General features: G+C 69.4%; 56 protein-coding genes (2 of these 56 cut by a window edge). 6 read left to right on the top strand and 50 right to left on the bottom strand.

The features are described 5' to 3' along the window. The 22 genes from trpB to pyrR all read right to left on the bottom strand — a co-directional run. Nucleotides 1-47, bottom strand: partial view of a tryptophan synthase subunit beta gene (trpB, locus tag WDU99_RS04325; protein WP_420063985.1) — the beginning only. 1,111 nt of this gene lie to the left of the window's left edge; 47 of the gene's 1,158 nt are visible here — the first part of the coding sequence; the start codon lies at nt 45-47; its stop codon lies off the left edge, out of view. 53 nt (nt 48-100) lie between these two features. Next, on the bottom strand, nt 101-904 hold the full coding sequence (gene trpC, locus WDU99_RS04320; RefSeq protein ID WP_337331425.1) for an indole-3-glycerol phosphate synthase TrpC: 804 nt from the start codon (nt 902-904) through the stop codon (nt 101-103). A gap of 2 nt (nt 905-906) precedes the next feature. Then, nucleotides 907-1,137 carry an HGxxPAAW family protein gene (locus tag WDU99_RS04315; RefSeq protein ID WP_337331213.1) on the bottom strand — a complete coding sequence of 77 codons (231 nt, stop codon included), beginning with the start codon at nt 1,135-1,137 and terminating at the stop codon, nt 907-909. 35 nt (nt 1,138-1,172) lie between these two features. Continuing rightward, nucleotides 1,173-1,766 carry a Trp biosynthesis-associated membrane protein gene (locus WDU99_RS04310; RefSeq protein ID WP_337331212.1) on the bottom strand — a complete coding sequence of 198 codons (594 nt, stop codon included), beginning with the start codon at nt 1,764-1,766 and terminating at the stop codon, nt 1,173-1,175. Then, the gene (hisI, locus tag WDU99_RS04305) at nt 1,763-2,125 is read right to left on the bottom strand and encodes a phosphoribosyl-AMP cyclohydrolase (protein WP_337331211.1); all 363 of its coding nucleotides are present in this window, start codon (nt 2,123-2,125) and stop codon (nt 1,763-1,765) included. Before hisI ends, WDU99_RS04310 begins: the two co-directional genes overlap by 4 nt. Then, nucleotides 2,125-2,919 (bottom strand): imidazole glycerol phosphate synthase subunit HisF, encoded by a 795-nt coding sequence (gene hisF, locus WDU99_RS04300; protein ID WP_337331210.1) that lies wholly within the window; start codon nt 2,917-2,919, stop codon nt 2,125-2,127. The genes hisI and hisF overlap by 1 nt, the downstream gene beginning before the upstream one ends. Next, on the bottom strand, nt 2,919-3,761 hold the full coding sequence (gene hisG, locus WDU99_RS04295; protein ID WP_337331209.1) for an ATP phosphoribosyltransferase: 843 nt from the start codon (nt 3,759-3,761) through the stop codon (nt 2,919-2,921). The genes hisF and hisG overlap by 1 nt, the downstream gene beginning before the upstream one ends. 38 nt (nt 3,762-3,799) lie before the next feature. Further along, nucleotides 3,800-4,063, bottom strand: coding sequence for a phosphoribosyl-ATP diphosphatase (locus WDU99_RS04290; RefSeq protein ID WP_337331208.1), 264 nt, complete (start codon nt 4,061-4,063; stop codon nt 3,800-3,802). Continuing rightward, nucleotides 4,060-4,728: a ribulose-phosphate 3-epimerase gene (rpe, locus tag WDU99_RS04285; protein ID WP_337331207.1), complete on the bottom strand. Its 669-nt coding sequence runs from the start codon at nt 4,726-4,728 to the stop codon at nt 4,060-4,062. The genes WDU99_RS04290 and rpe overlap by 4 nt, the downstream gene beginning before the upstream one ends. Continuing rightward, entirely contained in the window at nt 4,725-6,125 is a 1,401-nt protein-coding gene (locus WDU99_RS04280) for an RsmB/NOP family class I SAM-dependent RNA methyltransferase (protein ID WP_337331206.1), read from the bottom strand. The genes rpe and WDU99_RS04280 overlap by 4 nt, the downstream gene beginning before the upstream one ends. Continuing rightward, nucleotides 6,122-7,045, bottom strand: a complete 924-nt coding sequence (gene fmt / locus WDU99_RS04275; RefSeq protein ID WP_337331205.1) for a methionyl-tRNA formyltransferase — start codon at nt 7,043-7,045, stop codon at nt 6,122-6,124. The genes WDU99_RS04280 and fmt overlap by 4 nt, the downstream gene beginning before the upstream one ends. A 25-nt stretch (nt 7,046-7,070) precedes the next feature. After that, on the bottom strand, nt 7,071-9,047 hold the full coding sequence (locus WDU99_RS04270; protein WP_337331204.1) for a primosomal protein N' family DNA-binding protein: 1,977 nt from the start codon (nt 9,045-9,047) through the stop codon (nt 7,071-7,073). A 7-nt stretch (nt 9,048-9,054) separates the two neighbouring features. Further along, nucleotides 9,055-10,251, bottom strand: a complete 1,197-nt coding sequence (gene metK, locus WDU99_RS04265; protein WP_337331203.1) for a methionine adenosyltransferase — start codon at nt 10,249-10,251, stop codon at nt 9,055-9,057. A 108-nt stretch (nt 10,252-10,359) separates the two neighbouring features. Beyond that, the gene (rpoZ, locus tag WDU99_RS04260) at nt 10,360-10,614 is read right to left on the bottom strand and encodes a DNA-directed RNA polymerase subunit omega (RefSeq protein ID WP_179410807.1); all 255 of its coding nucleotides are present in this window, start codon (nt 10,612-10,614) and stop codon (nt 10,360-10,362) included. A gap of 75 nt (nt 10,615-10,689) precedes the next feature. After that, on the bottom strand, nt 10,690-11,598 hold the full coding sequence (gmk, locus tag WDU99_RS04255; protein ID WP_337331202.1) for a guanylate kinase: 909 nt from the start codon (nt 11,596-11,598) through the stop codon (nt 10,690-10,692). Continuing rightward, nucleotides 11,591-12,454 (bottom strand): orotidine-5'-phosphate decarboxylase, encoded by an 864-nt coding sequence (gene pyrF, locus WDU99_RS04250; protein WP_337331201.1) that lies wholly within the window; start codon nt 12,452-12,454, stop codon nt 11,591-11,593. Before pyrF ends, gmk begins: the two co-directional genes overlap by 8 nt. Then, the gene (gene carB / locus WDU99_RS04245) at nt 12,451-15,738 is read right to left on the bottom strand and encodes a carbamoyl-phosphate synthase large subunit (protein WP_337331200.1); all 3,288 of its coding nucleotides are present in this window, start codon (nt 15,736-15,738) and stop codon (nt 12,451-12,453) included. Before carB ends, pyrF begins: the two co-directional genes overlap by 4 nt. After that, a complete protein-coding gene (gene carA, locus WDU99_RS04240) occupies nt 15,738-16,904 on the bottom strand; it encodes a glutamine-hydrolyzing carbamoyl-phosphate synthase small subunit (protein WP_337331199.1) in 1,167 nt (388 codons plus the stop codon). Before carA ends, carB begins: the two co-directional genes overlap by 1 nt. Continuing rightward, the gene (locus WDU99_RS04235; RefSeq protein ID WP_337331198.1) at nt 16,901-17,407 is read right to left on the bottom strand and encodes a PH-like domain-containing protein; all 507 of its coding nucleotides are present in this window, start codon (nt 17,405-17,407) and stop codon (nt 16,901-16,903) included. Before WDU99_RS04235 ends, carA begins: the two co-directional genes overlap by 4 nt. After that, complete coding sequence (locus WDU99_RS04230) at nt 17,404-18,720, bottom strand: dihydroorotase (protein ID WP_337331197.1); 1,317 nt, start codon at nt 18,718-18,720, stop codon at nt 17,404-17,406. Before WDU99_RS04230 ends, WDU99_RS04235 begins: the two co-directional genes overlap by 4 nt. A 1-nt stretch (nt 18,721) precedes the next feature. Continuing rightward, on the bottom strand, nt 18,722-19,690 hold the full coding sequence (locus WDU99_RS04225) for an aspartate carbamoyltransferase catalytic subunit (RefSeq protein ID WP_337331196.1): 969 nt from the start codon (nt 19,688-19,690) through the stop codon (nt 18,722-18,724). After that, entirely contained in the window at nt 19,687-20,217 is a 531-nt protein-coding gene (gene pyrR, locus WDU99_RS04220; protein ID WP_337331195.1) for a bifunctional pyr operon transcriptional regulator/uracil phosphoribosyltransferase PyrR, read from the bottom strand. Before pyrR ends, WDU99_RS04225 begins: the two co-directional genes overlap by 4 nt. Before the next feature lie 207 nt (nt 20,218-20,424). Here pyrR and WDU99_RS04215 point away from each other — a divergent pair, with 207 nt between their 5' ends. After that, a complete protein-coding gene (locus WDU99_RS04215) occupies nt 20,425-21,345 on the top strand; it encodes an NUDIX domain-containing protein (RefSeq protein WP_337331194.1) in 921 nt (306 codons plus the stop codon). Between the two features lie 140 nt (nt 21,346-21,485). Here WDU99_RS04215 and WDU99_RS04210 read toward each other — a convergent pair whose 3' ends face one another. Then, entirely contained in the window at nt 21,486-23,063 is a 1,578-nt protein-coding gene (locus tag WDU99_RS04210) for a Rieske 2Fe-2S domain-containing protein (RefSeq protein ID WP_337331193.1), read from the bottom strand. A 353-nt stretch (nt 23,064-23,416) separates the two neighbouring features. Here WDU99_RS04210 and WDU99_RS04205 point away from each other — a divergent pair, with 353 nt between their 5' ends. Further along, nucleotides 23,417-23,839: a M23 family metallopeptidase gene (locus WDU99_RS04205; protein ID WP_337331192.1), complete on the top strand. Its 423-nt coding sequence runs from the start codon at nt 23,417-23,419 to the stop codon at nt 23,837-23,839. A 25-nt stretch (nt 23,840-23,864) separates the two neighbouring features. On the opposite strand, the gene WDU99_RS04200 is transcribed toward WDU99_RS04205, so the two are convergent. From WDU99_RS04200 to WDU99_RS04130, 15 genes are all read right to left on the bottom strand, one after another. Then, nucleotides 23,865-27,179, bottom strand: a complete 3,315-nt coding sequence (locus WDU99_RS04200; RefSeq protein WP_337331191.1) for a DEAD/DEAH box helicase — start codon at nt 27,177-27,179, stop codon at nt 23,865-23,867. Nucleotides 27,180-27,222: 43 nt separating this feature from the next. Continuing rightward, complete coding sequence (gene nusB, locus WDU99_RS04195) at nt 27,223-27,633, bottom strand: transcription antitermination factor NusB (RefSeq protein WP_337331190.1); 411 nt, start codon at nt 27,631-27,633, stop codon at nt 27,223-27,225. Nucleotide 27,634: 1 nt separating this feature from the next. Next, nucleotides 27,635-28,198, bottom strand: a complete 564-nt coding sequence (efp, locus tag WDU99_RS04190) for an elongation factor P (RefSeq protein ID WP_337331189.1) — start codon at nt 28,196-28,198, stop codon at nt 27,635-27,637. 97 nt (nt 28,199-28,295) lie between these two features. After that, nucleotides 28,296-28,736 (bottom strand): type II 3-dehydroquinate dehydratase, encoded by a 441-nt coding sequence (gene aroQ / locus WDU99_RS04185; protein ID WP_337331188.1) that lies wholly within the window; start codon nt 28,734-28,736, stop codon nt 28,296-28,298. Between the two features lie 41 nt (nt 28,737-28,777). Continuing rightward, nucleotides 28,778-29,239, bottom strand: a complete 462-nt coding sequence (locus WDU99_RS04180) for a hypothetical protein (RefSeq protein WP_337331187.1) — start codon at nt 29,237-29,239, stop codon at nt 28,778-28,780. A 13-nt stretch (nt 29,240-29,252) separates the two neighbouring features. Beyond that, entirely contained in the window at nt 29,253-30,341 is a 1,089-nt protein-coding gene (gene aroB / locus WDU99_RS04175) for a 3-dehydroquinate synthase (RefSeq protein ID WP_337331186.1), read from the bottom strand. Beyond that, a complete protein-coding gene (locus WDU99_RS04170) occupies nt 30,338-30,859 on the bottom strand; it encodes a shikimate kinase (RefSeq protein ID WP_337331185.1) in 522 nt (173 codons plus the stop codon). Before WDU99_RS04170 ends, aroB begins: the two co-directional genes overlap by 4 nt. Continuing rightward, a complete protein-coding gene (aroC, locus tag WDU99_RS04165) occupies nt 30,846-32,075 on the bottom strand; it encodes a chorismate synthase (protein WP_337331184.1) in 1,230 nt (409 codons plus the stop codon). The genes WDU99_RS04170 and aroC overlap by 14 nt, the downstream gene beginning before the upstream one ends. A 4-nt stretch (nt 32,076-32,079) precedes the next feature. After that, entirely contained in the window at nt 32,080-32,904 is an 825-nt protein-coding gene (locus tag WDU99_RS04160; RefSeq protein WP_337331183.1) for a shikimate dehydrogenase family protein, read from the bottom strand. 16 nt (nt 32,905-32,920) lie between these two features. Further along, nucleotides 32,921-34,375: an endolytic transglycosylase MltG gene (mltG, locus tag WDU99_RS04155; protein WP_337331182.1), complete on the bottom strand. Its 1,455-nt coding sequence runs from the start codon at nt 34,373-34,375 to the stop codon at nt 32,921-32,923. Nucleotides 34,376-34,532: 157 nt separating this feature from the next. Beyond that, nucleotides 34,533-35,015: a Holliday junction resolvase RuvX gene (gene ruvX / locus WDU99_RS04150; RefSeq protein ID WP_337331181.1), complete on the bottom strand. Its 483-nt coding sequence runs from the start codon at nt 35,013-35,015 to the stop codon at nt 34,533-34,535. Further along, the gene (gene alaS, locus WDU99_RS04145) at nt 35,012-37,672 is read right to left on the bottom strand and encodes an alanine--tRNA ligase (protein WP_337331180.1); all 2,661 of its coding nucleotides are present in this window, start codon (nt 37,670-37,672) and stop codon (nt 35,012-35,014) included. The genes ruvX and alaS overlap by 4 nt, the downstream gene beginning before the upstream one ends. Before the next feature lie 64 nt (nt 37,673-37,736). After that, nucleotides 37,737-37,925: a hypothetical protein gene (locus WDU99_RS04140; RefSeq protein WP_337331179.1), complete on the bottom strand. Its 189-nt coding sequence runs from the start codon at nt 37,923-37,925 to the stop codon at nt 37,737-37,739. Between the two features lie 67 nt (nt 37,926-37,992). Then, a complete protein-coding gene (rpsD, locus tag WDU99_RS04135) occupies nt 37,993-38,622 on the bottom strand; it encodes a 30S ribosomal protein S4 (protein ID WP_337331178.1) in 630 nt (209 codons plus the stop codon). Between the two features lie 172 nt (nt 38,623-38,794). Next, complete coding sequence (locus WDU99_RS04130; RefSeq protein WP_337331177.1) at nt 38,795-40,132, bottom strand: replication-associated recombination protein A; 1,338 nt, start codon at nt 40,130-40,132, stop codon at nt 38,795-38,797. A gap of 175 nt (nt 40,133-40,307) precedes the next feature. Here WDU99_RS04130 and WDU99_RS04125 point away from each other — a divergent pair, with 175 nt between their 5' ends. Beyond that, nucleotides 40,308-41,258 (top strand): formate/nitrite transporter family protein, encoded by a 951-nt coding sequence (locus WDU99_RS04125; protein ID WP_337331176.1) that lies wholly within the window; start codon nt 40,308-40,310, stop codon nt 41,256-41,258. 59 nt (nt 41,259-41,317) lie between these two features. On the opposite strand, the gene WDU99_RS04120 is transcribed toward WDU99_RS04125, so the two are convergent. From WDU99_RS04120 to nirB, 4 genes are read right to left on the bottom strand one after another with little or no spacing between them, the layout of a single operon-like run. Beyond that, nucleotides 41,318-42,448: a uroporphyrinogen-III synthase gene (locus WDU99_RS04120; protein WP_337331175.1), complete on the bottom strand. Its 1,131-nt coding sequence runs from the start codon at nt 42,446-42,448 to the stop codon at nt 41,318-41,320. Continuing rightward, nucleotides 42,445-43,275 carry a uroporphyrinogen-III C-methyltransferase gene (gene cobA, locus WDU99_RS04115; protein WP_337331174.1) on the bottom strand — a complete coding sequence of 277 codons (831 nt, stop codon included), beginning with the start codon at nt 43,273-43,275 and terminating at the stop codon, nt 42,445-42,447. Before cobA ends, WDU99_RS04120 begins: the two co-directional genes overlap by 4 nt. Then, nucleotides 43,272-43,634 (bottom strand): nitrite reductase small subunit NirD, encoded by a 363-nt coding sequence (nirD, locus tag WDU99_RS04110; RefSeq protein ID WP_337331173.1) that lies wholly within the window; start codon nt 43,632-43,634, stop codon nt 43,272-43,274. The genes cobA and nirD overlap by 4 nt, the downstream gene beginning before the upstream one ends. Next, on the bottom strand, nt 43,631-46,207 hold the full coding sequence (gene nirB, locus WDU99_RS04105; RefSeq protein ID WP_337331172.1) for a nitrite reductase large subunit NirB: 2,577 nt from the start codon (nt 46,205-46,207) through the stop codon (nt 43,631-43,633). The genes nirD and nirB overlap by 4 nt, the downstream gene beginning before the upstream one ends. Before the next feature lie 179 nt (nt 46,208-46,386). Between nirB and WDU99_RS04100 the strand changes: the two genes are divergently transcribed. The 3 genes from WDU99_RS04100 (at nt 46,387) to WDU99_RS04090 (ending at nt 48,764) form a co-directional block, all read left to right on the top strand. Further along, nucleotides 46,387-46,713, top strand: a complete 327-nt coding sequence (locus tag WDU99_RS04100; RefSeq protein ID WP_337331171.1) for a hypothetical protein — start codon at nt 46,387-46,389, stop codon at nt 46,711-46,713. A gap of 58 nt (nt 46,714-46,771) precedes the next feature. Then, entirely contained in the window at nt 46,772-48,133 is a 1,362-nt protein-coding gene (locus WDU99_RS04095; protein ID WP_420063982.1) for a DUF349 domain-containing protein, read from the top strand. A 67-nt stretch (nt 48,134-48,200) separates the two neighbouring features. After that, a complete protein-coding gene (locus WDU99_RS04090; RefSeq protein WP_337331170.1) occupies nt 48,201-48,764 on the top strand; it encodes an SAM-dependent methyltransferase in 564 nt (187 codons plus the stop codon). On the opposite strand, the gene WDU99_RS04085 is transcribed toward WDU99_RS04090, so the two are convergent. From WDU99_RS04085 to WDU99_RS04050, 8 genes are all read right to left on the bottom strand, one after another. Continuing rightward, the gene (locus WDU99_RS04085; RefSeq protein ID WP_337331169.1) at nt 48,743-50,995 is read right to left on the bottom strand and encodes a RelA/SpoT family protein; all 2,253 of its coding nucleotides are present in this window, start codon (nt 50,993-50,995) and stop codon (nt 48,743-48,745) included. The two genes, WDU99_RS04090 and WDU99_RS04085, sit on opposite strands and share 22 nt — an antisense overlap. A gap of 68 nt (nt 50,996-51,063) precedes the next feature. Next, nucleotides 51,064-52,071, bottom strand: a complete 1,008-nt coding sequence (gene secF, locus WDU99_RS04080; protein ID WP_337331168.1) for a protein translocase subunit SecF — start codon at nt 52,069-52,071, stop codon at nt 51,064-51,066. Further along, nucleotides 52,071-53,798 carry a protein translocase subunit SecD gene (gene secD, locus WDU99_RS04075; RefSeq protein WP_337331167.1) on the bottom strand — a complete coding sequence of 576 codons (1,728 nt, stop codon included), beginning with the start codon at nt 53,796-53,798 and terminating at the stop codon, nt 52,071-52,073. Before secD ends, secF begins: the two co-directional genes overlap by 1 nt. Nucleotides 53,799-53,833: 35 nt before the next feature. Beyond that, the gene (gene yajC, locus WDU99_RS04070) at nt 53,834-54,274 is read right to left on the bottom strand and encodes a preprotein translocase subunit YajC (protein WP_337331166.1); all 441 of its coding nucleotides are present in this window, start codon (nt 54,272-54,274) and stop codon (nt 53,834-53,836) included. Between the two features lie 75 nt (nt 54,275-54,349). Further along, the gene (gene ruvB / locus WDU99_RS04065) at nt 54,350-55,378 is read right to left on the bottom strand and encodes a Holliday junction branch migration DNA helicase RuvB (RefSeq protein WP_337331165.1); all 1,029 of its coding nucleotides are present in this window, start codon (nt 55,376-55,378) and stop codon (nt 54,350-54,352) included. Further along, on the bottom strand, nt 55,371-55,979 hold the full coding sequence (gene ruvA, locus WDU99_RS04060; RefSeq protein WP_337331164.1) for a Holliday junction branch migration protein RuvA: 609 nt from the start codon (nt 55,977-55,979) through the stop codon (nt 55,371-55,373). Before ruvA ends, ruvB begins: the two co-directional genes overlap by 8 nt. Nucleotides 55,980-55,988: 9 nt before the next feature. Further along, on the bottom strand, nt 55,989-56,591 hold the full coding sequence (gene ruvC, locus WDU99_RS04055; protein WP_337331163.1) for a crossover junction endodeoxyribonuclease RuvC: 603 nt from the start codon (nt 56,589-56,591) through the stop codon (nt 55,989-55,991). 49 nt (nt 56,592-56,640) lie between these two features. Continuing rightward, nucleotides 56,641-56,852: the final stretch of a YebC/PmpR family DNA-binding transcriptional regulator gene (locus WDU99_RS04050; protein WP_337331162.1), read on the bottom strand. 556 nt of this gene lie beyond the right edge of the window; 212 of the gene's 768 nt are visible here — the last part of the coding sequence; its start codon lies off the right edge, out of view; the stop codon is at nt 56,641-56,643.

Here is a 56,852-nt window from a genome sequence, read left to right as displayed (position 1 = left end):
TAGGCGACGGTGAGTTCGTCGATCGCGGCGATCAGCGACTCGGGCATGTAGCGCCCGCCGAACTCGCCGAAGAACGGACCGTGCTGCTCGCGCAGACTGCTCACATCGCGCCCTTCTGTCGGACGGGCATCGCGCCCGCCGCGAGGAATCCCTGCAGGGTGGCGACCGCGTCGCCGGTGACCAGAGCCTCGCCGATCAGCACCACGTCGGCTCCGGCCTCGCGGTAGCGGGTGACGTCCTCCGGTGCGAGCACAGCCGACTCGGCGACCTTGATCGCGGATGCCGGGATGCGGTCGGCCAGGCGCGAGAACAGGTCGCGGTCGAGTTCGAGGGTGTGCAGATTGCGGGCGTTGACGCCGATGAGGCTCGCGCCCAGGTCGATCGCGACCTCGAGCTCCTCCGCGGAGTGCGTCTCGACGAGTGGGGTCATGCCCAGCTCTATGATCAGCGCGTGCAGCTCGGCGAGCACCTTCGGCTCGAGTCCGGCGACGATCAGCAGTGCCAGATCGGCACCTGCGGCGCGCGCCTCGAGCACCTGATACGGCGTGGCGATGAAGTCCTTGCGCAGCACCGGCAGCGAGACCCGCTCCGTGACCGCCTCGAGGTCGGTGAGGCTGCCCCCGAATCGGCGCTCCTCGGTGAGCACGCTGATGGCCGATGCGCCCCCCTGCTCGTAGAGCGAGGCCTGGAACGCGGGGTCGGGGATCTCTGCCAGCGCGCCCCGTGACGGGCTGGCGCGCTTGACCTCCGCGATGATCTTGACGCGGTCGGCCGGTGCCAGGGCCGCCAGCGCGTCACGCGCCGCCGGGCGGGCGGCAGCCTCGCGCTCCACGACGCTGAGCGGGCGGGTCAGCGCTCGCCGCTCGGCGTCCTGCACCGCGCCGGCCGTCAGGTCGGCGAGCACCATCAGTGCGCCTTCGGCGTGTACTTCGGGCCCTTCACACCCCAGCCGGCCTTGGCCATCACCCATCCGACGATGAGTCCGGCCAGGATGACGACCGCGCTGACCACGACGGCGATCGGCATCTCGAGGCAGAAGAAGACGGCGCCGGCGGTGAAGCCGATCAGCATGATCACAACAGCCGTCCAGGCAGCAGGCGAGTGTCCGTGTCCGGGGTCGGCGATCGGGTTGGTCATGTTCTCCTCCGGGAGGTTGGGCGAATGTGATCAGTCTATCGGGCCGTGTCGGTCGGATCGGCTCCGTGCGAGAGCTCGTCCCAGGAATCCACGGCGTCGAGTGGGCCCTCATCGTGGTGCTGCGCGTCGGCGGTGGAGCGGTAGCGCCGCCCGCCCGCCGACCAGCGGTGTGCGGTGAGCAGTATGAAGGCGGATGCCAGCAGCAGTAACGCCCACGCGACGAGTGAGACCGTCGGCCATGCCGTCGGGGTCAAGGTGGCGATCACCTCGTGCAGGGCGTCGTCGCCGGTGAGACCGGTGACCTCGGCTACGGCGCCGGACGCCGCCGCAAGCGGCGGATCGACGGCGAGCGGGACCGTGTTGCCGATCAGCACGATCGCACCTGCCGCGCCGAACGCGCCGAACACGTACCGCAGCACGCGGCCGGCGATCGACAGCGCTGCGCCGAGGGCCAGCACGGCCAGCGAAAGCGGAGCCAGGAGCGCCATGGCATCGGCGCCCGCCACCGACAGGGGCTCTCCCCCGTCTGTCCGGTTCACCACGAGCCAGGTCTGCGTCGAGGAGATGATGCCGATCGCGCCCACCAGCAGAAACGCCAGGACGCCGAACATGCGCGCGCGACGGATCATCGGGCTTCCTCGTCGACCGGATCGATGCGGAGCTCGCGCCCGTCGAAGCAGGTGCGCGTTCCGGTATGGCAGGCCGGTCCGTGCTGATCGACCGCGAGGAGGATCGTGTCGCCGTCGCAGTCGACCGCGACACCGTGCACGCGCTGGGTGTTGCCCGAAGTGTCGCCCTTGCGCCAGTACTCCTGGCGGGAGCGCGACCAGTACACGGCGCGTCCCCCGGTGAGCGTGCGGCGCAGCGCCTCAGCATCCATCCACGCAAGCATCAGCACCTCGAGGGTGTCGTGCTGCTGCACGATCACCGGCGCGAGGCCGACCTCGTTCCAGGCGACGCGCGCGATCTGATCGTCGATGTCGGCCATCACGTGGACTCGCTCCGCTCGCTCAGCACACCGCACCGCACCACCACACCCGCCTCGCGGAGGGCGTGCTTGACGTCGCCGACGGTCAGCTGTCCGCTGTGGAACACACTCGCCGCGAGCACCGCATCCGCCCCGGCTTCGATCGCCGGGGCGAAATCGGTGACCGCGCCGGCGCCGCCGGAGGCGATGACGGGCACGGACGAGACCTCGCGCATCAGCCGGACGAGCTCGAGGTCGAAGCCGTCTTTCGTGCCGTCGGCGTCGATCGAGTTGACGAGCAGCTCGCCCGCACCGCGCTCGGTCGCCTCGCGCGCCCAGTCGAGCGCGTCGAGGGTCGTCTCGGTGCGCCCGCCGTGCGTGGTGACGACGAAACCGGACGGGGTTTCGGCCGCGCGCTTGACGTCGAGTGACAGCACCAGCACCTGGGCGCCGAAGCGATCGGCGATCTCGCCGATCAGATCCGGCCGTGCGATGGCGGCGGAGTTCACTCCGACCTTGTCGGCACCCACCGACAGCAGTCGGGCCACGTCCTCGACTTCGCGCACTCCCCCGCCGACGGTGAGGGGAACGAAGACCTGCTCGGCGGTGCGCTGCACGACGTCGTAGGTCGTCGCCCTGGCATCCACGGTCGCGGTCACGTCGAGGAAGGTGATCTCATCCGCGCCCTGCGCCGCATAGTGCGCGGCGAGTTCGACGGGGTCGCCCATGTCGCGCAGGTCCTTGAAGTTCACACCCTTCACCACACGACCGGCGGCGACATCGAGGCACGGGATCACGCGTGCGGCGAGCGTCATCAGAGCCTCGCCGCGTGGATCGCGGTGACCAGGATCGCCTTGGCGCCCAGCGCGTACAGGTCGTCCATCACCTGGTTCATGCCCTTGCGTGGGATCATCACCCGCACCGCCACCCATTCGGGGTCGCGCAGGGGCGAGATCGTCGGAGACTCCCGGCCGCCGGCGATGGCCACGGCCTGGTCGACGAGGTTGGCGGGAAGGTCGTAGTCGAGCAGAACGTACCGCCTGGCCACCATGACGCCGCGAAGGCGGCGCAGCAGCCGTTCTGTGCCGGGTGCGTCGCCGGGGCGGCTGATCAGCACCGCCTCCGACTCGATGATCACGGGGCCGAAGATCTCCAGGCCGGCCTGACGCAGCGTCGTGCCGGTCTCCACGACATCGGCGATGACGTCGGCGACGCCGAGCTGCACAGCCGACTCGACGGCGCCGTCCAGGGGCACGAGTTCCGCCTTCACGCCGTGCGTGCGCAGGAAGTCGTCGACGAGACCGGGGTACGCCGAGGCGACGCGCACGCCGTCGAGGTCCTCGACGGTGGCGTACCGGCCGGGAGGGGCTGCGAAGCGGAACGTCGAGCGGGCGAAACCGAGCTGCTCGATCTCACGGGCGTCGTCCTGACGCACGTCGACGAGCAGGTCACGCCCGGTGATGCCGACATCGAGGGCACCGGAGGCCACGTAGGTGGCGATGTCGCGGGGACGCAGGTAGAAGAACTCGACGTCGCTGTCGGTGTCGATCACATGGAGGGTCTTGGGGTCGCGACGACCGGTGTAGCCGGCCTCGGCGAGCATCTCGGCGGCGGTCTCGGAGAGCGAGCCCTTGTTGGGAACGGCAATGCGCAGCATGGAGGTCTTTCGTATCGAGCGGTCTGTGGGCGTGGAGCTCACAGATGTCGGTAGACGTCCTGCAGGGTCAGGCCCTTGGCCAGCATCATCACCTGCAGGTGATAGAGCAGCTGCGAGATCTCCTCGGCGGCGTTCTCATCCGACTCGTACTCGGCGGCCATCCAGACCTCGGCGGCCTCTTCGACGATCTTCTTGCCGATGGCGTGCACGCCGCGGTCCAGCTGTGCGACGGTGCCCGAGCCCTCGGGACGTGTCAGTGCGGTGTCGCTGAGCTCGGCGAACAGCTCGTCAAATGTCTTCACCCCTCCAGGCTAGCCGCTCGCGCACGCTGCCGGAGACCTGTGACGGCAGCGGCGATGTCGTCGGCTCCGTACACGGCGGATCCGGCGACGAAGGTATCGGCCCCCGCCTCGGCGGCCTGCGCGATGGTCGCCTCCGAGATCCCTCCGTCGACCTGCAGCCAGACGTCCGATCCGCGGCGGGTCGCCTCCTCGCGCAGTGCCCGCAGCTTGGGCATCATCTCGGGCATGAAGCTCTGTCCGCCGAAGCCCGGTTCGACCGTCATCACGAGGATCTGATCGAATTCGTCGAGGATCTCGTACAGGGCGTCTCCCGCGGTGCCCGGCTTGACGGCCACCCCGGCACGCGACCCGATCGAGCGCAGCCGTCGCGCCAGTGCGACCGGGTCGGCGGCGGCCTCGAGGTGGAAGGTCACGCTCGCGGCCCCGAGCTCGGCGTACCCGGGCGCCCACCGGTCGGGGTCGGTGATCATCAGATGCACGTCGAGCGGGATCGGGCTGGTCGCCTGGATGCGCTCGACCATCTGCGGACCGAAGGTGAGGTTCGGCACGAAGTGGTTGTCCATCACATCGACGTGCGCGAAGTCCGCCGTGGCGATGCGTGCCAGGTCGGCCTGCATGTTGACGAAATCGGCGGCGAGGATGCTCGGATTGATGCGCGGATTCATCTCTCTCCTTCGGGAGCGCGCTGCAGCAGCGCGAGGAACATGGCGTCGGTGCCGTGGCGGTGCGGCCACAGCTGAGCGCTGAGCGACCCGGGTGCTCCCGGTTCGCCGGTGGTGCGCGCGGCGAGGTCGATCGGCGAGACGGCGACGTCGGCGAGAACGGCACGGGTGTCGAGCTCGATGAGATCGTCACGTCGGCGCAGCACCTCGGTGACGACCCCGGTCGTCTCGGCCAGGTGCGGCGAGCAGGTGGCGTACGCCACGATGCCGCCCGGCGCGAGGGCATCCGCCGCCGCGTCCAGCAGCTGCGTCTGCAGCGACACGAGTTCCGGCACGTCGGACGGAGACTTGCGCCAGCGCGCCTCCGGGCGGCGGCGCAGCGCGCCCAGCCCGGTGCACGGCGCGTCGACGAGGATCCTGTCGAAGGCGGCGGGATGCTGTGCCGCGAAGGTCCTACCGTCCTCCTCGTGCACGGGCACATCGATCGGGAGGGGCCGTACGGCGTTCCGCACCAGCCCCGCACGGGCCGGGACGACCTCGTTGGCCTCGAGTGCGGCTCCGGCGGCATGGGCGAGGGCGGCGAGCATCGCCGTCTTGCCGCCGGGGCCGGCGCACAGGTCGAGCCAGCGCTCCCCCGCTCGTGCCGGCGCGGCCGCGCCGAGTGCGAGTGCGACCAGCTGCGAGCCCTCGTCCTGCACGCGGATCGCGCCGCCGCTGCCGGCGAGCACCTCGCGCGGATCACCGCCGGGCGATCCGAAGGCGGTAGCGGCGTACGGCCTGCGCGGCTGCCCTGGCTCCGCGAGTCCGGGCAGCGCCGCGAGGGTCACCTCGGGCGACGTGTTGTCGGAGACCAGCAGGTCATCGAGCTCATCGGCGCGTCCCTCGGCCGCCAGCGCGCGCCGCAGCGCACGGATCACCCAGACCGGGTGCGCGCTGCGCAGCGCGAGCCGCTCGTCATCCGAGCGCGCCGCGCTCTCGATCCGCGCCTGCCAGGTGCCGGCGGCGTCACGGCTGATGCGCCGCAGCACGGCGTTGGCGAAGCCGGACGCCCCGCGTCCCACCTCGGCGGCCACCAGGTTCACCGATTCGTTGACCGCCGCGTGCGGTGCGACGCGAGTGGCGAGCAGCTGATGCGCACCGAGCCGCAGTGCGTCGAGCACGGCGGGATCGATGTCCGCCACAGCACGGCCGGCGGCCTCGGCGATGATCGCGTCATAGGTGCCTCGGCGACGCAGCGTTCCGTAGGTGAGCTCCGTCGCCAGGGCGGCGTCCTGAGCGTTCAGATCGGCGTCGCCGATCAGCTTCGGCAGCAGCAGGTTGGCGTACGCATCGTCGTCGGACACGGCGCGGATGACGTCGTAGGCCACCCACCGCGCCGGCTGGATCTTCGGTCGGCTCATGAGCCCGCCCGCAGTTCGTCGTGGCCGTGCAGTCCGCGCCACCAGTCGGTGGCGCTCATCGCGCCCTTTCCTGCGGGCTGCACGCGGGTGACGGCGAGAGGATTCGAGGCGGTGCCGATCAGCACCGCGGTCTTGGTGCCCTGCAGCTCTCCCGGTGCAAGCGCGGGTGAGTCGGATGCCGCCGGCTCCGCGGCCAGGATCTTCAGCCGGGCGCCGTCGATGGTCGTGTGCGCTCCGGGTTCGGGGGTCACTCCGCGCAGGCGGGCGAAGATCATGCCCAGCGGCTGCGACCAGTCGAGCAGCCCGTCCTCGAGACTCAGCTTCGGTGCGAGGGTGGGCTCGCCCGATTGCGCCGTCGCCACCGCGGATCCCTCGCCGATCGCATCGACCACGTCAGCGGTGAGCACGGCGCCGTCATCTGCCAGAACGTCGAGCACGACGTCTGCGGTGGCATCCGACGGCACGGGAACCGGGCGCATCGCGAACACGTCGCCGGCGTCGAGCTGCGGTACCAGCTGGAACACGCTCACGCCGATCTCGGCGTCGCCGGCGATCAGCGCGCGCTGCACCGGGGCGGCACCGCGCCAGCGCGGCAGCAGCGAGAAGTGCAGATTGATCCATCCGTGCACCGGTGCCGAGAGCAGCGGTTCGCGCACGATCCCTCCGTACGCCACGATCACGCCGAGGTCGGCGTGCAGTGCGCTGATGCGCTCGGTCACCTCGGCGTCGAGCCGTGCGGCCTTGATCACCGGCAGTCCGAGTTCATCGGCGGCGGCGGCGACCGGTGATGGGGTCAGCACCCTCTTGCGGCCCAGTGGCGCGTCGGGGCGGGTGACCACCGCGACGATCTCGTGTGTGGCGGCGAGGATGCGGAGCGTCGGAACCGCGACGGCAGGGGTGCCGGCGAAGACGAGGCGCATGAAGGTTCTCCGGAGGGTGGTGTGGTCAGAGGTCTGGTTCGAGGATATCGAGGTGCACGGCCAGCGGGATCCGCGTCCGTGCCCGGCCTCGACGGCTCTGCGCGGCTTCGGCGATCACCGATGCGCGCAGCCGGGTTGCGACGGCCTGGCCTGCGGCGTAGCCGAACCGCACCAGTGCCCGCATTCGCCCCTCGTCGCCGATCGGCACTGGACCGAGCACGGCTTCCCCGCGCACGCCGAGCTCGGCGACGGCGTCCAACGCCGCACGCACCGATGCCGGGAGTCCATCGATCTGCGCCATCCGCGTGGTGGGCGGCATGTGCAGTGGCGCGCGCGCCTCGAGCTCGCTGCGTGCGTAGGCAGCAGGGGTCCATGTCGCCAGTGCTCTCGCCACCGGACCGTTCACCCCGACGAGGTGCACGGGGGCGCCCGGTGCGGCAAGCGCGGCCGCGTTGCACCACCATCGCAGGCACGATTCGCCGATCCGCAGCTCGGGGGCCTGCAGCATCCGAGCCCCGTCCAGCAGGATCACCGCGCGGTATCCGCCCGCGGCGATCGGCTCGGCACCGCGTGTCGCGACCACGAGCGCCGGCTTCGCATCGACGTGCTGCACGGGGTGCGCGCCGTCCGAGACGATCACGCGCACACCGGGAAAGGCGCGCCCCAGTTCGTCGGCCGTGCGTTCCGTGCCGGACGAGGCGAGCCGCACCTGGTCCGACTCGCACTGCCCGCATCGCCAGGAGTTCGCCGACCGGCCGCACCAGCCGCACACCGGCACGGCGCCGCGCCGGCGGGCGCCCAGCGGTCCCCCGCAGTGCAGACACCGCGCCGGAGCACGGCACGTCGCGCACACCAGACTCGGCGCGAAGCCGGGGCGGGCGACCTGCACGAGCACCGGGCCCTCCGCGGTGGCGGCTCGCGCCGCGGCAAAAGCACTCGAGGGCACACGCTGAGTGGTGTGCTCCAGCTCCTGCGGCGTGCTCAGGCGCACCTGCGGGATCGTGCGTCTGGTCGCGGTGACATCCTGCATCCACCCGCCCACGACCAGCCGCTCGGCATCGGTCGTGCGGGTGTGGCCGACGAGCAGCAGCGCGCTCTGCTCCTGCTCCTGGCGGACCAGGGCCGCGTCGCGGGCATGCACGTACGGGGCCAGCGGCTCGGCGAGCAGCGGGTCACCGTCATCCCACACCACAACCAGGCCGGCCTGCACCGGCGAGTACACCGCCGAGCGGTTGCCGACCACGACGCAGGGGGCGTCATCGAGCGTGCGCAGGTAGGCGCGGTAGCGATCGGAGTTGCTCTGCCGGGCGTCGTGGCGCACGACGGCCTCGGCCGGCAGCAGCTCCGCCAGGGCGGCCAGCAGCAGCTCCTGGTCGCGGTAGTCGGGCACGATCAGGATGCTGGAGCGCGTCCGCGCCCATTCGAGCGTCGCCGCCGCGGCGAGCAGAGTCGCCCAGCCGGGGGCATCCCCCTGCTGCACGGGGATCGCCTCCACGGCCGCCCGTCCGCCATCATCAAGCACCGCATCGAGACCGTCGTAGGCGCCGACGACTTCACGGGCGCGGCGCAGCGCGCTTTCATCGACGTCGGGAACCTGAGTGACGGGCTGCCAGGACTTCTCGACGCGCACCTGCCGCTTGGGGATCGCAAGCCGCAGCACGTCCGACGCCGACCCGGCCGCGCGGTCGGCCACCCGCCGCGCGAGCCGGTACAGCCGATCGGGCAGCACGACGACCGGTGACACGACGCTCTCGATCTCGGAGAGGGGCCGCGAGGCGTCGGGCTCGCTGTCGATCTCGATGACGAAGCCGTCGACGACCCGGCCCGCCGTGCGCAGCGGGGCCTTGATGCGCGTCCCGGGCGAGACGTCGCCGAGCTCATCGGGCACGGCGTAGTCGAACAGCCGGTCCAACTGCGGCAGCGGAGAGTCGATCAGCACCCTCGCGATGCGCCGCCCTGTCTCAGCCGCAGGGGCCTGCGCCGGGGCCGCGGCCTCGGTCACGGCGGTCTCAGACGCCGGCGGCGCGGCGCAGCTCGTCCGCGCGCGTGGTCTGCTCCCAGGTGAAGTCCGGCAGCTCGCGGCCGAAGTGCCCGTAGGCGGCGGTCTGCGCGTAGATGGGACGCAGCAGGTCGAGCTCCTCGATGATCGCCTGCGGACGCAGATCGAACACGTCGGTGATCGCCCGGGTGATCACCTCGTCGGCGACCTTGCCGGTGCCGAACGTCTCGACGTACAGACCGACCGGTCGCGCCACGCCGATCGCGTAGGCGACCTGCACCTCTGCGCGATCGGCGAGTCCCGCGGCGACCACGTTCTTGGCGACCCAGCGCATGGCGTAGGCGCCCGAGCGATCAACCTTCGACGGGTCCTTGCCGCTGAACGCGCCACCGCCGTGGCGGGCGGCCCCGCCGTAGGTGTCGATGATGATCTTGCGTCCGGTCAGGCCGGCGTCGCCCTTGGGCCCGCCGATCACGAAGGGTCCTGCGGGGTTGATGTAGTACTTCAGATCGGATGCCAGGTCGAGGCCGGTCTGTGCCAGCACCGGGTCGATCACCTTCTCGCGCACGGCGTCGCGCAGATCCTCCTGCGAGATCTCGGGGTGGTGCTGGGTCGACAGCACCACAGCGTCGACCGTCTTCGGCGTGTGTCCCTCGTAGCCCAGCGTCACCTGGGTCTTGCCGTCGGGGCGCAGGAAGTACAGCTCACCCGATCGCCGCACCTCGGTCAGCCGCTCGGCGATGCGATGCGCCGTCCAGGCGGCCATGGGCATCAGTTGCGGAGTCTCGTTGGTTGCGAAGCCGAACATGATGCCCTGGTCACCGGCGCCGAGCAGATCCCTCGGGTCGGTGGAGCTGCCCTCGCGGTGCTCCTGGGCCTGGTCGACACCCGAGGCGATGTCGCTGGACTGCTCCCCCACCGAGATGCTCACACCGCAGGACGAGCCGTCGAAGCCGGTGTCGCTCGAGGTGTAGCCGATGCCGTTGACCACGTCGCGGACGATGGTCGGGATGTCGACGTAGCCCTCGGAGCGGATCTCGCCGGCGACATGCACCAATCCGGTGGTGACGAGCGTCTCGACGGCGACGCGGGACCCGCGGTCGACCGTCAGCAGCCCGTCGAGGATGCTGTCCGAGATCTGGTCGCAGATCTTGTCGGGGTGGCCCTCGGTGACGGATTCGGACGTGAACAGACGCAGCGCGCTCATCGGTGCTCCAGATCGGAAGATTCGGGCGGAGCCGGATTCGGCTCGACGCCAGTGTGCATGAAGCCGCCGACATCCGGTGACGGACGTCGGCGGCTCACAGGGTGATCGTCACTCGGCGTGACGGATGCGGAGCTTGTCTTCGTTGATCTCGTGCAGGGCGATGGTGAGGGGCTTGTCCTCCACCGACGAGTCGACGAGCGGTCCGACGTTGTCGAACAGGTTGCCCTCGTGCAGGTCCGAGTAGTAGTCGTTGATCTGGCGCGCGCGCTTCGACGCGTAGATGACGAGCTCGTACTTCGACTCGACGCGCTCGAGCAGGTTGTCGATGGGCGGGTCGATGATGCCCTGGTTGGTTCCGGCCATGGTGGACCTCCTGGTCAGGCGGCGATGTCGTCGATTACGACGTGCCGCGAAATCGGTGGATGCGCGCGAGCGGGGTCAGTGCGCAGAGCCTGAGGACAATTCTACGACCTCTTCGGCCGCGCTGGCGACGTCGGCGTTCACGACGAGGTAATCGAACTCGTTCTGGGCGGCCAGTTCGGTGCGCGCAGTGCGCAGTCGGCGGGCACGCTCCTCGTCGCCCTCGGTGCCGCGTCCGACCAGTCGGTTCACCAGTTCGTCCCACGTCGGCGGGAGGAGGAAGACGAGGGATGCCGCCGGCTCGGCCGCCCGCACCTGCCGTGCCCCCTGCAGGTCGATCTCGAGCAGCACGGTCTTGCCGGCCGCCAGCGCCGCGTCGACCGGACCGCGCGGGGTGCCGTAGCGATACCTGTTGTGCACGGTCGCGTGTTCGAGCAGTTGCCCGGCGGCGATCAGACGGTCGAACTCGGCGTCGTCGACGAAGTAGTAGTGCACGCCGTCGACCTCGCCGGGGCGCGGCGCACGGGTCGTCGCCGACACCGAGAGGTGGATCTCGGGGTGGGTCTCGCGGATGTGTGCGGCGACAGTGCCCTTGCCGACGGCGGTGGGTCCGGCCAGCACCAGTAGCCTGCTGCGCGCGGCGCGCGGGCGGTGCGGCGGGAACCGCTCGTCGAGCCACCCGGCGAGGGCGGCACGCTGCCGCACGCCGAGACCGCCGAGCCGTTTCACGGCCGAGATGCCGAGTTCGTCGAGCACGCGATCGCGCTTTCCGGCGCCGATCGCGGGAAGCGCCATCAGGAAGTCCGTGACCCGCATGGTCGCGGCATCCGAGTCGGGCTCCTCAATGGCCTGGCGCAGCACACTCTGCGGCGCGGTCACCCGCGACGTGAGGTCGCGCTTCAGCGACGCCCGCGCACGGCGGCGCTCGAGTGCCCGCCGCGACGCGGCGGCACGGTCGACCTCGGGTACGGCACGGCGTTCAGCCACGAAGAACCTCCTGGTAGCGCGCTCCACGCGCGGTGATGGCCTCGGCGATGTCGTCGGGTCCGGCGCCGAGGATGCTGCGGCTCTCGCTGGCGAGGACGTTGTGCGAGAGCATCCCGAATCGCGCGACGAGCTCCTCGGGTTCGACACCCTGGGCTCCGAATCCCGGAGCCAGCACCGGTGTGCGCTGCAGCCCGGCCTCGTCGAGACCGAACGCCGCACGGTCGACGGTCGCGCCGATCACGAGCCCCACCGGCCCCAGCCCGCCCGCGAAGGCATCCGAATCGTTCACCCACGTGACATCCCGCGCGACACGACGTGCCACGGTCTCGCCCTCGCCGGCGGCGACGTCGACGGTCTGCGCGGTCTGCAGGGCGGCAGCCTCGGGGTTGCTGGTCGCGGCCAGCACGAACACGCCCTTCTCAGCGCGCACGGCGGCGGTGAGGGTCTCACGCAGCGATTCCGGCCCGAGGTAGGGGCTGATCGTCACGGCATCCGCCTCGAGCGGAGACCCCGGCTCGAGCCATGCGGACGCGTAGCCGGCCATGGTCGAGCCGATATCCCCCCGCTTGGCGTCGGCCAGCACGAGCAGGCCGGCGGCACGGGCCGCCGCCGTGACGTCCTCCAGCGCGGCGAACCCGCGTGATCCGAACCGTTCGAAGAACGCCACCTGCGGCTTGACGACGCCCACCCGGCCGGCGGCGGCCGCCACGACGCGCAGACCGAAGGTGCGCACGCCGTCGGCGTCCTGCGCCAGGCCCCACTGCTCGAGCAGCGCGGCATGCGGGTCGATCCCCACGCACAGCGGGCCGTGCGTGTCGAGAGCCGTCCGCAGGCGGGCGCCGAATGACTGCGTCACGCCGACGCCCTGCGGTCGAGTTCGTACTCCTGCAGGCTGCGCACCTCGAAGCCGTCGTGCGCGGCATCCATTCCGCTCACCGCCGCCCCGAGCACGGCCATTGTGGTGAACAGCGCCTTGTCGGCGGCGACGGCTGCGGCACGGATCTCGTACCCGTCGGCGCGCGCCGCACCCCCGCTGGGGGTGTTCACGACGATGTCGATGCGGCCGTCGTTGATGAGGTCGACGATGTTCTCGCCGCCGCCGTCCTGCGTCTCGCTGAACTTCGACACCACCGTGACGTCGATGCCGTTGCGGCTGAGGATCTCGGCGGTCCCCTCGGTCGCGACCAGGGTGAAACCGAGCTGCTGCAGACGGTGTGCGGGCAGGATCACGGCGCGCTTGTCGGCGTCCGCCACCGAGATGAACACGGTGCCCGAGGTCGGCATGCCGCCGTACGCGGCAGCCTGGCTCTTCGCGAAAGCGGTCGGGAAGTCGCGGTCGATGCCCATCACCTCGCCGGTGGAGCGCATCTCGGGGCCGAGCACCGAGTCGACGACCTTGCCGTCGTGCGTGCGGAACCGCTTGAAGGGCAGCACCGCCTCCTTCACCGCCACCGGCGCGCCCAGCGGCACGCGTGAGCCGTCCTGTGCGGGCAGCATGCCCTCGGCGATGAGCTCGGCGACAGTGGCGCCCGCCATGATGCGGCTGGCGGCCTTCGCGAGCGGGATGCCCAGCGCCTTCGACACGAACGGCACGGTGCGGCTGGCGCGAGGGTTCGCCTCGATCACGTAGAGCACCCCGGCGCTGATCGCGAACTGCACGTTGAGCAGGCCTCGGACGCCGACACCCTCGGCGATCGCGAGCGTGGCCTCTCGGACCCGGTCGATGTCGGTGCGCCCGAGTGAGACCGGCGGCAGGGTGCAGCTGGAGTCGCCGGAGTGGATGCCGGCCTCCTCGAGGTGCTCCATGACGCCGCCGATGTACAGGTCGGTGCCGTCGTACAGTGCGTCGACGTCGAGCTCGATCGCATCGTCGAGGAAGCGGTCCACGAGCAGCGGCTTGCCCTCCTCGATGATGACCTCGCCGGCCGTGCGCACGAAGTAGTCGCGCAGCGACGCGGTGTCGTACACGATCTCCATGCCGCGGCCGCCGAGCACGAAGCTGGGGCGCACCAGCACCGGGTACCCGATCTCCTCGGCGATGCGCACGGCGCCGTCGACGTCGATCGCCGTGCCGTTGCGGGGAGCGACGAGGTCGGCATCGTCGAGCAGGCGCGCGAACAGCTCGCGCTCCTCGGCGAGGTCGATCGCGTCGGGGCTGGTGCCGAGCACCGTGTAACCGGCCGCCTCGATGCCCTTGGCGAGACCGAGCGGGGTCTGACCGCCGAGCTGGCACACCACACCGAGGATGCTGCCGCTGCGCGCCTCGGCGTCGAGGACCTCGAGCACGTCCTCCAGGGTCAGCGGCTCGAAGTACAGGCGGTCGGAGGTGTCGTAGTCCGTCGAGACCGTCTCGGGGTTGCAGTTGACCATCACGGTCTCGTACCCGGCATCCGACAGCGCGAACGACGCGTGCACGCACGAGTAGTCGAACTCGACGCCCTGCCCGATACGGTTCGGCCCGGAGCCGATGATGACCACCTTCGTGCGATCGCTCGGCGCGACCTCGTTCTCGAAGTCGTAGCTGGAGTAGTGGTAGGGCGTCAGCGCCGGGAACTCCCCCGCGCAGGTGTCGACCGTCTTGTACACCGGGCGCACATCGAGACCGTGGCGGATGCCGCGGACCTCGGCCTCATCCAGGCCGCGCAGCTGCGCGATCTGCGCGTCCGAGAAGCCGTGCTCCTTGGCGTGACGCAGCGCGGCCGCATCGAGCTCGGCCGCGCCGGTGACGGCATCGGCGACCTCGTTGATCAGCACGATCTGGTCGAGGAACCAGGGGTCCATCGCCGTGGCGTCGAACGCCTGCTCGATCGTCGCACCCTTGCGCAGCGCCTGCTGCAGCACGACGATGCGCCCGTCGGTGGGGGTCTTGGCGATCTCGAGCAGCTCCTCGACGGAGCGATCCTCATGGCCCCAGTGGAAGCTGGACCCGCGCTTCTCGAGCGAGCGCAGCGCCTTCTGCAGCGCGGTGGTGTAGTTGCGGCCGATCGCCATCGCCTCGCCGACCGACTTCATGGTGGTCGTGAGCGTGGCATCCGCCGCGGGGAACTTCTCGAACGCGAACCGCGGCACCTTGACGACCACGTAGTCGAGCGTCGGCTCGAAGCTCGCGGGCGTCACGCCGGTGATGTCGTTGGGGATCTCGTCGAGGCGGTAGCCGAGCGCCAGCTTGGCGGCGAGCTTCGCGATCGGGAAGCCCGTGGCCTTCGACGCCAGTGCCGACGAGCGCGACACCCGGGGGTTCATCTCGATGACGATGATGCGGCCGTCGGCGGGGTCGACGGCGAACTGGATGTTGCAGCCCCCGGTGTCGACGCCGACCGCGCGGATGATGTCGATCGAGATGTCGCGCATCTTCTGGAACTCGCGGTCGGTCAGCGTTAGCGCCGGGGCGACCGTGATCGAGTCTCCGGTGTGCACACCGACCGGGTCGACGTTCTCGATCGAGCAGACGACCACCGTGTTGTCGGCGGTGTCGCGCATCAGCTCGAGCTCGTACTCCTTCCACCCGAGGATCGACTCCTCGAGGAGCACCTCGTTCGTGGGCGAGTCGTGCAGTCCCGCACCGCCGATGCGGCGCAGGTCCTCCTCGTCGTAGGCGAAGCCCGAGCCCAGACCGCCCATCGTGAAGCTGGGGCGCACGACCAGGGGGTAGCCCAGTTCGGCCGCACCGGCGAGCAGCTCGTCCATCGAGTGGCAGATGACCGACTTCGCGACGTCGGCGCCGGCCTCGATGACCAGCTCCTTGAAGATCTGGCGGTCCTCGCCCTTGCGGATGGCGTCGACCTTCGCGCCGATCAGCTCGACGTCGTACTTGTCGAGGATGCCGCGCTCGTGCAGCGCCATGGCCGCGTTGAGGGCGGTCTGTCCGCCGAGGGTCGGCAGGATGGCATCCGGCTTCTCCTTCGCGATGATCGTCTCGATCACCTCGGGGGTGATCGGCTCGATGTACGTCGCGTCGGCGAAGTCGGGGTCGGTCATGATCGTGGCCGGGTTGGAGTTGACCAGGATGACGCGCACGCCCTCCTCACGCAGCACACGGCAGGCCTGGGTGCCCGAGTAGTCGAACTCGCAGGCCTGGCCGATCACGATCGGACCGGAGCCGATGACCAGGACGGAATTGATGTCGTCGCGCTTCGGCATTACTTGTTGCCCTCCTGCATGGATCCCTGAGCTTGGGTCGCGATGACGAGATCGCGGAAGCGGGTGAAGAGATAGTGGGCGTCGTGGGGTCCTGCCGCCGCCTCGGGGTGGTACTGCACGGAGAACGCCGGGATGCCGTGGGCGCGGAGGCCTTCGACGACCTGATCGTTGAGTCCGACGTGGCTGACCTCGACGGGGCCGTAGCCGTGTGGGCTGTCGAAGACGCCCTCCAGGGGCGCCTCGACGGCGAAACCATGGTTGTGGGCGGTGATCTCCACCCGACCGGTCGCCTTGTCGAGCACGGGCTGGTTCAGCCCGCGGTGACCGAACTGCAGCTTGTAGGTGCCGAGGCCGAGGGCCCGGCCGAACAGCTGGTTGCCGAAGCAGATGCCGAAGTAGGGCAACTTCGCGTCGAGCACCTCGCGCAGCACGGCGACCTGCTTGTCGGAGGCCGAGGGGTCGCCGGGCCCGTTGGAGTAGAACACGCCGACCGGTGAGGTCGCCTGGATCTCGGCGAAGGTCGCCGACTGCGGCAGCACGTGCACGTCGAAGCCGAGGGCTGTGAGGTTGTCGAGGGTGGACTGCTTGACCCCGAGGTCGATGACGGCGAGGTTGCCGATGCGCTCGGCGGTCGCCGGCAGCAGGCGGGCCTTGGTCACCGAGACGGTGGCCGAGAGGTTCTGTCCGGCCATCTGCGGGGCGTCGGTCACCCGTCGCAGCTGCTCCTCGGCGTCGAGCGCGGCGTCGGGACCAGAGAAGATGCCGCCGCGCATCGCGCCGGTGTCGCGGATGCGGCGGGTCACCGCGCGGGTGTCGATGCCGCTGATGCCGACGATCCCGTCGCGGACGAGAGCGTCATCGAGCGACTCCTCAGCGCGCCAGTTCGAAACCCGACGTGCGGGGTCTCGCACGATGTAGCCGGCGACCCAGATCTTCGACGACTCGTCGTCTTCGGAGTTCATTCCGGTGTTGCCGATGTGCGGCGCCGTCTGCAGCACGATCTGGCCCGCGTACGAGGGGTCGGTCAGGGTCTCCTGGTAGCCGGACATGCCGGTGGCGAAGACGACCTCGCCCAGGGTTGTGCCGCGCGTGCCGTACGCACGCCCGATGAAGCGGGTGCCGTCCTCGAGGACGAGTACGGCGGAGTCCGAAGTGAGGGTGGTCAAGGGTTCTCTCCATTCTCCGGGGCTGCGCACAGGCGCTGGAGCCCCGGAAGGATCTGCTGAGGATCGGCCGAGATCGGCCGGATGTAGGAGTCGACGCTGGCGGCGTCGGCCACGCGCCACACGAGGCGGATGAGCCCGTCGGGTTCGACGACGCGGTCGATGGTCACGGTCGCGCGATCGACGGCGGTCAGCCGCTCGGAGGCGAGGAACACGGTCGGCGCGCCATCGAGGCTCAGGGCGATCCCGCGGTCGGTGAGCACGAGTTCACCCCGCGCGCGATAGGTGAGCGGACGCACCGCGACGCGCTCGAGAGGCTCGTCGTGCCGGGTCGTCGCGACGTACAGGATCTCGTGACGCCCGGTGACCTCGGCGTGCTCGGGCACGCCGATCGGTGCGACCAGACCGGCGTCCCGGCGCAGACGCGCACGCCAGGCGAAGAACATCGTCAGCAGCACTGCCGCGGCGATGACGGCCATGATCAGGCCGGCGAGCTCGCGCGTCATACGCGGTCCTCCCCGCTCGTGATGCCCTCGACGAGCGCGCCGCCGTCGAGGGTCACGACGCCACCGTGGATGGTCCACTGCACGCGACCCGGAAGCTCGCGTCCGAGGTACGGCGAGTTGTGGCTGCGGCCGTGCAGATCGGCTTCGGTGAAGACGCCGGGGATGCTCGGGTCGTACAGCGTCACGTGCGCGGGCCTGCCCACCTCGAGCGTGCCGAAGCCCTCGAGCTGTCCGATGCGCGCAGGCGTCGTGCTGAGCACGCGCGCGACATCGGCCCAGTCCAGCATCCCGGTGTCCACCATCGAGGTGTGCACGACGCGCAGGGCGCTCTCGAGGCCGACCATGCCGTTCGCCGCGGCTTGCCACTCACACGCCTTGTTCTCGGCGGGGTGCGGTGCGTGGTCGGTGGCGACGATGTCGATCGTGCCGTCGGCGAGTCCCTCACGGACGGCCATCACGTCCTCGCGCGTGCGCAGGGGTGGGTTCACCTTGTAGCGCGCGTCATAGTCACGGACCAGTTCGTCGGTCAGCAGCAGGTGGTGCGGGGTGACCTCGGCGGTCACGTTGATGCCGCGCTTCTTGGCCCAGCGGATGATGTCGACGCTGCCGGCCGTGGACAGGTGGCACACGTGCAGGCGGGATCCGACGTGTTCTGCGAGCAGCACGTCGCGCGCGATGATCGACTCCTCGGCGACCGCGGGCCAACCGGTCAGTCCGAGCTCGGCCGACACGATGCCCTCGTTCATCTGCGCGCCCTCGGTCAGACGCGGATCCTGCGCGTGCTGCGCGATGACACCGTCGAAGGACTTCACGTACTCGAGCGCGCGGCGCATGATCAGCGGGTCCCAGACGCAGAAGCCGTCATCGCTGAAGACGCGGACCTTCGCGCGCGACGAGGCCATGGCGCCGAGCTCGGCGAGACGCTCGCCCTTCTGACCGACCGTCACGGCGCCGATCGGCTGCACGGTGGCGTAGCCGGCCGCCTCGCCCAGGGCGAGCTCCTGCTCGACGACGCCGGCGGTATCGGCGACCGGCTGTGTGTTGGGCATCGCGAACACCGCGGTGAAACCACCGGCGGCCGCGGCACGGGTACCCGTGAGTACCGTCTCGGATGCTTCGAAGCCCGGCTCGCGCAGGTGGGTGTGCAGGTCGACGAGTCCGGGCAGGGCAACCAGCCCCGCGGCGTCGATCACGCGCGCACCCGATCGGCTCAGGCCGGTTCCGATCTCGGCGATGACGCCGTTCTCGATGACGATGTCGGCGCTGTCGCGGCCGAGCAGCTGGACTCCTCCGATGACGAGGGTCTGGCTCATTTCACTTCCCCTCGTTCTTTCCGACTTCGTCTCGCTCGCCCGCCAGCAGCAGGTACAGCACGGCCATGCGCACCGAGACGCCGTTGGCCACCTGCTCGAGTACCGTCGAGCGGGGCGAATCGGCGGCTTCGGAGGAGATCTCCAGGCCGCGGTTCATGGGTCCGGGGTGCATGACAATGCTACCGCTCGGCAGCGATGCCGCCCGCACGGCGTCGAGACCCCAGAGCCTGGAATATTCCCGCTCAGTGGGGAAATACGCGGCGTGCATGCGCTCGGCCTGGATGCGCAGCATCATCACGGCGTCGGGCCCTTCAGCGAGTGCCGCGTCGAGATCGTAGAGGACGCGCACCGGCCACTGGCTGACGTTCTGCGGCACGAGCGTCGGCGGCGTCACGAGGGTGACGTCAGCGCCCAGCAGCGACAGCAGCCACACGTTCGATCGCGCAACCCGGGAGTGCAGCACATCGCCCACGATCGTCACGCGCAGACCCGAGAGGTCCCGGCCGCGGCTGTCGGCGCCGAACCGGCGCTTGCGGATCGTGAACGCGTCGAGCAGGGCCTGAGTGGGATGCTCGTGGGTGCCGTCGCCGGCATTGAGCACGCCCGCCGAGATCCAGCCGCTGGTCGCCAGCGTGCGGGGTGCGCCGGAGGCCGGGTGGCGGATCACGACAGCATCCGCTCCCATCGCCTGCAGGGTCTGCGCGGTGTCCTTCAGACTCTCGCCCTTCGAGACGCTGGAGCCCTTGGCGGCGAAGTTGATGACGTCGGCCGAGAGGCGCTTCGCCGCGGCCTCGAACGAGATCCGGGTGCGCGTGGAGTCCTCGAAGAACAGGTTGACGACGGTCTTGCCGAGCAGCGTCGGCAGCTTCTTGACCTGCCGGGACTGGGTGTCGGACATGTCCTCGGCGACGTCGAGGATGCGGAGTGCCTGGACTCGGTCGAGCGTGCGGGTGTCGAGCAGGTGCCTCATGATTCGATCGTCACCTCATCGGCGCCGTCGAGCTCGCGCAGGCGCACATTGACGCGTTCCTGGCGGGAGGACGGGATGTTCTTCCCGACGAAGTCGGGACGGATGGGCAGCTCGCGGTGACCGCGGTCGACGAGGATCGCCAAGCGCACGGCGGCGGGCCGACCGATCGACTGCAGCGCATCGAGGGCGGCGCGGATGCTGCGGCCCGAGAACAGCACGTCGTCGACGAGCACGACCGTCTTGCCGTCGATGCCGCCGGCCGGGATGTCGGTGCGCTTGGGGGCGCGCGTCGGATGCTGGGAGAGATCGTCGCGGAACAGCGTGATGTCGATCGAGCCGACGGGGATCTCGACGCCGGCGATGCCGGAGATGACCGGGCCGAGCCGGTCGGCGAGAGTCACGCCGCGCGTCGGGATGCCGAGAAGGATCAGGCCTTCCGCGCCGCGGTTGGATTCGAGGATCTCATGGGCGATGCGCGTCAGGGCGCGCGTGATATCGGCTTCTTGCAGCACTGTGCGTGCAGACAACGGCCACTTCCCTTCTCCGCCTCACAGGACGGTGTTAAAGGTGGTGATGGCTCCAGTCTAGCCCGGGCCGTGCCGGCTGCTGCGCACGATGCCGTGCACGGGAGCAGGCTCGTTACCGAGTACAGGCTGCTTTCGCCGGATTCAGCCTGTGCTCGTGAAACAGCCTGTGCTCGTTGACGCGCGCTGCCCCTCGGATACCCTGATCGGATGCCGGCTCTGCGACGCCTGACCTTCGTGCGTCACGCGATGCCCGAAGTGGATTCAGCGTCGCCGCCGAGCGCGTGGCCGCTCAGCGACGCGGGTGTCGCCGCAGCCGCTGCCATGGTGCTAGAGGTCGACGCCGGCACGATCGTGGTGTCGAGCCCTGAGCGCAAGGCGCGGCAGACGGCCGCGCTGGCGGTCGGTTCGTCGATCGCGCAGATCCCGACCGATCCGCGCCTGCGCGAGGTGGATCGCGTCGAGCGGGTGCACGACGGCTTCCGCGCGGCGCGTGCTGCGTGGGTCGCCGGCGACCTCGACGATCGTCATGCCGGGTGGGAGCCGCCGGATGCCGCCGCGCAGCGCTTCCACGACGGACTGCTCGCCCACGCGGCCGAGCACCTGATCGTCGGCACGCACGGCATGGTGCTGACGGCGTGGATGGTGGCGCAGAGGCAGGTGCCGCCCGGCGACGCCGCCGTCACCTTCTGGAACGCTCTGCAGTTCCCCGACATCGTCGAGATCTCCGCGCCGCTGCTGCGAGTCAGGGCTGTGCTGTCGGATGCTGAGGGTCGGTTCGTCCTGATCAAGCGCACTCGTGCGGGTCAGGAGCCGTACTGGACGACCCCCGGTGGTGGAGTCGAACCGATGGACGCGTCACCCGCGGACGCCCTGCGCCGCGAACTGCGCGAGGAGCTGGGCGCGGAGGCCGTGATCGGCGAGATCCTCCATGAGCGCCAGCTCGACGGCATCCGATCGGAGATCTTCTGCGCCGCCCGCCTCGTCAGCATGGATTCTTCGCTGCGGCACGGCCCGGAGCTCACCGACAGGTCCCGGGGCCGGTACGAAATCGAGCGCGTCTGCCCCGGCGATCTGCCCGGCCTCGACCTGCGCCCCGCCGAGCTCCAGGACCTGCTTCTGCGTTCCTGATCACTGACGCCCACGCGTCTCACGGGCGTGTCGCGCCCGCGACACGCCGAGCGTTCGCTCCGCCGTCAGTATTCCGGCACGGACCGCGCCCCGGAGGAGGTCGTCGAGCGTGAGCAGTCGGATGCTGGTATCGGCGGCCCTCAGGCGCCGAGCTGCAGCGCCTCGTCGGTGACCGGGTCGACCTTCTCGGCGCGGATCGCGTGGCCGGCGGTGGACAGGCACTTGCCGGTCTTCAGATCCCACTTCCAGTCGTGCATGCTGCAGGTGAGCACGCCGTCCTCGTCGATCTTGCCGGTGCGGGTCAGGTCTGCGCGCAGGTGCGGGCAGCGGCGCTGCACGATCCAGTCGCCGATCTCGGCGTCCTCGGTCTGGTCGGTCTGCTCCTGGTACCAGTTCTCGACGTACTCGATGCGATCCACCGAGAGGCACTTCAGGAACGTCGTCAGGAACTCGTTGAACTTGCCGCTGCGGCCCACCGAGAACTGCATCGACAGGAAGATCGAGTTCGACCAGTCGATCTCGTGGTCGCGGATGTTCGTCGAGACGAGGTCGGCGGGGATCGTGTACCAGTAGATGCACTCCTCCCCCGCGTACTCGCGCACCTTCGCCTTCGGGAAGTCGACGACCATGTCGAGGTCGCCGATGCGGAACCGCACGTTGCCGCCGACACCGAGACGGATCGTGCGCGACTTCTTCAGCAGCGGCTCCCACCACTCCTTGATCGCGGCGAGCATCTCGGCGGGCGAGATGATCTCCGCGCGGGTCGCCTCCTCGTCGATGATCTCCTGCTGACGGGTGGCCTTCTGCTCGGCGAGGTAGTCCCACTTCTCGTCGAAGATGTGGTCGATCTCGGCCTGCGTGTACAGCGACTGCGACACGGTCATCTCGCCGTGGTTCATCTCGACGACGGTGCCGGGGATGAACAGCTGCCCGTCGTACTGCGGTGCCTGCTCCTTCAGGTGCGCCAGGAACTCCTTCTGATCGGTGAAGATCGAGTCGTCGTCCTGACCGGTGCCGTTGTACCTGAACAGCTCCTCGCGCAGGAACATCGGCGGACCGGCCATCGGGAACACGTGCGGCGCGTCGACCTTCTCGATGTAGTACATCGCGCGCTTGTTCTGAGCTTCGCGCTTGAGTTTCGCGAAGTTCTGCTTGGCGTCCTGCGGCAGGTCGTAGACCATCGGCCACCAGATCGCGCCGGACACCTGCGTGAAGTACGCCTCGGGCTTGCCGAACGACAGCAGCGCCTCGAGATCGAGCGGGTGCGAGTCGTTCTGGTTCAGGATCGAGGCGGTGCCGTCGTCGACACTGAGAGACGAGTCGCCGATCGGTCCGTCGCTGGGTGCGCGCAGCGGGGTGATCATCATCTTCAGATCGCCGCGCTGCATGACCTGCCCGGCAGGCGCGTAGGTGATGTTGTCGTAGCCGAGCTTGCGGATGTCGACCTCGAGGTCATCGGTGACGTACTCCGGCAGCAGCACCTCGATGTCCTTGCGGATGTACTTCTCGAGCAGGCGCGGATCGAAGTGGTCACGGTGCCGGTGCGAGATGTACAGGAAGTCGGCGTCGCGGCCGAAGCGCTCCCAGTCGAGTCCGCGGTTGTCGGGGAACGGGAACCAGGATCCGAAGAACGACGGACCGAGCACGGGGTCGCAGATGATGTTGCCGCCGACCGTCTCGATGAACATCCCGGCGTGGCCGAGTCCCGTGATCCGCATTTCTCTCCTCCTGCTGTGGGCAGCCTCGATTCTACCGACGACCGACCTGGCGAGGGCTGGGATCAAGCCGGAGGTAATGGCACGAACCCGCGAAGATGGGCGAGACTGGGCGACCAGGGACGAGAGGGGTTGACGTGGACACACGCGCGGACGAACCCGAGCGCGGGTCGGCAGCGATCGAGCTCGGCTACCCGTTCACCGGTACATGGCTTGTTCAGAACAGTCCGTGGGACAGAATCCCCAGCCACGGCACATCACTGTTCGCGTCGTCGTACGCCATCGATTTCGTACCCGTGAACTCGGACGGTCGCTCAGCGCCCGTGACCCCCGCGACCTGGGTGCGTCCTGAACCCGTGGAACGCTTCCCCGGGTTCGGACGCGCAGTGCGCGCCCCGACCGAGGGGGTCGTGATTGCGGCAGCGCACGCGATGGTCGATCACCCCGCGTTCCGCGGCTTGCCATCCCTCTACTACGCCCTCACCCAGCAGCGCCGCGCCGCCTTGGGGTGGCCGGCGCTGGCTGGCAATCACATCATGCTGCGTGCTGGCGACATCGTCATCGCACTGTGCCATCTGCAGCGTGGCTCTGTCGCTGTCGAGGTCGGCCAGACGGTGCACACGGGCGACCCGATCGGGCGCTGCGGCAACTCCGGCAACAGCACGGAGCCTCACGTGCACATGCAGGCGTTCGCCGGGCCGCAACCGGAACGCGCGTCGCCGGTGCGCATGATCTTTCCCGGAGAGCCGCCGCGCAACGGCAGCATGCTGGACATCTGAGCGAGCTCGACCAGAAACGGGCTGCTCAGCTCTCCAACAGACCCCGGATGTCGTCGGCGGTCAGCGCCTGCGCGAACAGCGCCTCATCGTCCATGACCGCGGTGAACAGGCGCGCCTTGCGCTGTTGCAGTGCGAGCACCTTCTCTTCGATGGTGCCTGCGGCGATGAGCCGGTATACGAACACGCGTTGGGTCTGGCCGATCCGGTGCGTGCGGTCGATCGCCTGCGCCTCGGCGGCCGGGTTCCACCACGGGTCGAGCAGAAAGACGTAGTCGGCCTCGGTGAGTGTGAGCCCGAATCCGCCGGCCTTCAGGCTGATCAGGAACACCGGCGCTTCTCCCCCACGGAACTCCTCGATCACCTCCTCGCGGCGGCGGGTCGAGCCGTCAAGGTAGGCGTACGGCACGCCCGCGGCGCGAAGCCGGTCAGCCGCCAGTTCGAGGAAGGACGTGAACTGGCTGAACACCAGCGCGCGGTGCCCCTCTGCCCGAAGTTCGGTGACGTGCTCGATCAGCACATCGAGTTTGCCGGAGGCGACGCTCGGGGCATCCGGATCGATGAGCCCCGGTGACAGGGCGAGCATGCGCAGCAGGGTGAGCGAGCGGAACACGATGAACCGGTTGCGGTCGAGGTCCTGCAGCAGGCCGAGCACCTTCTGCCGCTCGCGCTGCAGCACGGTGTCGTACGTCGCCCGGTGCGCGGGACTGAGCTCGACGAAGACCTCTTGCACCTGCTTCTCCGGCAAGTCGGCGGCGACGAGATCCTTGGTGCGACGCAGCATGAGCGGCCGGATCCGGCGCCGCAGGCGCTCGAGCCGCCGACGCCGGTAATCCGAGCCCTCCTCGTTCTCGGGCACCTTGCCCTGCTCGATCGGCTGCACGTACTCCTCGCGGAAGCGCCGCTTCGACGGGAACAGACCGGGTGCCGTGAGCGAGAAGAGGGCCCACAGATCGATGAGGCAGTTCTCAAGCGGAGTGCCGGTCACGGCGATCTTCACATGGGCGTCGAGCGCCGCGATCGCGCGATGCACCTTCGTTGCGGGGTTCTTCGCGAATTGCGCCTCGTCGATGATGACGCCCGCCCAGGCGACCTTGGCGTACTCCTCGACGTCCAGGCGAAGCAGCGTGTACGAGGTGACGACGATGTCGACATCGGCGGCGGCGTCGATGATGCCGTGGTCGCGGCGGGATGCTGTGCCCTCGACCACACCGACCCGCAGATCCGGGGTGAACCGGGACGCCTCACTGCGCCAGGTCGCCAGCACCGAGGTCGGTGCGACAACGAGGAACGGCCGGCGCTCACCGCTCTGCTGCGCGTGGGCGACCAGCGCCAGCAGCTGCAGGGTCTTGCCGAGCCCCATGTCATCGGCGAGGATGCCACCGAGACGGTGCTGCCAGAGAAAGGCCAGCCAGTTCAGGCCCTCCTGCTGGTAGGGCCGCAGCGTGGCGTTCAGGCTGGTCGGCACCGCGGTCTGCGGCACGTGCTCGACCCCGCGCAGCGCTTCAGCGGTCGCACGCCAGCTGACCGCCGGTTCCGCCTCGTCGGCGAGATCCTCGAAATCCTCCCAGAGCGCGGTCTGGTAGCGACTGATCCGCGGGCCGGTCTCCCACTCGGCAAGGCCGGCGGCTTCGTCGATCAGATCGCGCAGCTGCTGCAACGCGGGGTGTACGAGCGAGAAGTACGTGCCGTCGACGAGCAGCAGCTTCGTGCGGCGCATGCTGAGCGCGGTGAACAGCGGCGTGAACGGGATGGACCTGCCGTCGATCTTGACGATGATGCCCATGTCGAACCAGTCAGGATCGGTCGACTCCACCGTGGTGATCGAGATCTCGGGCGTGCCGGTCAGCTCTCGGTACCTGGTGCGGCGCCCGGTGGTCACCACACGCACGGCGCTCTCCTCGAACACCGGCAGCACCTGAGCGGACCATTCCGCTGCCGGGATCTGTTCGAGCACACCGTTCGCACGGAACTCCGCAGTGGTCGCCGACGCCCAGATGCGCTCGATCTCACGTGCCCGTTCGGCTTCGGCATCCGGATCGCGGAAGCGCTCCCCCGCGTCGGCGAACGGCACGACTCCGTGCCCGGCGTACTCCCACTCGAAGCGGTACTCGACACGGTGTCCGCTGCCGAACCGCACCCGCAGCACCGGTTCCGGCACTGCCAGGGTCGGCAGGGACACATCCGGTGCCTGCACGGCAGTCTGCCGCGCGAGCGCCGGGTACGCCTCGGTGAGGAACACCTCGCGTTCCGACCCGGGTACCGGGATGCCATCCGCGACGGTGATCGCCGAGCGCACCGCCGGCGGGAGCGGCACCTGTGCGAGCGTGACCTGGATCGCCGCCCCGACGACCTGCCAGCGGTACAGCCCGGTGCGCCCGATCGGTCTCAGGGATGCCGGTGCCGCCTGTTCCCCGTCGATCACGACATCGGCCGTGACCGTGAGTCCGCCCTCGTCGAGCGGGTCGATGCGCAGACCGGCCGTCGCCGTGCCGGCGAATCCGATTGTGGTGTGCTTCTGGGTGGGCACAATGGGGATGCCCAGTCGCTCGGCGTCGTGCAGGTGCGCCCACAGCAGTGTGGATTCGACCCGGTCGAGTGCGATCCAGTCGCCCGCAGTGCCGGAGAGCAGCGAGTCGCGGGCGATGCTGAGGAAGTCCGCGAACCAGCGGGTCTGCTCGGGAGCGAACGTGCCGGATGTGCGTCGCAGCGCCTCCCACGAGGCGTCGCCCTGGATCCATCTGTCGGTCGTCCGGCTGCGCATCAGCGGTCGCACGACGAGCATCACCTCGCCGTGCTCCCCGGACAGCTCGCGCGGTGACGCCGTCTGCAGCGCAGATGGGCCCCAGCGATCATAGGAGCGGTCGGGTCGGGTGCGCAGCTCGATGCCGAGCGCCAGCGGCTGCGTGCCCCGCGCGACGGGCGGGGTGAGGATCGACCGCCAGGGCGAGGGCTTCGGGGTGTTCGCGAAGACGCCGAACTGCTCCCACGGGGCGCGCGGAGGCGGAGATGCGAGCTCGGCGCCCAGCGCCGCCGGGCGCGGATCCGCCGGTGGCGCGTCGTCACTGTGAGCGCCGCTGAGCAGAGCGGCGACGACGTGCTTGCACGCGACCTGCACCGGACACGAGCAGCTCGTGTTCATGATCCGCTCACCGTCGAACCGCACCCGGCAGCGATACGGCGCGGCCTCGCTGCCGAAGACCTGCGCGGTAAGGGTCTCAGCGCGGGCATCCCATGTGGCGTCCAGGACCCGTCCGCGACGGGCGTAGTCGAGGCCGCGCTGGTAGGAGCCGTCGCCCGCCAGTCTGCGCAGCGTGCGGACATCGGGCTGGGGCGACCTCATGACAGTATCCTGTCCGCGGCCACCGACATGGGCGGATCAGCCCTCAGAGGGCACGTGCGATGCGGGCGAGCACGCCGTGCACGAACGCGCCGGAGTCCTCGGTCGAGAGCTCCTTCGCGAGTTCGACCGCCTCATCGATCGCGACGGCGGTGGGCACCTCGTCGTTGTAGACGATCTCCCACGTGCCGATGCGCAGCAGGGCGCGGTCGACCGCGGGCATCCGCTCGAGTTTCCAATCGCGACTGTGCGTCGTGATGTGCTCGTCGATCTCGTCGCGGTTGTCGATGATGCCGTCGACGATGTCGCGTGCGTACAGCCAGGAGGCCTCACGCGCGGGCTCGCTCGCGGCGCGCTGTGCGGCCGCGGCGAGCACGACGCCGAGCTCCTCGCCACGGATGTCGGAGGAGAACAGGATGTCGAGGGCGCGCTTGCGCGCCTTGGTGCGGGCGCTCAACTCAGTCGTTGACGCGGCCGAGGTAGTCGCCCGTGCGGGTGTCGACCTTGACCTTCGTGCCCTGCTCGAGGAACAGCGGCACCTGGATCTCGTAGCCGGTCTCGACGGTGGCGGGCTTGGTGCCGGCCGACGAGCGGTCGCCCTGCAGGCCGGGCTCGGTGTAGGTCACCTCGAGCACGACGGATGCCGGCAGCTCGATGTACAGCGGGTTGCCGTCGTGCAGGGCGATCTGCACCTGCTGGTTCTCGAGCATGTAGTTCTTCGCGTCGCCGACGATCGCCGCCGAGACGGTGAGCTGGTCGTAGTCCTCGACGTCCATGAACACGAAGCTGTCGCCGTCGGTGTACAGGTAGGTGAAGTCGCGGCGATCGACGTTCTCGATGTCGATCTTGGTGCCGGCGTTGTAGGTCTTGTCGACCGACTTGCCCGTGACGACGTTCTTCAGCTTGGTGCGGACGAAGGCGCCGCCCTTGCCGGGCTTGACGTGCTGGAACTCCACGACGCTCCAGAGCTGTCCGTCGATCTTGATGACGACGCCGTTCTTGATGTCTGCGGTGGATGCCATGCGTGAGGGTCCGTTCGTGTCGAAGTCTGGTGGCCGGCGCGGTTGCGCGCGAAGAGGGGCCGAGGAACGATTCTATCGGATGCCTCGGATGCCCGTTTCAGAGCAGATCGATCAGCCGACGCACGGCCGTCGCGTACCCCTCGACGCCCTGGCCGACCACGCGCACGGCGGCGACGTCATCCAGGTACGAGAAGTGCCGGAACTCCTCGCGGGCGTAGACGTCTGAGATATGCACCTCGGCGAACGGCAGGGCGACGCCGGTCAGGGCGTCGCGCAGTGCGACCGAGGTGTGCGTCAGGCCGCCGGGGTTGATGACGATGCCGGCACAGTCCACGCGAGCGGCGTGGATCGCGTCGATCAGCACACCCTCGTGGTTGCTCTGCACGGCGCGCACGTCGAAACCGAGTTCACGTGCCGTCTCGGTCGTCAGGCGCTCGACGTCAGCGAGCGTGGCGGTGCCGTACACCTCCGGCTCCCGCGTCCCGAGCAGGTTCAGGTTCGGGCCGTTCACGAGCAGCAGGCGGTGGTGTGCAGACACGCTTCGCACACTATCAGCGCGCCCGGATCGGGTCGGGACGTTCAGCCCTGCGTGACCTCGGCGAGCACGATCGCTCCGGATTCGTCGGCCCCGCAGAAGCGCCCGAACGACCCGAAGTACGAATCCTGCTTCGCGCCTGCGGGAAGATCCTCCAGGGTCACGAGAGCACCGGTTCCGCGAAGGGCTGCGCCGTCCGCGACCACCTGACCGTCGTCGAGGACGACCCGCGCACCCTCCGACCGGTCGAGCTCAGCCGAGTCGGGCCAGACGATCCATGCTCCGTCGCCGACAGCTCCCTCCCAGAGGAAGCAGCCGTTGTCCGCGACCGACAACGTGCCCGCCAGGTCTCCGGCCGAGGCGCCGGCCGAGGTGAACACCTCGGCGCGGTCCTCCGCCGACAGGTCTCCGAGGTCGAAACCCGCCTCATCGCTCATCGCCGTGCAGCCGGTCAGCGCGATGAAGCTCATGAGCAGCGCGGCAGTTCCGATTCCCGACCTCGACATGACCGGGCCTGTATCAGCCCGCCACCTCCTGGTAGGCGGCGAACATCAGCGACTCGTCGGGCGCCTGCACGGTCGTCGGCTTGGCGATGTCGTCGAGCAGGATGAACCGCAGCATGCCGCCGCGGGCTTTCTTGTCGCGCTGCATCGTGGCCAGCAGCTGCTGCCAGGCGCCCGCACGGTAGGTGGTGGGCAGTCCGACTGACTCCAGCACCTGCCGATGCCGGTCGGCACCGGCATCCGAGAGCCGTCCCGCCAAGCGCGACAGCTCGGCGGCGTACATCATGCCGATCGAGATCGCCGCGCCATGCCGCCACTGGTAGCGCTCCGCGTGCTCGATCGCGTGGCCGAGCGTGTGCCCGTAGTTGAGGATCTCGCGCAGACCCGCCTCGCGGAAGTCGCTGGACACGACCTTCGCCTTCATGTCGATCGCCAGTTCGATCGTGCGGCGGAACTCCGCAGTGGTCGTATCTATCGCACGCTGCGGGTCCGCCTCGACGATGTCGAGGATCTCAGGCGCCCAGATGAACCCGGCCTTGATGACCTCGGCGTAGCCGGCGGTGGCCTCGTTCGCGCTGAGACTGCCCAGTTCGTCGAGGTCGCCGATCACCGCACGCGGGGCCCAGAACGCGCCGACGAGGTTCTTGCCCTCGGCGGTGTTCACACCGGTCTTGCCGCCGACGGCCGCATCGACCAGCCCGAGCACCGTGGTGGGCACCTGCACCACCTGCACGCCGCGCAGCCAGGTGGCGGCGACGAATCCAGCGACGTCGGTGACCGAGCCGCCGCCGTAGCCGATCACGGCGTCGGTGCGGGTGAAGTCGGCCTGCCCCATCACCTGCCAGCAGAACGCGGCGACCTCGATGCGCTTCCCGGTCTCGGCATCCGGGATCTCGGCGAGCAGCACCTCGCGCTGGCCGTTCTCGGTGTCGGCGAGCAGTCGGTCGCGCAGTGCCGCCGCGCGCTTACCGAGGGTCGGCGGGTGCACCACGAGCACCTTCCGCACGGTCGGCGCCAGTGCGCCCGAGACGGCATCGAGGATGTCGCGCCCCACGGTGATGTCGTACGGCGTCTGCCCGGTCACGCTGATGGTGGTCGTGCTCATGGGTGGTCCTTCCTCCAGGAGGCGATCTCCTCGGCCATCGCCCTCATGGGGCGCCGCGAGGTGTCTACGGTCAGGTCGGCGAGCTCTTCGTACCAGCCCCGTCGCTGTTCGAAGATCGTGCGCCATCGGGCCACGGGATCATCGTCGCCGTTCAGCAGTGGTCGTGACGATCCGCCGATGCGCGCGGCGACAGCATCCGCGCTCACGGTGAGAAACACGACGGGATGCTGTGCGAGCAGCGTCCTGGTGCCGACATCCGTCACCGCACCCCCTCCCAGGGAGACGACACCGCCCTCGGTGACAGCCTGCGCGACCGCCTCGCGCTCGAGTGCGCGGAAGTGTCCCTCGCCGTGCTCGGCGAAGATCTGCGCGATCGGGCCGTGCGCGGCCACGATGCGCTTGTCGGTGTCGACGAACGGCACGTCGAGGATGCGGGCGACCTTGCGTCCGATGCTCGTCTTTCCCGAGGCCATCGGGCCGACCAGCACGAGGGTCAGTGGGCGGTCAGGAGAGCTCATCATGGGCGACCAGCGCCGCCTCGGATGCCGGCGTCGTGCGCAGCGTCTCAGGGATCGCCGCGAGGTACGACTCGAGGTTGCGACGCGTCTCACCGACGCTGTCGCCGCCGAACTTCTCGAGCAGCGAGTTGACCAGCTCGATCGCGACCATCGCCTCGGCGACCACGCCCGCGGCCGGCACGGCGCACACGTCCGAGCGCTGGTGGTGCGCGGATGCGCTCTCGCCGGATGCCACGTCGATCGTGCGCAGCGCCCGCGGAACGGTCGCGATGGGCTTCATCCCGGCGCGCACCCGCAGCACCGTGCCGGTGGTCATGCCACCCTCGGTGCCACCGGCGCGGTCGGATGCCCTGGCGATGCCGTCGGCGGTGGTGAACAGCTCGTCATGGGCCGCTGATCCGCGGCGACGCGTGGTCTCGAAGCCGTCGCCGACCTCGACGCCCTTGATGGCCTGGATGCTCATCAGCGCCTGAGCCAGGCGTCCGTCCAGCCGGCGGTCCCAGTGCACGTGCGAACCGACCCCCGGCGGGAGGCCGTAGGCGAGCACCTCGACGATGCCGCCGAGGGTGTCGCCGTCCTTCTTCGCCGCATCGACCTCAGCCACCATCAGCGCCGAGGTGGCCTCGTCGAAGCAGCGCAGCGGATCGGCGTCGAGGGCGTCGACGTCGTCGGGCGCGGGCAGCGGCGAGCCGTCGGGCACCTGCACCGGGCCGATCGACAGCGTGTGGCTGACCAGGCGGATGCCGAGCTCAGACAGGAACGCGCGGGCGAGGGCACCCAGCGCCACGCGCGCCGCGGTCTCACGCGCGCTGGCGCGCTCGAGGATCGGACGGGCCTCGTCGAAGTCGTACTTCTGCATGCCGACGAGATCGGCGTGACCGGGGCGCGGGCGGGTGAGCGCCGCTCCCCTGCCGCGCGAGCGGTCGGTGAGCTCGGTGGGCGCCGGGTTCATCACCTCGGTCCACTTCGGCCACTCGGTGTTGCCGATGCGCAGTGCGATCGGGCTGCCGAGCGTGCGACCGTGCACGACGCCGCTCGAGATCGTCAGCTCGTCCTGCTCGAACTTCATGCGCGACCCGCGCCCATAACCGAGCTTGCGGCGCTGGAGGTCGGCCTGGATCGCCTCGGCCGTGATGGTCACACCGGAGGGCAGGCCCTCCATGATGGCGATGAGTTCGGGGCCGTGCGATTCGCCGGCCGTGAGCACGCGGAGCATTGCTCTAGTCTTCCATGGCGCGCGACCGCATGGCCGCCACTATGACGCCCTCATACGGCAGCGGGCGCTCCTGCGAGCCGTCGCGGAAGATGCGGATCTGCCGCACCGCCTGATAGAGCAGCATCTCGAAGCCCGAGATGACCTGCTGCGCCGGCCAGCGGGCTGCCAGCGCCGAAGGCCACGGTGCGTACGCGGCTTCGAACAGCGTTCCGCCCACGGCCGCGATCGGCGTGACGACATCGTCGTCGAGCACCGTGCCGCTGGGGAGGGTGGCGATGGTGGCGTCGACGTCGGATGCCGGTGCTGTGAACGCATCCACGGTCAGGACGACGCCCAGGGCATCCGCGATTCCCCGCAGCCGCTCCGCGGCTTCAGGACGGCGTGCGCGCACGTCGATGCGGTCGGCGCCGAGCTCGTGGAGCGCGACCAGCGCGGATGCCGCGGTCGCGCCGGCCCCGAGGATGCGCGCCCTGCCGACCGTGCTGACCCCGGCGTGGGTGAACGCGTCGACGATGCCGCCGACATCGGTGTTGAATCCGCGCCTGGTGGACCCCAGCAGCAGCGTGTTGACCGCGCCCGTCAATGCGGCGTGGCGGTCGTGCTCGTCTGCGGTCGCGTGCGCGACCTCCTTCAGCGGCATGGTCAGCGACAGCCCGCGCCAGGTGGAGTCCAGCCCGTGCAGCGCCTCGGGGAACGCCGCCTCATCGACCCGGCGTCGCTCGTACTGCCAGTCGAGCCCGAGCAGCGCATAAGCGGTCGAGTGCAGAGCCGGTGAGCGGCTGTGCCCGATCGGATCGCCCCAGACGGCCAGCCGGGTGGGATCTGTCATTCCGCGCTCCTCCGGCTCAGTAGCAGCCGCTCTCGGGGTTGGCCTCGCACCACTTCGAGTACTCGGCCTCTGCCGCCTGCTGCTCGGCGTAGGTCTCCGAGAACACGGTCTTACCGGTGTCGAGGTTGACGGTCACGAAGTAGAACCACGGACCGTCGGCCGGGTTCTGCGCGGCCTTGATCGCGGCGTCACTCGGGTTCGCGATCGGCGAGGCGGGCAGCCCGGCATGCGCGTAGGTGTTCCAGGGGTTCTGGTCGCCCACGACCGACTCCCACGGCCACGACGACACCGGGCCCTCATGGCTGAGGCCGTACCCGTACTGCGCGGTGGAATCCATCTGCAGCAGGCCGCGTGTCTCGTCGTTGGCCGGGTCGAGCCGGTTCGCGATCACCCGCGAGACCTTGTCGAAGTCGGCGGTGTGGCCCTCGCGCTGGATGATGGATGCGATCGTCAGCACACGCTGCGCATCGGCGTCGGTGACACCGGCGGCAGCGAGGGATTCCCGGGTGCGGTCGACCATGGCTTTGACGACATCTTCGGCGGTGGCACCGGGATCGAAGGTGTACGCCGCGGGGAACAGCCATCCTTCAAGCGTCTCGGCCTGCACGCCGTACACCGTCGGGTCGGCGACCGCCGCCTGCAGTTCCTCGAGCGGGATGCCCACGCCGTCGACGATCTGCGGGAGCGTGGCGCGGACGGTGCCGCCCTCGGCGACGCGCACGGTGTTCTCCATGCGGTTCGCTGGGTCCTCCAGCGCCTCCAGCGCCGCGGCGGCCGTCATCTTCTGCTGCAGGGCGTACACCCCCGGGTAGAAGGTGACGGACTTGCCCTCGGCGATCAGATAGTCGTAGAAGACGCTGTCGGTCTTGGTCACCTTGGCGTCGTACAGCGACGTGGAGACCATCGCTCCGGTGTCGCCGGTCCTGATCGTCACGAGGGCTTCGCCCTCGGCCATGCCGGCCTCGTAGTCCTTCGGTTCACCCCACCCCATCGCATCGCTGATCTTGTCGCCGTACTGGCTCCAGACCCAGGCTCCGCCTGCTGCGATGCCGCCCAGAACGACGAGGACGATGATCAGACCGATCAAGCAGCCCGCGCCGCGCCGTTTTTTCGGAACGGCTCGATGCTGCTCCGGCGCGAACAGCTCGTTCAGCGAGCCGGGGTCGTCATCGGCCTTCGCATCGTCCGACGCGGGTCCGAGGTCGCCGAGACCGTCGGATCCGGTCGACGCGAGCGGGTCGACCGCGAGGTGCGCGGAGACCACGTTCTCGCCCTCGGCCGTGTCTTGATGCTGCCCGACCCGCACCGGTCGCTGTGCTGCGGCCCGCCCATCGGCGGTCGTCGGCCAGGATGCCTCCGAGTGGGCCACTGCGGAGGCGTACTCCGCGGGCAGGTCGTGTGCGGCGGGGAGGTCGAATTCAGCGGGTGCCTCGCGCTCCGTGCGGGGAGCGCCGGGCGTTGACGTCGGCATCTCCCGACCGACTGACTCCCGGGCCGCGGCCTCACGACGTGCGCGTCGCGATCCCGGCGCAGGGGCGGAACGCTCCGGCCGGGCGGGAAGCGACGACGACGCGGTGGGGAGGCTGCCGAACAGGTCGTTCGGAACGCCGTCGTTCCGTGCATCCGGGTCAGGCATCGTGCGAGGACTCCTCGGGGGGATCGATCAACGCACCGGCGGGGTGACCGGTGCTCTTCTCGGTGTCGACCGCGTGCTGCAGCAGAACCACCGCGGCGACCTGATCGACAATGTTACGAGACTTCTTCTGAGATCTGCCCGACGAGCGCAGTGCGGCGTGCGCGCTCACCGTGCTCAGCCGCTCATCGACCAGGCGCACGGCCCGGCCGGTGCGCGCGTTCAGCTCGGCGGCGAAGGCACGGGCATCCGTGGTCGACAGCGTCTCGTCGCCGCGCATGTTCACCGGCAGACCGACCACGAGCTCGATCGGATCCCATTCGGCGACGAGCTCGACGATGCGATCGATCGAGGTGTCCGAACGGGGAACGGTCTCGACAGGCACCGCCAGCATCCCGTCCGCGTCGCAGCGCGACACACCGACGCGGGCCCGGCCCACGTCGATACCCAGCCGCACTCCTCGGCGGAAGCCGCTCACGCGCCTCTCAGCTCCGCGACCACGCCGGCCAGCGCTGCGTCGAGTGCCGCTGGGTCGGTGCCGCCGCCCTGCGCGACGTCGTCCTTGCCGCCGCCACCACCGCCGAGCACGCCGGCGGCGATGCGCACGAGCGCGCCCGCCTTGGCACCGTTGCTGCGGGCGGCATCGTTCGTGGCGACGACGACGATCGGACGGCCCGAGACGATCCCGCCGAACGCGACGACGGCCGCATCAGTGCCGAGGCGCTCGCGCACGCTCAGCGCCAGCGTGCGCACATCGTCGGCCGATCCGACCTCTCCGAGCGACGCGGAGGCGACCCGGTAGCCACCCACGGTCTGTGCGGACTCCGCCAGCGCGGGCACGCGTCCCTCGCGCTCCTTCGCCTCGAAGCGCGCGATGCGCTTCTCGGCGGCCTTGAGGTTCGCCTGCAGCTCCTCGATGCGGGCGCCCAGCTGATCGCGCGGTGTCTTCAGCGCGGAGGTCAGCTGCGAGACGATCGTGCGCTCGGCGGCGAGCTCGCGGAAGGCATCCTGACCGACGAGCGCCTCGATGCGACGGTTCGCCGAGCCGATCGACGACTCCCCCACCAGACTGACCAGCCCGATCTCGGAGCTGCTCGACACGTGCGTTCCCGCGCACAGTTCGCGCGACCACGGACCGCCGATGTCGACCATCCGCACGACATCGCCGTACTTCTCGCCGAACAGCGCCATGGCTCCCGCCTCTTTGGCCTCGTCCAGTGAGACCACCCGGGTGGTCACCTCGAGCGCATCGTTCACCGCACGGCTGACGATGTCCTCGATCTCACTGCGGGTGTCGGACGACAGCGGCTGCGACCACGCGAAGTCGAAGCGCATGTAACCGGCGCGGTTGAGTGATCCGGCCTGCGTAGCCGTCTTGCCCAGGGTGTCGCGCAGAGCCGCGTGCACCAGGTGCGTCGCGGAGTGGGCCTGACGGGCCGCGCGGCGGTTCGCCGCGTCGACGACGGTCGTCGCGCGGTCGTCAACGGCCACCGAACCGGATGCGACGAGCACGGTGTGGCTGATGAGTCCGGGCACCGGACGCTGCACGTCGAGCACATCGAGCTCGAAGCCGGTGCCGATGATGGTGCCCTTGTCGGCGACCTGACCGCCGGATTCGGCGTACAGGGTGGTCTCAGCGAGCACGACCTCGGCGACCTGGCCCTCTGCGGCGCTCGTCACGGCATGCCCGTCGACGATGATGCCGAGCACCCGCGACTCGGTCTGCAGGTCTGTGTACCCGACGAAGCCCGTCTCACCCTGGGCGCGGAAGTCACGGTAGACCGACAGATCGGCCAGCTGGCTCTTGCGTCCGCGGGCATCCGCCTTGGCGCGCTCGCGCTGCTGCTGCATGAGCGTGTCGAAGGCACCTCGGTCGACCTGCAGGCCGGCCTCCTCGGCGACCTCGAGAGTCAGGTCGATCGGGAATCCGTAGGTGTCGTGCAGCAGGAAGGCCTCGGAGCCGCTGAGCGTCTCGCCGCCCGCCTTCTTGGTGTCGGCGAGGGCGAGATCGAGGATCGTGGAGCCCTGGGCGAGTGTGCGGCGGAACGTCTCCTCCTCCGCGAAGGCGGCACCCGACAGCGTCGCCCACTCGGTCCCGAGCACGGGATAGGCCGACTTCATGGCATCCCGCGACGCGGCGAACAGCTCGGGGAAGGCGGGTGCGTCGACGCCGAGCAGACGCATCGCGCGCACCGTGCGGCGCATCAGACGACGCAGGATGTACCCGCGCCCCTCGTTGGACGGCCGAACGCCGTCCGAGAGCAGCATCAGCGACGAGCGCACGTGATCGGCGATCACCCGGAACCGCACGTCATCCTCGTGCACGGCGCCGTAGCGTCGTCCGGAGAGCTCGACGGCGGTGTCGAGCACCGGACGCACCTGGTCGGTCTCGTACATGTTCTCGACGCCCTGCTTGAGGAAGGCGACGCGCTCGAGCCCCATGCCGGTGTCGATGTTCTTCTTCGGCAGCTCCCCGACGATGTCGAACTCGGTGCCGCTGCGCACGTTCTGGATGAAGTCCTGCATGAACACGAGGTTCCAGATCTCCATGAACCGCGAGTCGTCGACGGCGGGTCCGCCGTCCTTGCCATAGGCAGGACCGCGGTCGAAGAAGATCTCGGAGTCGGGGCCGCCGGGCCCGGGCTGGCCGGTGTGCCAGTAGTTGTCGGCACGACCGAGGCGCTGGATGCGCTCGGGCTTCAGTCCGATGACGTCGCGCCAGATCGCCTCAGCCTCGTCATCGGTCTCGAACACCGTGACCCAGAGGTCCTTCTCATCGAATCCGAGGCCGCCGTCGGACTCGGATGAGGTCAGCAGCTCCCAGGCGTAGCGGATCGCACCCTCTTTGAAGTAGTCGCCGAACGACCAGTTGCCGAGCATCTGGAAGAACGTGCCGTGTCGGGCGGTCTTGCCGACCTCTTCGATGTCATTCGTGCGGATGCACTTCTGCACGTCGGCGATGCGCGGGTGCGGTGCCGGAACGACGCCCGTGAGGTACGGGATCATCGGCACCATGCCGGCGACGGTGAACAGCAGCGTCGGATCGTCGCTCACCAGCGAGGCGGACGGGACGATGAGGTGGTCGTTCTTCTCGAAGAAGTCGAGATAGCGCTGCGCGATCTCCGCAGTTTTCATAGAGTTCGTTGCTGTCCTTGCGTGGGATGCCGCGTCATCACGCGGCCGAGCGGGGTGAGATCTGTCAGTCGTCGGCGGAATCCGACAGGCGCGCGTCCTGCTGACGGTACGCGTCGCCCAGAATGGTCGCGAACTGCGTCAGGCGCGCGTCGACCTCGCCGAAGATCTCCTGACCGCGGGGGTCCTTGTTCATGAAGTGCGCGGCGACGAACCCGCCGATCACGCCGATCAGGAACCACTGCAGATTCTTCATGTCGCCATCCTATGACGAGAGGCGCCGGGGAATCCCCGACGCCTCTCGTTCGCTGCCTGACGAAGCGTCAGCGAGCCGCGTAGTACTCGACGACGAGCTGCACTTCACAGGTCACGGGGACCTCGGCGCGCTTCGGACGACGAACCAGGCGGGCCTGCAGCTTGTCGAGCTCGACCTCGAGGTAGCCGGGAACGGGAGGCAGGACCTCGGCGTGACCGCCGGCGGCTGCGACCTGGAAGGGCTCGAGACCCTCGCTCTTGGCCTTGACGTGGATGAGCTGACCCGGCTTCACGCGGAAGGACGGGCGGTCGACGAGCTGACCGTCGACGAGGATGTGACGGTGCACGACCAGCTGACGAGCCTGTGCGGTGGTGCGGGCGAAGCCGGCACGCACGACGAGGGCGTCGAGACGCATCTCGAGCAGCTCGACCAGGTTCTCACCGGTCAGTCCGTCCTTGCGGCGGGCCTCGTTGAACGCGATGCGCAGCTGCTTCTCGCGGATGCCGTACTGCTCGCGCAGACGCTGCTTCTCACGCAGACGGACGGCGTAGTCGCTGTCGGCCTTGCGCTTGGTGCGGCCGTGCTCGCCGGGAGCGTAGGGACGCTTCTCGAGGTAGCGGGCGGCCTTCGGGGTGAGCGGGATTCCCAGCGCGCGGCTGAGACGGACCTTGCGGCGGTCCTGGGACTTCGTGACCACGAAGCATTCCTTCCGTGACGTGGACGCGTCTTTCGCGTCTCACGGGCGTATCTCCCCCGCTCTGCCGCTGGACGCACGCCGGGGCGCCATGACGGTTCCCACCCGAGGGTGGATGAGTGGAGGGATGCCCGAAAACTCTGTTTCGAGCCGCTCAATGCTAACAGATCGAGGCTCACCGATCGCCGAGGATGCGTCTGATCCTCTCGAGCCGCGCCGAGACGTCGCGCTCGGCGCCGAGGTTCTTGGGTTCGTAGTAGCGTCGGCCGTCGAGCTCGTCGGGCAGGTACTGCTGCGGCAGGATGCCGACCTCGCTGTCGTGCGGATAACGGTAGCCCTTGCCGTGCCCCAGACGCTTCGCCCCGGCGTAGTGCGCGTCGCGGAGGTGGATGGGAACGCGCCCGAACCCACCGGCGCGCACGTCGGCGATCGCCTGGTTGATGGCCGTGTACGCGGCGTTCGACTTGGCGGTGGTCGCCAGGTAGATGGTGGCCTCGGCGAGCGGGATGCGGCCCTCGGGCATCCCGATGAACGCCACCGCATCCGCCGCCGCGTTCGCTATCGTGAGTGCCTGCGGGTCGGCGAGGCCGATGTCCTCGGCGGCCGAGATGACGAGGCGGCGCGCGATGAAGCGCGGGTCCTCCCCCGCCTCGATCATGCGCGCCAGATAGTGCACAGCGGCATCCGGATCGGATCCGCGGATCGACTTGATGAACGCGCTGATGACGTCGTAGTGCTCATCACCCTGTCGGTCGTAGCGCAGCAGCGCGCGGTCGACGGCCTGCGAGACGTCCTCGTCGGTCACCTCGGCGATGGCATCCTCAGCGCCCTCCGCCTTCGACAGCGCGACCGCAGCAGCCGCCTCGAGTCCAGTCAGCGCGCGGCGGGCGTCGCCGGATGCCAAACGGATCAGGGCCGCCCGTGCGTCGTCGGCGAGACGCACCGCATCGGCGAGTCCCCGCGCGTCGGTCGTCGCCCGGTCGACGAGGACGCCGATGTCGTCATCGGTGAGCGGCTGCAGGGTGAGCAGCAGCGAGCGCGACAGCAGCGGCGAGATCACCGAGAACGACGGGTTCTCGGTGGTCGCGGCGATCAGGATCACCCAGCCGTTCTCGACGCCGGGCAGCAGCGCGTCCTGCTGGGCCTTGGTGAAGCGATGGATCTCGTCGAGGAAGAGGATGGTCGTCTGACCGTACAGATCGCGCTGGGTGATCGCATCCTGCATCACCTCGCGCACGTCCTTCACCCCGGCGGTGATCGCCGAGAGCTCGACGAAGCGGCGCCCTGATGAGCGGGCGATCGCCTGGGCGAGCGTGGTCTTGCCCGTTCCGGGCGGCCCCCACAGGATGATCGACACCGCTCCCGGGGCCTTCGCCTGCGGATCGGCCAGGGCCACGATGGGCGAGCCCGCGCGCAGCAGGTGCTGCTGCCCGGCGACCTCGTCGAGGGACACCGGCCGCATGCGCACGGCCAGTGGTGTCTGTCCCGACATCAGGGACGCGGCGGAGGTCATGTCTCCAGGCTACTGGCGTGACCGACACTCAGCGCTCGAGTCGCGGCTCACACGACGCCGGCGGCGGCGTGAGGGCTTCGTTCCACAGTCGTAACGGTGCACACGATCCCCCGAAACGCGGTGCGACGACCCTGGTGTGAACGAGCCCGCCCGGGCTCCCGTCACAGGAGGTCCCGTGTCCTACGTCAAGCCCGCCGAACTCGTCAGCCGCATGCTCGACGCCGGCGCAGCCAAGATGCAGCTGTCCACCCGCGACACGCTGCTGCGCGCCTTCATGGGCGCCGCACTGCTCACGATGGGGGCGGCCTTCGCCGTCACCGTCTCCGCCCAGACCGGGCAGGCGCTGCTGGGGGCGATCCTGTTCCCCGTCGGCTTCGTCATCCTGTACCTGTTCGGGTACGACCTGCTCACCGGGGTGTTCACCCTCGGTCCGCTCGCGGTCATGGCCCGCAGGCCGGGCGCCACCGCGCGGTCCATGCTGCGCAACTGGGGCCTGGTGTTCCTGGGCAACCTCGGCGGCGCGATCACGGTGGCACTGCTCATGGCGATCTACTTCACCTACGGCTTCTCCGCCGAGCCCAGCGCCGTGGGGCAGGCGATCAGTGAGATCGGCCACGGCCGCACCGTCGGCTACGCCGACCACGGCGCGGCCGGGATGCTGACGCTGTTCATCCGCGGCGTGCTCTGCAACTGGCTGGTGTCGACGGGCGTCGTGCTGGCGATGGCCTCTGACAGCGTCACGGGCAAGATCCTCGCGATGTGGCTTCCGATCATGCTGTTCTTCTACATGGGGTTCGAGCACTCGGTGGTCAACATGTTCCTGTTCCCGTCGGGCCTCATGCTGGGCGCCGACTTCACCCTGTGGGACTACCTCATCTGGAACGAGATCCCCACCGTCGTCGGCAACCTGTTCGGCGGCCTGCTGTTCGTCGGGCTTCCGCTGTACCTGACATACGCCAAGACCGGCACGCGCCGCGTGCGGAGCCGTGCGGCGCTGCCCGTCGCATCCGTCGGCGATCACACCGACCCGGCCGCTGGCGCCGAGGGCACGGAGATCGTCGCGGATGCCGCCCGCGTCGAGGATCCCGCCCGCGATGAGCGCGAGCGCGAGATCGCGCGCATCTGAACCGACAAGAGTGTGGGGCGCGACCATCCGGTCGCGCCCCACATCCGCATCCGGCGAGGTCAGGATGGTTCGTCGACCGCCAGCCGATAGCCGCGTTTGATGATGGTCTGCACTGTGTCCGGCGAACCGAGGGAATCGCGCAGGCGCGCCACCGCCATCTCGACGGCGTGAGAGCTCCGACCCCCTCGAGGCAGGTCACGTCCGAGCTCCTCGCGGGAGAGCACGCGTCCGCGCGCGCCGACCAGCGCGGAGAGGATGCTCGATGAGGCCGGCGACAGCGGCACGAACCGGTCGCCGATCAGCGCTCCCCCGCTGCGCACCTCGATGCGACCGTCGGCGATCGCAGCACTGGGCACTGTGCCGGCGGCGAAGTGATCGACGACGCACCGCACCAGAGAGCCCAGCCGGCCGCGTGCGGCGATGGTCGCATGCAGGCTCGCGGCGTGCAGAGCTCCCGCGGTGATCGGACCGACCGCCGCGAGCAGCAGGCGTCCGTCCTCGGCACGTTCCCTGATCGCCTCGAGCGCGCCGGTGCGCTCAGCGACGCGGATCCAGGCCGCGGTGCCCGGGGCCGATGTGAAGAGCACGGCGTCGACCGCGCCCGACGCCGCGTGCAGCACGGATCGTCGCGCAGCTTCGGGATCGGGCGGCGGACCCCATCGGTACACCGTCAGCGGCACGACCTCCGCACCGTGTCGAGTGAGCAGCTCGTCCAGCCCGTCGGAACCGGCGCCGTGGTGCTGCACCGCGATGCGACGCCCTTCCACACCGGCGGAGACCAGATGCGCTGCGACCTCGCTCGACGTCTCCGATCCGGCGACCCAGTCGGCGCTGAATCCGGCCTGCTGGATCGCCCCGTGCGCCTTGGGGCCCCGCGCGATGAACTGCGCCGACGCCAGCGCGGCCGACAGCGCCTCCTGCAGGTCGCTCTCGTGCGCGGCATCCATCCACCCGCGCAGTCCGACGCCGGTGGTGACCACGACGATGTCCGGGGGCGAAGCGATGAGCTCGCGCGAACGCGCCAGCAGCTGTTCGTCATCCGTGGCCGGGACGATGCTCAGGGCCGGTGCCCGGTGCACGACCGCACCGCGGCGTTCCAGCGCGGCGGCGAGATCGCCGGAGCGGCGATCTGCGGCGATGACGATCGTGCATCCGGTGAGTGCGTCGTGGGGCAGTCGCTCCCGCGTCACGCGAGCGCCTCGAGCGTCTCGAGGATCTCGAGGATCTCGAGCGGTTCGCGCGCGGGCAGTGCGGGCTCGGGCAGGAACAGGCCCGCCCGGGCGACCTCGCCGATCACGATCACGGCCGGATTGGACAGACCGATCGCACCGGCCGTCTCCGCGGCGCCGCCCAGCTCGGTGCGCGTGATGCGCTGCCGCCGCGTGTGCCCGCTCTCCACGAAGGCGAGCGGGCGCTCCGGCGGAATACCGTGCGCGAGCGCCGCTTCGACGATCCGCGGCAGAGCCGTGACTCCCATGAGCACCACGGTGGTCACCGTCGGATCCGACAGGGCGGCGAGGGTGGACTCGGTGACCGCCCCCTGCCCGTTGACGACATGGAACGCCGAGGCGGTGCCACGGTGGGTCACGGGGATGCCCGCGGCCTGCGGCACCGAGATGACGCTCGACACCCCGGGAATGACCGCGACGGGCACCCCGGCAGCGATGCAGGCGAGCATCTCCTCTCCTCCGCGCCCGAAGACGAACGGGTCGCCGCCCTTCAGCCGGACGACGCGTCGTCCGGCCAGCGCGTGGTCGACGATGAGGCGGTTGATCTCGTCCTGCGTGGCGGTGTGGTGCCCGGGCCGCTTGCCGACATCTATGACCTGCACGCGGGGGTCCAGCGCACGAAGGACTTCTGCCGTGGGACCGAGACGATCGGCGACCACGACGTCGGCCTCGGAGAGCAGGCGGTGGGCGCGCACGGTCATCAGATCCGCCGGTCCCGGTCCGCCGCCGACCAGGTCGACGCGGCCGACGACGGCGTCGTGCGGTTCGCGGGCGGCGCGGGCCGTCATCGCCGCTCCTCGAGATCGAGCAGCACCTCACCGTCGCGCACCACCACGTCCCACACCCTGAGGGTGGCCGGGCCCCGGCCCTGCGTGGCGATGCAGACGCCCGTGCGCAGGTCGAAGACCTGCTTATGCATCGGCGAGGCGACGGTGGGGGCGTCGTGACGCGTTCCGACGATCCCCCGGGACATCACGTGCGCACCGCTGTAGGGGTCGAGGTTCGACACGGCGTGGACCGTGCCGTCCGCGAGCAGGAACAGGGCGATCTGGGTGGAGCCGAACAGGGCGGCGCGCCCGCGCTCGACCTCCAGATCGGCGAGTGAGCACACCCGCACGAGCGTGTCCAGCGTGGCTGTCATGGTCATCGACGTACCTCCAGTGTCGTTCCTGCGATGAGCACTCCCGCGGACGCCCGCTCCTCAGAGGTGGCGGGGCGCATCTGCCCGCGCACGGGAACGTACGCCAGCGAGGGGTCAGGGGTGTCGGCGGCGTTGACGAAGGAACCGAAGCGGCGCAGCTTCTCGGGATCCCGCAGCGTCGCCGCCCATTCGTCCTCGTAGCGTGCGACGTGGCTCGCCATGGCGGCATCCATGTCGGCGCACAGGCCGAGACTGTCGTCGAAGATCACGCTCCGCAGCCCGTCCAGACCGCCTTCCAGGTCCTCACACCACGATGCCGTGCGCTGCAGACGGTCGGCGGTGCGGATGTAGTACATGAAGAAGCGGTCGATGGCGCGGATGAGCCCCTCGTCGTCCAGATCCGAGGCGAGCAGCTGCGCGTGTCGCGGCGAGAAGCCGCCGTTGCCGCCGACGTACATGTTCCATCCGGTCTCGGTGGCGATGACGCCGACGTCCTTGCCGCGTGCCTCCGCGCACTCACGCGCGCAGCCCGAGACACCGACCTTGAGCTTGTGCGGTGCCCGCAGGCCGCGGTATCGCAGCTCGAGACGCACCGCCATGCCGACCGAGTCCTGCACGCCGTACCGGCACCAGGTCGAGCCGACGCACGACTTCACCGTGCGCAGGGCCTTGCCGTAGGCCTGTCCCGACTCGAAGCCCGCCTCGACGAGCTGTGCCCAGATGGCCGGCAGCTGCTCGAGCCGGGCGCCGAACATGTCGATCCGCTGTCCGCCGGTGATCTTCGTGTAGAGGCCGTACTCGTCGGCGATCCGTCCGATCGCGATGAGACCGGCGGGAGTCACCTCGCCACCGGGCATCCGGGGCACCACCGAGTACGTGCCGTCCTTCTGCATGTTCGCCATGACGTGATCGTTCGTGTCCTGCAGGCTGGCGTTCTCGCCGTCGAGCACGTGGTCGCCGACGAGCACCGCGAGGATGCTGGCGAGGACGGGCTTGCAGATGTCGCATCCGCGACCGCGACCGAAGCGGTCGATGACGGCGCTGAAGGTGCGCAGCCCCGAGATGCGCACAGCATCGAAGAGCAGACGTCGCGACATGTCGAAGTGCTCGCACAGTGCGGTGGATGCCGCACGCCCCGTCTTGGCGAGCTCGGCGCCGACGATCTTGGTGACCATGAACACGCACGACCCGCAGGTCGCGCCGGCGCGCGTGCATCCCTTCACCTCGGCGGCGTCCGTGCAGCCCTCCTCGTGCACAGCCTCGCGGATGCGTCCCGCGGTGACGCCCGAGCAGGCGCACACCACGGCCGCGTCGGGCAGTTCGGCGGACGCGCTCTCGGTGCGCTCCTCGGGGAGAAGGTACGCGGCGGGATCGCCTCCGAGCGGCGCGCCGACGAGCGGACGCAGCGCACCGTACGCCGAGGCATCGCCGACGAGGATCCCGCCCAGCAGCGTGTGGGCATCGTCCGAGAGCACGAGCTTCTTGTAGACGCCGGCGATCGGGTCCGTGTACACCACGTCGAGGGCGTCGGGCGTGACCGCCATCGCATCGCCGAAGCTGGCCACGTCGACACCGGACAGTTTCAGCTTCGTGGAGTCGTCGAAGCCGGGGAACGACGCGTCCCTGCCCAGCAGTCGTGCCGCAGCGACCTCCGCCATCGCGTATCCGGGGGCGACCAGGCCGACGCATCGGCCCTCGAAGTTCGCCACCTCGCCGATGGCGAGGATGTCGGGATCGTCGGTGCGGCACGCGTCATCGATGAGCACGCCACCGCGCGGGTGGATGCCGAGGCCGGCCGCGCGGGCGAGCTCGTCTCGGGGACTGACACCGACGGTGAACACGACGACATCGGCGTCCATCCCGTCACCGTCGGTGAACCGTACGCCGGCCACAGCGCCGGACTCATCGCAGGTGAGCTGCGAGGTGCGGCTGTCGACACGCACGTCGATGCCGCGTGATTCGATGAGCCGCTGTAGCATCCGGCCACCGGCGACATCGAGTTGCGCGGACATCAGCCGATCCGACGACTGCACGACGGTGCAGTCCACACCCATCTCCTGCAGAGCGCCCGCGGCCTCGAGGCCCAGCAGGCCACCGCCGATGACGGCGCCACGCAGCGGGCGTCCGAGTAGGGACTCGCGCGCCTCGACGTGTGCGCTCATCAGTGCGACGTCGTCGAGCGTGCGGTACACGAAGCAGCCGGGCAGCTCGCTGCCGGGCACGGCTACGCGCTGCGCCTTTGAGCCGGTGGCCAGCACGAGTCGTCCATAGCCGTGCGTGGCGCCGGAGCGGGTGCGCACCGTGCGCGCATCCCGATCGATCGCCGCCACGGGATCCCCGCAGACGAGCGTGACTCTGTCGTCGTCGAACACCGTCTGGTCGAGGGTCAGATCCGCCGGCGAGACTCCGGAGAAGAACGAGGTGAGCGCGACCCGGTCGTAGGGTGCGTGCGACTCTTCTCCCAGGACTGTCACGCGGCACTCGACGTCCGCTCCGCTGAGCAGGCTGTCGACGAAGCGATGCGCCACCATGCCGGCACCGACGACGACCACCGGCTCTGCCATCCCACTCACGCTCATCAGTCCTCCTCTGCGATGTCATGAAGTTACGAGGCTCGTGTTTCGGGAACCCGCCATGCCGTGTTTCGCGCGTCGAACGATCTGCTCACAAACGCATAACGATGATGTGAGGCGATGCCGACGGTAGGCTCACTGGGGCAGTCGGCCGCACCTCCGCGGTCGCACGGAGAGGAATGACGATGGCGGTACGCGGTTCCCGCGGTGCGCGGCAGCGCACGCGCACGGAGGCCGAGCGGGCGCGGCTCTACACGGCGCGCACGATGTGGCATGAGAAGCAGGTGAGCCGTCGTCGGCGCGACACGTGGATCGCCGTGATCGTCGGCGGGCTCATCGTCATCGGGGCCATCGTCAGCCAGACCATGCTCGGACTCGCCACCGGGTCGGAACCGACGCCGGCTCCCACGCAGACGACGGTGCCCACGGAGCAGCCGACACCCACCCCCTCGCCCACCGATTCGACGCCGGCGTCGCCCACTCCTGAGCCCACGCAGACGACCGGCGAGTGAACTAGGCTGAGCTTCGTCCCTTCCCACTCCCGCGGGATGACCGCGCAAGGAGAGAATCGTGTCTGACGACAACGCCGCCAAGCCCACCCCTCCCGTCCCCGGTCCACCGGTGCCGGCCCCGCCCCGCAAGCCGATGCCCGTCGTGGCACCGGCACCCGCGGTCACGCCCGCTGCCACCAGCGTCACCTCATCCGACGCCGCCGAATGGGGCCGCGTCACAGAGGACGGCACAGTCGAGGTGCGCGAGGGCGAGTCCTGGCGGGCGGTCGGCCAGTACCCCGATGGCACCGCAGAAGAGGCACTGGCCTACTACGCGCGCAAGTACGACGACCTGGCGGTCAAGCTCGGCACGCTCGAGACGCGCGCTCAGGGTGGCGGCGCATCGGCATCCGACCTGACCAAGCAGGCCAGGCATCTGCTGGGCGAAGCGACCGACGCCGCCGCGGTCGGAGACCTCGCCGGTCTTCGCACGCGCATCGAGACACTCATCTCGTCACTGTCGGAGGCGACCGCCAAGGAGGCCGCCGCGGCCAAGGAGGCGCTCGATGCCGCCATCGCCGAGCGCACTGTGATCGTGGAGAAGGCCGAGGCGATCGCCGCCCGCGATCTCGCGAAGGTGCAGTGGAAGCAGGTCACCGCCGAGATGACCGAACTGTTCGACGCGTGGCAGGCACATCAGCAGGACGGCCCCCGTCTGCCCAAGGGCACGGCACAGCAGCTCTGGAAGAGATTCCGCACCGCACGGTCGACGGTCGACAAGGCCCGCCGCGCGTTCTTCTCCGAGCTCGACGATGTGCACCGCGTCGCACGTGACGCGAAGTCCAGACTCATCGAGCGCGCCGAGGCACTGGCGCCCCGCGGCGTCGACGGCATCCCCGCCTACCGCGCACTGCTGGACGAGTGGAAGGCCTCCGGCCGCGCAGGACGCAAGGCGGACGACGCCCTCTGGGCGAAGTTCAAGGCTGCCGGCGATGCGCTCTACGCCGCACGCGCCGAGCAGGCCGCCGCCGAAGAAGCCGACTCGGCGCCCAAGATCGAGGCCCGCGAGGCGCTGCTTGGCGAGGCCAAGGCCGTCGCCGACGAGAGCGACCTCAAGCGTGCTCGTGCTCTGCTCACCCGCATCCAGCGTCAGTGGGACGAGGTCGGTCGGATCTTCCCGCGTGAGAAGGAGCGCGCCCTCGATGACCGCATGCGCTCCATCGAACAGGCGCTGAAGGCCCGTGAAGAGGTCGACTGGAAGAAGAACAACCCCGAGACCAAGGCACGCGCGAACGACATGAGCGCCCAGCTGCTCGAGGCGATCGAGAAGCTCGAGAAGGAGCTCGCCGACGCCGAGGCCTCTGGTGACAAGCGCGCCATCAAGGACGCGACCGAGGCGCTGTCGGCACGTCGCGCCTGGCTCAGTGCTCTCGGCGGCTGAGCCCGCGTTATCCACAGCATGAGCCGTGCCGTCCCACTGCGGGGCGGCACGGCTCATACTGTCTAGCGTGCATCCCGCCCTGTTCTACCGCCCCGGTGAGCGCCTCTCTCTCGCCGAGCTCGGCGCCGCCCGTCTCGACGGGCACGTCGTCGAGGTCGGCGAGGGGTTCATGCCGACGGACACCGTCGAGAGCGCTGCGGCGCGCGCACGGAGCATCGGGATGCTGCTGCCGCCGCAGACCGCGGCGAGCGGTCCGTCCGCGGCATGGGTGCACGGTGCACGCGACAGCCCGCCTGTCGTGCACCACGTGACCCGGTGCAGCGCTTCCCGGCTTCGCGCGCACTCCTCGGCCCGGGTCGTCTACCACGATGGCGGGCTGTCCCCCGACGCCGTGCAGCAGATCGGCGGCATCCCCGTCACCACGCCGCTGGCCACCGCGACGACGCTGCTCTTCGAGCTGGCGCTCGCGGGCGGCGACGACAGCTGGCTGCGCGACCTGCTGCGGGTCGTACCCGGGCTCGCCGCTGCGACCACCGCCCATGTCGACTCACTCCATCGTCGCCCGGGGATCCGCGCCGCACGCGGAATCATCGCCGAGCTGCGTGCGGATCAGGAGGTCGTGACGCGGTAGACGTCGTACACGGCGTCGATCCGGCGCACCGCGTTCAGCACCCGGTCGAGATGCACCGAGTCACCCATCTCGAAGACGAAGCGGCTGAGGGCCAATCGCTCGTCTGTGGTGGTGACCGTGGCCGACAGGATGTTCACGTGATGCTCGCTCAGCACGCGGGTGACGTCGGAGAGCAGCCCCGATCGGTCGAGTGCCTCGACCTGGATCTGCACGCGGAACACGCTCTTGGTCGTCGGCGCCCACTCGACATCGACGAACCGTTCCGAGTCAGTGCTCAGCGCCTTGACGTTCACGCAGTCCTGGCGGTGCACCGAGACCCCGCTGCCGCGGGTGACGAAGCCGACGATCGGATCGCCCGGTACGGGCGTGCAGCAGCGGGCCAGCTTGACGAGGATATCTGCCGCACCGCGCACGAGGATGCCCGAGTCGCCGCCTCGCGGCTCACGGGCCGGCACCCGCCCGGGCAGCTCGATCGCTCCGGTGCTCGTGTCCCGCTCGACAGCGACGAGTGCGGTGACCTTCTCGATCACGGACTGCGTCGAGACGTGACCCTCGCCGACGGCGGCGTACAGCGCCGACACGTCTTCGTAGCGGAGCTGATGGGCGACCTGGGTGAAGGACTCCTGGCTCATCAGTCGCTGCAGAGGCAGGTTCTGCTTGCGCATCGCCCTGGCGATGGACTCCTTGCCCTGCTCGATCGCCTCTTCGCGACGCTCCTTCGTGAACCAGCCGCGGATCTTGTTGCGCGCCCTGGTGCTCTTCACGAACGTCAGCCAGTCCTGGCTGGGGCCCGCATCGGGGTTCTTCGAAGTGAACACCTCGACGACGTCGCCGCTCTTCAGCTCGGTCTCGAGGGGCATCAGCCGTCCGTTGACCTTCGCCCCCATCGTGCGATGGCCGATCTCGGTGTGCACCGCGTACGCGAAATCGACCGTGGTCGCGCCGGCCGGCAGCCCGATCACCCGCCCCTTCGGGGTGAAGACGTACACCTCTTTCGCGCCGATCTCGAAACGCAGCGAGTCGAGGAACTCGGTCGGGTCGGCCGTCTCGGCCTGCCAATCCGAGATGTGGGCCAGCCACGCCATATCGGTGTCCGGTACGCGGGCGTCGACCTTGCCGCCGTTCACGCGCTCCTTGTACATCCAGTGCGCGGCGACGCCGAACTCCGCCTGCTGGTGCATCTCGTGCGTGCGGATCTGGATCTCGACGGTGCGACCCGCGGGGCCGATCACCGTCGTGTGCAGCGACTGGTACAGGTTGAACTTCGGCGTCGCGATGTAGTCCTTGAAGCGCCCGGGAAGCGGTGTCCACCGGGCGTGGATCGCACCGAGCACCGCGTAGCAGTCGCGCACCGAGTTCACCAGCACGCGGATGCCGATGAGGTCGTAGATGTCGTCGAACTCGCGTCCGCGGATCACCATCTTCTGGTAGACGGAGTACAGCTGCTTGGGACGGCCGACCACCTTGCCGCGGATGCGCAGCTCACGCAGGTCTTCGTCGATCGAGTCGATGACGTTCTGCAGGTACTTCTCGCGCTGCGGGGTGCGCTGAGCGATGAGGCTGTTGATCTCGGCGTAGATCTTCGGATGCAGCACCGCGAACGAGAGGTCCTCGAGCTCGGACTTGATGGTCTGGATGCCCAGTCGGTGCGCGAGCGGCGCGTAGATCTCGAGGGTCTCCTTGGCCTTCCGCGCCGATTTCTCGGGCGGCACGAAGCCCCAGGTGCGCGCATTGTGCAGGCGATCGGCGAGCTTGATCAGCAGCACCCTGATGTCCTTCGACATCGCCACGATCATCTTGCGCACCGTCTCGGCCTGGGCGCTCTCGCCGTACTTGACCTTGTCGAGCTTGGTGACGCCGTCGACGAGCATGGCGACCTCGTCACCGAACTCCTCGGTCAGCTCGGTGAGCGCGTACCCGGTGTCCTCGACGGTGTCGTGCAGCAGCGCCGCGGCGATCGCCCTCGGGCCCAGCCCGAGCTCGGCGAGGATCTGCGCCACCGCCAGCGGATGGGTGATGTAGGGCTCGCCACTCTGGCGGAGCTGTCCGGCATGCTTGTCACGGGCGACGCGGTAGGCGCGCTCGATGATCGGCAGGTCACCGCGCGGGTGGTTGGCCCGCACCGTGCGGATGAGGTTATCGAGATCGTTGACGCGCGGTGCGCGCGAGAAGATGCGGGGCACAAGCCGGCGCAGGCTCGAGCCCTGCGAGGTGGCCTGCGAATCCGCCATGTGCTTCTCCCGTTCCGATCAGACCATCCTACGCGGGGCCGGCGGTCGCCGACCCCGCGTGCGGACGGTCAGGCCTTGGCAGCGAGAGCGCGCTCGCGGGCCTCGTGCACCTTCGCGTCGTGCGCTGCGATCGCCGGCTCCTTCTCGCGGAACAGCGAGTACAGCGGCGCCGCGACGAACAGCGTCGAGTACGTGGCGACGATGATGCCGACGAAGATCGACAGCGAGATGTCGGTGAGGGTCTCGGCGCCGAGCCAGAAGGCACCGATGAACAGGATCGCGCCTACCGGCAGCGCAGCCACGATGGAGGTGTTGATCGAGCGGACCAGAGTCTGGTTCACGGCGAGGTTCACCGATTCGCCGAATGTGCGAGTCGTCTGGTTGGCATCCTCGGTGGTGTTCTCGCGCACCTTGTCGAACACCACGGTCGTGTCGTACAGCGAATACGCGAGGATCGTGAGGAATCCGATCACTGCGGCCGGAGAGATCTCGAAGCCGGCCAGGGCGTACACGCCCACCGTGATCACGAGCACGTCGAGCAGACCGAGGATCGCCGCGGCGGACATCTTCCAGGTGCGGAAGTAGATCGCCAGGATCAGGAAGGTGAGCGCCAGGAAGATCGACAGGCCCCAGAGGGACTGACGGGTGACGTTCTCGCCCCACGCCGGTCCGATGAAGGAGTTGGTGATCTCCTCGACGTTCACGTCGTAGGCCTGAGCGAGAGCCTCCGTGACCTGCTGGGTCTCGAGCGCGCTCATCTGGTCGGTCTGCACGCGGATGTCGCGGTTGTTGACGACCACGACCTTGGTGGTGGCCTCGGGCACCACGGACCGCACCGCATCGGTGGCCAGAGCCTGGTCCGGCTTGCCGTCGGCTGCCGTCGCGGGGCTCACCACCACGAACTGCGATCCACCGGTGAACTCGATCGAGAACTGGATCGGACGGATCAGCGGCACCAGCGCAGAGCCGATGATCAGCACGATCGCGATGATGAACCACAGTCGACGCTTGGCGACGAACGGGAAGGAGGTCTTCCCCGAATACAGGTTGTTGCCGAACTCGTTCATGGAGAACATCAGTCGTCGGAGTCCTTTCCGGCATCCGAGGATCCCATCGCGGCGAGAGCCTCCGCGCGTTTGCGCTCGGCGATGGTCTGGCGCTTCTCAGCCTCACCGCGTGCGCCCTTGTTGCGGGCCACGCGGCCGGTGGATCCGACCTGCGCCTCTCGGTACTGGGCACGACCGCGATACACCGCGCCGAGCGACTCGGGGTCGAGCCCGGAGAGCTTGTGCCCTCCGCCGAAGAACCGGGTGCGCGCGAGCAGCTGCATGACGGGGTGCGTGAAGATCACGAAGATGAACACGTCGATCAGCGTGGTCAGGCCCAGGGTGAACGCGAAGCCCTTCACCGTGGCATCGGCGAGGATGTACAGCACCGCGGCGGCCAGGATGTTGATGGACTTCGAGATGTAGATCGTGCGCTTCGCGCGTCCCCAGCCGTCTTCGACGGCGCCGGTGATGGACTTTCCGTCGCGAAGCTCGTCTCGTATTCGCTCGAAGTAGACGATGAACGAGTCGGCGGTGAATCCGATCGACACGATCAGACCTGCCACACCGGCCAGCGACAGTCGGAAGCCCATCCGCCAGGCCAGGATGCAGATGATGATGTACGTCAGCACACCCATCACACCGATCGAGGCGATGATCACCCAGCCGAGTGCGCGATAGCTCAGCAGTGAGTAGATGGCGACCAGGCCCAGACCGATCAGGCCCGCGATGAGGCCGATCTGCAGCTGCTGCGAGCCGAGGGTGGCCGAGATCGTGTCGGAGCTCTCAACGTTGAAGCTGAGCGGCAGCGCACCGTAGCGCAGCTGGTCGGCGAGCGTCTGCGAGCTCTCCTGGGTGAAGTTGCCCGAGATGCTGGGCTTGCCGTTGAGGATCGCGGCCTGCATGACCGGTGCCGAGATCACGACGCCGTCGAGCACGAAGGCGAACTGATCGCGAGGGCTCAGACCGGCGATGCGGTTGGCGTTCAGGCGCTGGCTGATGTCGCCGAACACCTCGGTGCCGTGACCGTTGAGCTCGAGGTTGACCGTCCATGCGCCCGACGTCTGGTCCCGGCCGGCGGTGGCGTCGTCGATGACCGTTCCGTCGAGCTCCATCGGTCCGAGCAGGTACTTGACCGAGCCGGTCGGATCGCAGGCGATCAGAGGCTCGTCGGCCGGGGCGTTGGAGCGGTCGGTCTCGGCCGAGCAGTCGTACGACTGCAGGGCCGCGATCTGCTTCTCGGTCATCCATGCCGGGTCGCTGCCGTCGGTGGGCTCCGGCGTCGGCACCGCGTTCATCGACTCGTTCGGCGTGGGGTACGGGGTGCTGTTGCCGTCTTCGCCGACGAACTCCGTCGCGGGATCTGTGGCGACCAGAACCGCGCGGAATTCGAGCTGTGCGCTCGCCTGGATGCGATCGCGGGTCTCCTGGTCGGCGACACCGGGGATCTGCACGACGATGTTGCGGCCACCCTCAGTGGTGATGTCGGCCTCGGCGGTGCCGGAGGCATCGACACGCTGGCGGATGATCGCCGCGGCCTGATCGAGCTGCTCCTGGGTGGGGTCGGCGCCGTCCGGCGTCTGAGCGCTCAGGATGATCTGCGTGCCGCCCTGCAGGTCAAGGGCGAGCTCCGGGGTCCACGAGCTCTCCTTGAACCCGTACACACCGAGGGCGTTGATGCCGAACAGCGCCGCTGTGACCAGAAGCAGGCCGAGGAGGACCCGCCACGCATGGCGGGTCGGAGATGAGGATGCCACGTATGTCCGCTTTCCGCGTGAGGCGCCCGCAGGCGTCAGTTGTCGTCGTTGCGCTCGAGACGAGCCTTGGTCTCCTCGGGCGTCTCGACCTGGATCGACTCGATGCCGTCAGCGGCGCCCTTCGCGGGCGTCACGTCGGGGTGGTCCTCCGTGATCTCCTCGGCCACGACGTCATCGGCGACCTCGTCCGCGGCATCCGGTGCCTCGGTGGGGTCGACGATGCGCAGGATCGCCTGGCTGTGCACCTCGATGACCACGCCGGGGGCGAGTTCGATCTCGGCGGGCTTGTCGAGGTCGACCGGGTCGTAGGAGACGACGGTTCCGTACAGTCCGCCCTGCAGCAGCACCTTCGCGCCGGGGACCGTCTTCGAGGCCTTCTCCTCCTGCTGTTCCTTCATCTGCTTCTGGCGCTTGCGCGTGTTCAGGAACATGAACACGAGCATCACTGCGAGAAGTCCGAAGAGGATGATTTCCATGAGAGTTGAAGCCTTTCGAGGTGCACGCCGAACGCGGCGGTGCGTAGGGGGATGTAGCCGGGAAGTCTTCAGCGATTATAGGTCATCGAACAATGCGACCCCATCGGGGTGTGTGATGCCCAGATGGGCGTACGCCTCGGGCATCGCGATGCGCCCCCGCGGGGTGCGCCCGAGGAACCCGATGCGCACCAGGTATGGCTCCACGACGCTCTCGACGGTCTCGGCCTCTTCTCCGACAGCGACCGCCAGCGTGCTCAGGCCCACCGGACCGCCCCGGAACCGTCGCACCAGCGCGTCGAGGACGGCGCGGTCGAGCCGGTCGAGTCCGATCGCGTCGACGTCGTAGAGCTCCAGTGCCGCGCGGACGTCGGCGACCGACGCTGCTCCCCCGCCGCCGTGCACCAGCGCGTAGTCGCGCACCCGGCGCAGCAGGCGGTTGGCGATGCGCGGCGTGCCACGGGACCGACGGGCGATCTCGCTGAGCGCGTCATCGGGCAGACGCACGCCGAGCACTGCCGCCGAGCGGCTGATCACCTGCTCGAGTTCGGCGTCGTCGTAGAACTCCAGGTGGCCGGTGAAGCCGAAGCGGTCGCGCAGCGGGTTCGGCAGCAGACCCGAGCGTGTGGTCGCACCCACCAGGGTGAACGGCGCGAGTTCGAGCGGGATGCTGGTGGCTCCGGCCCCTTTGCCGACCATGATGTCGATGCGGAAGTCCTCCATCGCCAGGTACAGCATCTCCTCGGCGGAGCGCGCCATGCGATGGATCTCATCGATGAACAGCACCTCACCCGGCGTGAGGCTCGACAGCAGCGCGGCGAGGTCGCCGGCATGCTGGATCGCGGGGCCGCTGGACAGACGCAGCGGCCGACCGCTCTCGTGGGCGACGATCATCGCGAGCGTCGTCTTGCCGAGACCGGGAGGTCCGGCCAGCAGGATGTGGTCGGCCGTGCGCTCCTGCAGCCGGGCGGCTTCGAGCAGCAGCTGCAGCTGCCCGCGCACCTTGGGCTGCCCGACGAATTCCTGAAGACTCGCGGGACGCAGGGCGCCCTCGATCGCGAGCTCGGTCTCGTCGAGCGCCTCTCCGGCGTCGCGTGCCTCAGCCACGGGAACCGCCCGGCCCCATGGCGGCGAGCGTGCGACGCAGCAGTGCCGGCACCGACTCGCGTTCGGCGTCGCTCGCCTGTTCGGCCGTCTGCGCGACAGCATCCGCCGCCACCTTCTCGGACCAGCCGAGTCCCACGAGCGCCGCGACCACCTGCTCGGCCACCGAGCTCGACGGTGCCGTGCCTGGCGTGCTCGCAACCCGAGGCTGCACCTTGCCCGCCAGCTGCACCACGATCAGCTTGGCCGTCTTCGGCCCGATGCCGGAGACGCGCCGGAACGGCGCGTCGTCCTCGGAGGTGACCGCCTCGGCGATCTGGTCGACGGTGAGGTGCGAGAGCACCCCGAGCGCTGACTTCGGTCCGACGCCGGTGACGCTGAGCAGCTGGCCGAAGATCTCGAGTTCATCGACGTCGCCGAAGCCGTACAGCGTGAGTGCGTCTTCGCGCACGATCAGGCTGGTGTGCAGTCGCAGCTGCTCCCCCACGACCGCGGTGGTGGCGATGTCGGCCGGCACGAACACCGAGAATCCGACGCCGCCGGTCTCGATGACGACCTGGCCGGACGCAGCATGCAGCACTGAGCCGCGCAGGGAGGAGATCATTCCTTCACTCTATCGGCCAAGTCGTACATCCGTTCGAGCGACACGAGTCGACACGCGACTCACGCGCTCGGCGTCAGCCCAGGCGCGCTGCGCGGGCGTCAAGCCCGCGGCACCGGCACCGGCCGCCGCGCCATCACGACGCCAGGCGTGGCAGAGCGCGATGGCCAGGGCATCCGCGGCATCTGCCGGCTGCGGCGGCTCGTCGAGACGCAGGATGCGCGCGATCATCGTCTGCACCTGGCGCTTGTCGGCCGATCCGTAGCCGGTGACCGCCGCCTTGACCTCGCTCGGAGTGTGGGTCGCCGCCGGGAGCCCGGCCTCGGCGGCGATGAGGAGGGCGACGCCGGATGCCTGGGCCGTGCCCATCACCGTCTGCCGGTTCTGCTGTGCGAAGACACGCTCGACGGCGACCGCCGACGGGCGGTACTCGTCGATGACGGCGCGGATGCCCGCGGCGACGCCGGCCAGACGCTCGGCCAGGTCGGCATCCGCCGGAGTGCGGACCACGCCGACGTGCACGAGAGTCGCTCGCCGAGACCGGTCGACGTCGACGATCCCGACGCCGCACCGGGTCAGACCCGGGTCGATGCCGAGTACGCGCAGGGAACTCATCTCCTCAGGCTACGGGCGCTGCTCCCGACGCCGCCGAGGCGCGCCTGGATCAGTCGTCGTCGCCGTCGTTCTCGAGCTCGGCCTGCACGTCAGCGGGCAGATCGAAGTTGCTGAACACGTTCTGCACGTCATCGCTGTCTTCGAGCGCATCGATCAGCCGGAAGACCTTGCGCGCGGTGTCGGCGTCGATCTCGACCTTGAGGTTCGGCACGAACTCGACGTCGGCGGACTCGTAGTCGATGCCCGCCTCCTGCAGTGCAC

It is taken from the genome of Microbacterium bandirmense (assembly GCF_037204185.1).
GTDB classification, from domain to species: Bacteria; Actinomycetota; Actinomycetes; order Actinomycetales; family Microbacteriaceae; genus Microbacterium; species Microbacterium bandirmense.
The sequence above is the reverse complement of the archived record's forward strand: the minus strand, read 5'-3'. Positions and strand labels throughout refer to the sequence as shown.

What these genes read in the sequence shown, in the direction of transcription:
- WDU99_RS04315 (WP_337331213.1), bottom strand. Translation starts at nt 1,137, where the DNA reads ATGACCAACCCGATCGCCGACCCCGGACACGGACACTCGCCTGCTGCC.
- WDU99_RS04310 (WP_337331212.1), bottom strand. Translation starts at nt 1,766, where the DNA reads ATGATCCGTCGCGCGCGCATGTTCGGCGTCCTGGCGTTTCTGCTGGTG.
- hisI (WP_337331211.1), bottom strand. Translation starts at nt 2,125, where the DNA reads ATGGCCGACATCGACGATCAGATCGCGCGCGTCGCCTGGAACGAGGTC.
- hisF (WP_337331210.1), bottom strand. Translation starts at nt 2,919, where the DNA reads ATGACGCTCGCCGCACGCGTGATCCCGTGCCTCGATGTCGCCGCCGGT.
- hisG (WP_337331209.1), bottom strand. Translation starts at nt 3,761, where the DNA reads ATGCTGCGCATTGCCGTTCCCAACAAGGGCTCGCTCTCCGAGACCGCC.
- rpe (WP_337331207.1), bottom strand. Translation starts at nt 4,728, where the DNA reads ATGAATCCGCGCATCAATCCGAGCATCCTCGCCGCCGATTTCGTCAAC.
- WDU99_RS04280 (WP_337331206.1), bottom strand. Translation starts at nt 6,125, where the DNA reads ATGAGCCGACCGAAGATCCAGCCGGCGCGGTGGGTGGCCTACGACGTC.
- fmt (WP_337331205.1), bottom strand. Translation starts at nt 7,045, where the DNA reads ATGCGCCTCGTCTTCGCCGGCACCCCTGCCGTCGCGGTTCCGACGCTC.
- metK (WP_337331203.1), bottom strand. Translation starts at nt 10,251, where the DNA reads ATGAGCGCGCTGCGTCTGTTCACGTCCGAATCCGTCACCGAGGGCCAC.
- rpoZ (WP_179410807.1), bottom strand. Translation starts at nt 10,614, where the DNA reads ATGGCCGGAACCAACCAGGGCATCATCGACCCGCCCATCGACAACCTG.
- carB (WP_337331200.1), bottom strand. Translation starts at nt 15,738, where the DNA reads ATGCCGAAGCGCGACGACATCAATTCCGTCCTGGTCATCGGCTCCGGT.
- WDU99_RS04235 (WP_337331198.1), bottom strand. Translation starts at nt 17,407, where the DNA reads ATGACGCGCGAGCTCGCCGGCCTGATCATGGCCGTCATCGCCGCGGCA.
- WDU99_RS04230 (WP_337331197.1), bottom strand. Translation starts at nt 18,720, where the DNA reads ATGAGCCAGACCCTCGTCATCGGAGGAGTCCAGCTGCTCGGCCGCGAC.
- WDU99_RS04225 (WP_337331196.1), bottom strand. Translation starts at nt 19,690, where the DNA reads ATGAGGCACCTGCTCGACACCCGCACGCTCGACCGAGTCCAGGCACTC.
- WDU99_RS04215 (WP_337331194.1), top strand. Translation starts at nt 20,425, where the DNA reads ATGCCGGCTCTGCGACGCCTGACCTTCGTGCGTCACGCGATGCCCGAA.
- WDU99_RS04210 (WP_337331193.1), bottom strand. Translation starts at nt 23,063, where the DNA reads ATGCGGATCACGGGACTCGGCCACGCCGGGATGTTCATCGAGACGGTC.
- WDU99_RS04200 (WP_337331191.1), bottom strand. Translation starts at nt 27,179, where the DNA reads ATGAGGTCGCCCCAGCCCGATGTCCGCACGCTGCGCAGACTGGCGGGC.
- efp (WP_337331189.1), bottom strand. Translation starts at nt 28,198, where the DNA reads ATGGCATCCACCGCAGACATCAAGAACGGCGTCGTCATCAAGATCGAC.
- WDU99_RS04180 (WP_337331187.1), bottom strand. Translation starts at nt 29,239, where the DNA reads ATGTCGAGGTCGGGAATCGGAACTGCCGCGCTGCTCATGAGCTTCATC.
- aroB (WP_337331186.1), bottom strand. Translation starts at nt 30,341, where the DNA reads ATGAGCACGACCACCATCAGCGTGACCGGGCAGACGCCGTACGACATC.
- WDU99_RS04170 (WP_337331185.1), bottom strand. Translation starts at nt 30,859, where the DNA reads ATGAGCTCTCCTGACCGCCCACTGACCCTCGTGCTGGTCGGCCCGATG.
- aroC (WP_337331184.1), bottom strand. Translation starts at nt 32,075, where the DNA reads ATGCTCCGCGTGCTCACGGCCGGCGAATCGCACGGCCCCGAACTCATC.
- WDU99_RS04160 (WP_337331183.1), bottom strand. Translation starts at nt 32,904, where the DNA reads ATGACAGATCCCACCCGGCTGGCCGTCTGGGGCGATCCGATCGGGCAC.
- mltG (WP_337331182.1), bottom strand. Translation starts at nt 34,375, where the DNA reads ATGCCGACGTCAACGCCCGGCGCTCCCCGCACGGAGCGCGAGGCACCC.
- alaS (WP_337331180.1), bottom strand. Translation starts at nt 37,672, where the DNA reads ATGAAAACTGCGGAGATCGCGCAGCGCTATCTCGACTTCTTCGAGAAG.
- WDU99_RS04140 (WP_337331179.1), bottom strand. Translation starts at nt 37,925, where the DNA reads ATGAAGAATCTGCAGTGGTTCCTGATCGGCGTGATCGGCGGGTTCGTC.
- WDU99_RS04130 (WP_337331177.1), bottom strand. Translation starts at nt 40,132, where the DNA reads ATGACCTCCGCCGCGTCCCTGATGTCGGGACAGACACCACTGGCCGTG.
- cobA (WP_337331174.1), bottom strand. Translation starts at nt 43,275, where the DNA reads ATGACGGCCCGCGCCGCCCGCGAACCGCACGACGCCGTCGTCGGCCGC.
- nirD (WP_337331173.1), bottom strand. Translation starts at nt 43,634, where the DNA reads ATGACCATGACAGCCACGCTGGACACGCTCGTGCGGGTGTGCTCACTC.
- nirB (WP_337331172.1), bottom strand. Translation starts at nt 46,207, where the DNA reads ATGAGCGTGAGTGGGATGGCAGAGCCGGTGGTCGTCGTCGGTGCCGGC.
- WDU99_RS04100 (WP_337331171.1), top strand. Translation starts at nt 46,387, where the DNA reads ATGGCGGTACGCGGTTCCCGCGGTGCGCGGCAGCGCACGCGCACGGAG.
- WDU99_RS04085 (WP_337331169.1), bottom strand. Translation starts at nt 50,995, where the DNA reads ATGGCGGATTCGCAGGCCACCTCGCAGGGCTCGAGCCTGCGCCGGCTT.
- secF (WP_337331168.1), bottom strand. Translation starts at nt 52,071, where the DNA reads ATGTTCTCCATGAACGAGTTCGGCAACAACCTGTATTCGGGGAAGACC.
- yajC (WP_337331166.1), bottom strand. Translation starts at nt 54,274, where the DNA reads ATGGAAATCATCCTCTTCGGACTTCTCGCAGTGATGCTCGTGTTCATG.
- ruvA (WP_337331164.1), bottom strand. Translation starts at nt 55,979, where the DNA reads ATGATCTCCTCCCTGCGCGGCTCAGTGCTGCATGCTGCGTCCGGCCAG.
- ruvC (WP_337331163.1), bottom strand. Translation starts at nt 56,591, where the DNA reads ATGAGTTCCCTGCGCGTACTCGGCATCGACCCGGGTCTGACCCGGTGC.